Below are 56,534 nucleotides of genomic sequence, written 5' to 3' on the forward strand. Positions count from 1 at the left end.
CCCACCGCCGAAGACCTCCACGCCCATCGCGGCGAGTTTCAGTATGGCAGGCATGGCACCCCGACCACGAAGGCGCTACAGCAGGCCCTGATGGCGCTCGAAGGCCCGAACTGTGCCGGGGTGGGACTGGCGCCGTCCGGAGTCGGCGCGATTTCCACAGCCTTGCTGGCGATTCTCAAGGCCGGCGATCACGTCCTCGTCATCGACAGCGTGTATCGCCCGACGCGCAACTTCTGCGACTCGCTGCTCAAGCGCTATGGCGTCGAGACCACCTATTTCGATCCGATGATCGGCGCCGGAATCGAAAAGCTGTTCAGGCCGAACACCCGCGCGGTGCTTGTGGAAGCGCCGGGATCGCAATCGTTCGAGATGCCTGACATTCCGGCCATCGCAGCGGTGGCGCATGCCAAGGGCGCGATCGTGCTCGATGACAACACCTGGGCCACGCCGCTTTTCCATCGCTCGCTGGATCAGGGTGTCGACATCAGCATCCAGGCCGGAACGAAATATATCGGCGGACATTCCGACATCATGTTCGGGACCATCTCCGCCAATGCCGCGACATGGCCGCTGATGACAGAGGCGATCCGCCTGCTCGGCGTCTGCGCCGGACCGGACGACGTGTTTCTTGCCTTGCGCGGCCTGCGCACGCTGGCGGTGCGCCTCGCCCATCATCAAAAATCCGGCCTCGAGATGGCACGCTGGTTCGCGGAGCGTCCGGAAGTGCTGCGCGTGATTCATCCGGCGCTGGAGAACGATCCGGGACACGCGATCTGGAAGCGCGATTTTACCGGCGCGAGTGGCCTGTTCAGCATCGTGCTCAAGCCCGCATCGAAAAAGGCCGTCGATGCGTTTCTCGACACTGTGACCCTGTTCGGCCTGGGCTATTCGTGGGGCGGCTTTGAAAGCCTCGTCATTCCGTTCGACTGCTCATCGTACCGGACGGCGACGGCATGGAATCCGGGCGGGCCGACGCTGCGATTCCACATCGGGCTGGAAAATCTCGATGATCTGAAAGCCGATCTTGAGCGGGGCTTCGCGGCGCTGAAGGCGGTGGGGTAATCTCATCTTTCGTCATTGCGAGCGAAGCCAAGCAATCCACAGCTACATGCGAGAATGGATTGCTTCGTCGTTTACGCGCCTCGCAATGACGAGGTGATGCCTCAGTTCTTCTCGACCTTCGAGCCGGAACCGCGGTTTTTTACGATCAGCATGATGTTGCGGATGTAGATCAGCGTCGCCAGCCCCTGCCCGAGAATGATCACCGGCTCGCGCTTGGCGATGCCGTAGATCAGGGTCATAAAGCCGCCGCCCATCGAGAAGAACCAGAAGGCCATCGGCACCACGCTCTGTCCGGCGCGCTCGCTCGAAATCCACTGCACGAGGAAGCGCGCCGTGAACAGCAGTTGCGCGACAAGACCGAACGCCAGCCAGAAGTCGAACTTCGCGACGAAGACGTCGTAAAGATAGTCGCCGAGTTGCTGACCGAACTGAATCAGCATCAGTTCACCTCCGTTGCGACCGGCGTGGATTTCTTGCGGCGGATCAGCCACCACACGCCCGCAAGATCCATGATTCCGATCCAGAGCCGGTCGAAGAAGCCGTAATTCGACACGCCGGAATGGCGCGGACGGTCGATCACATCGACATAGGCGATGTCGTAACCCTCGCGCCGCACCAGCGCCGGCAGGAAGCGATGCAGACCATCGAAATATGGCAGGGCAAGGAAGACATCGCGGCGGAATGCTTTCAGCCCACAACCGGTATCGCGCGTGCCATCGTGCAGGATGGCATTGCGCACGCCGTTGGCGGCGCGTGACTGAAACCGCTTGAAGCCGGTATCCTTGCGTCCGACGCGCTGGCCGGCCGCGAGACCGACCTTCTCGCCGCCCTTTTCGATGGCTTCGATCAGGTTCACCAGAAACGCCGGGTTGTTCTGTCCGTCACCATCGAGGGTCGCGACGATTTTTCCACGGGCCGCGCGCACGCCGGTCCGCACCGCTGCCGACTGGCCGCTGGAGGCGGCGTGGCGAATCTGGCGCAGGTTGCCGCGTGTCTGCATCTCGGCGGCAAGCCGCTCTCCGGTCGCATCTGTCGAGCCATCGTTGACGTAGATGATCTCATACGGCCAGCGGCCATCCAGCGCCGCCGCGATCTCGGCGATCAGCGGCGCGACGTTGTCCTGTTCGTTGCGGACGGGAACCACAATCGAAACGTCGGGGGCCGGCAGGCCGGATGTTGCTGATGGATCGCTCATATTGGGGTCCGAATGCCCGTAAAATCGGTCGAATTGCCGCACCGGGCGACCGCTTCTTATGGTGCCAGAGCCTCGCGGGCAACCCTTTTCAGGGAGGCAAAAGACGGCCCTGCAAGTGGCTCAATGCCCCCGTCCCGGTCGATGGTGAAGCCCAAACGCCGGGCCGCGAACCAGTACCGGACGAACATCGCCCCGATCACCCCGGTCAGCGCGCCACCAACCACGTCGCTCGGATGATGCGCGAGCAGAATGACGCGGCTGACACAGATCAGCACGGCGTAAACCAGCATGACCAGCGTCACCTTGCGCCAGACAGCAGAGACCGCAAAGGCCAGCGCGAATGCGGTGGTCGCGTGGCCTGACGGCAGGCTCTCAAAAGCCGGATTGCCCGCGAAGTGCTGGAAGTTGAAGGCATTGGCTTCGCCGCCGACAAACGGCCTGCTCCGCCCGATGACGTATTTGAGGATTTCGCTGCCGATCACGGCGACGGCGACCGAGAGAAAGATGTACTGAACGCGGACGCCGAACGCGATCAGAACCTGCCGGGCGTGTGCGGTCAGCCGGGGTATCAGCAACAGGATGACAAGCAACGCCGCTGCCAGCGCCCACAGCACATAGGTCGATTTCCCAAAGTCGGTGAAAATCCGCAGCGGCCAGAGGCTCGCCGTTCCCCGCGCCGGCATCAGCTTGATCGCCGTGACGTCCACAGCAAACATCAGAAGTCCGATAGCGAGCGCGGTCAGAACCGCGAGGCCGAGCCAGCGCCGGGCCAGCGCGCGGCGCGCTTCGGCACGGCGGGAATGCGACGGTGTGCGCACAAGCTGCGCCAGCGACTGCCATGCAACGGACCCGAGTCGCACGACATAACCGGAGGACTGGCCGCCGCTGATTCCGGCCGCCATCCTATTCGGTTCCTTCGGAGCGGAAGATCGCGATGGAAATCGCCTTACCGGTCGAGATGTTGTAACCGTCGATGCGGGTGGCCACGTCGTAGCGCAGGCCGATGGTTTCGGCACGCTGCGCGAAGGCGCGCTCCTCGCGCCATTCCACCAGTGCGAAGCGACAGCTTCCCTGCAGCAGGAAGTCGGCTGCGCCCGATCCGTTGGTCAGGATGGTCTGGGTGCCGACCATGAACACAAGGCTCGGTTCATGGAAACCTGCCGCCGCCGCCGCGGGTCCGACGCACTGGACGCTGCGCAAGGCGCGCGCCACCTGCACGCTCGGAAACACCGGCGTGAGCGAGGGCACCACAACGCCGTAGATGCAGACCGCGAGAAACCACGACGCGCCGATCCCATTCAGCAGCGAGCGTTCGGCGCGATAGTCGTCATACATCCACCATGCGAACAGCCCGAAGATCAGCGCGCCCGCGCCGAACGGCCAGGCGAGGAATTCCGGCTGCCGGAGCAGCGAAATCGCGCCGATGATCGAAGCCACCGCGATGATCAGCGGCAACACGAACCACCACGCCGTGCCGCGGACGATCCACGCGCCCTGCGCCAGAACCTTGCGCTCGAGCGCGCCGATGATCAGGATCGCAATGGCCGGATAAAGCGGCAGCACGTAGTGCGGCAGCTTGGTGATGACGATTTCAAAGATGATCCACGCCGGCAGCAGCCATGCGAGCAGGAATTGTGCGCCGGGCTCGCGGCGCGCGCGCCAGACCGCAGGCACCGCGAGACCTGCCAGCGTCGCCCCCGGCCAGAATGTCACCCAGAACAGCAGCAGATAGAGTCCGGGCGGCGCGCCATGCGATTCCTGCGCGCTGGCGACCTTGTTCAGCATGTCGCTGCCCAGCGAATCCGCGAAGAAGGTGTCGCCTGCCTTGAGGAAGATCAGGATGAACCACGGCAGCACCAGCACCAGCGTCCACATCAGCCCCCAGACCGGACGCAGACGCCACAGCCAAGCCGCCGAGCGATCGAGGATCGCCAGCGTCACCACCGTGAGCGCGACGAACATCAGGATCAGCGGTCCCTTGAGCAGGATGCCGCCCGCCATCGCCGTCCAGAAGATGAAGGCCAGTTTCCACGACGGATGCGGATTGTCGTCGCCGCGCTGCCACGACAGATAGGCGCGCGCCATCGCACCCATGACGGCTGTTGTGGTCAGCAGCAGCATGGCGTCGGTCTTGGCAAGCCGCGCCTCGACCCCGAGCAGGATGGAACTGCACATCAATAGACCCGCGAGCAACGCGCCGCGCCGCGTGACGAACGCCAGTGCCGTCCAGTATGTCAGAAGGACCGCGCCGATCGCGCCGATCAGCGACGGCACGCGGTAGAGCCAGATGCGCACCTGCGCGCGCGGCAGGCCGAGCTTCGATGCCGTTTCCACGACAGCCGCCTGCGCCCAGTAGATGCCGACCGGCTTCTTGTAGCGGACTTCATCCTGGAAACGGATATCGACGAAATCGCCGTTCTCGACCATCTGCTTGGTGGCCTGCGCGAAGCGGGCCTCGTCGCGGTCGACCGGGGGAATGTTGAAAAAGCCGGGCAGGAAGAACAGCAGGCCGGCCACGATCAGCAGCAGAACCGCGCGGGTGTGGCTGCCGACCGCGAAATCAATGACGCGCACGAGGCCGCTCCCGGGATTTTTCTGTTCCACGGGCTCGCGCGGCGCGCCAAATCGGGGTCTCGGGTAGCTCTCAGCCATCGGTTCCGCATACGCGGAAACCACCCGCCGGACAACAGCTTGGACCGGCTCTACTGAATTCTCACGACAACTGTGTCCGCCGCGCCAGTCGCATCCATCACCGTCAGCCGGGCGAAGCCCGGACCCGGCGGATCGACCAGTTTCTGACGGCGGCTGTCGATATTGCCGATGGCGACGCCGTTAACCATCATGGTCAGGGGCAAGACCCCGCCCGCCACCTTCACCGGCATGGGCGAAATGTTCGCCTGACCGCCGCCATAGGCGTCGATCCGTGAGCCATCGAGCGGAAACTGGATGCGCAGCGCCTGCTCGCTGCCGGTCCGGACGAATTCACCCGAGGCCCGGAAGCGGCGCAGCGGCAGCGGCAACCTGGCATTGCTGGCGATCAGCGTTCCCTTGGGGGCCTTGGCGAGGCCCTGCGGCAGCTTGCCGGTGCGCGCGAAGGCGTCGAACAGGATCGGTGCGGCGGCCGAACGGCCAACCAGTCCGGGAACCGGGGCGCCGTCCGGGCGGCCGACCCAGACCCCGATGGTCATCCGGCCATCGAAGCCGATCGACCAGGCGTCGCGGTAGCCGTAGCTGGTCCCGGTCTTGAACGCGAGACGGTTGCGCGGCGCATTGTCCGGCGGCGGCGTTCCCATCAGGACATTGCCGACCAGCCATGCGGCCGATGGATCGAGCAGCCGCCGCGCTTCCGGCTCCTGTCCGTCATCCGGGCGGACGATTTCCCGCAAGGCGACCGTGTCGCCGGAGCGCGCCAAACCTGCATAGAGGCGGACAAGGTCATTCAGAGTGATACCGACACCGCCGAGGCCCATGGCGAGACCGGGCGTCTCATCTTTCGGCAGGATCAGGTTCGCGCCGGCCTGCTTGATCCGCGCGGTCAGCCGGTTCGAGCCGATGCGGTCGAGCAGCGCGATGGCCGGCACGTTCAGCGACATCTGGAGCGCCTTGCGTACCGTCACCGTGCCCTGGAACGTCATGTCGAAATTTTCCGGCGCGTAGACGCCGTAGCGGACCGGCCGATCCTCGATCAGGCTTTCGGGATGAACGAAGCCATCCTCGAACGCGAGGCCGTAGATGAATGGCTTGAGTGTCGAGCCGGGCGAGCGCACCGCGCGCGTCATGTCCACCTGCCCCGCGCGCTTCACGTCGAAGTAATCCGACGAGCCGACATGCGCGATTACATCGCCGGTCTCGTTATCGACCGCGAGGATTCCAATGGAGACATCGGGCCCCTGCGCCAGCGCGCGGTCGCGCGCGAGATGTTCCAGCGCCGCCTGGATGGTGGAGTCCAGCGTCAACCGGATGACAGGCGCGTCCTTCATGGTCACAAGCGACTGATCGGTTGAATGCGGGGCAAGCAACGGCATCGGCTTGCGCAGGCGCGGCACGGCTTCGCGCTTGGCCTGAGCCGCATCGTCGGCGGATACGCGCCCGGCTGCGACCATCAGCGACAGGACATGATCGCGGGCGGCACGCGCCGCCTCGGGATGGCGGTCGAGCCGCCGGGTTTCCGGCGATTGCGGCAACGCCACCAGCAGCGCGGATTCCGCGAGAGACAGCCGCTTCGGCTCCTTGCCAAAGTAAGCGAACGAGGCCGCGCGCACGCCTTCGAGGTTTCCGCCGAACGGCGCCAGCGTCAGATAAAGATCGAGGATTTCGTCCTTGCTGAGTTTGCGCTCAAGCTGAACCGCGCGCACCATTTGGCGCAGCTTGGCATAGACCGAGCGCTCCTGACGCGGCTCCATCAGCCGCGCCACCTGCATGGTGATGGTGGAGCCGCCCGAGACGATGTGCCCGCGCGTCACAAGCTGAAACGCGGCGCGGCCGATGGCCAGCGGATCGACACCGATATGCGAGCGGAAACGCCGGTCCTCGTAATTCAGCAGCAGGTTGAGGTAACCGGGGTCGACATCCTTTGCATGCGCGGGCAACCGCCAGCGCCCGTCCGCCATGGCGAAGGCACGCAGCAGCTTGCCGTTGCGGTCGAGAATGGTGGTGGAGACTTTCCGCGCGTCGGCGAAAGGCAACGGCGGGAGGGAGGCGATCCAGATGGCGGCGGCGATTGCGGATGAAGCGATCAAACTTCCAGCAGCGACTGCAAACCATCTCAGAAATCGGCGGTTGCTTTTGACACCGTCATCCCCGGGCTTGTCCCGGCCATCCACGTCTTTTGGTCCCTCATCAAAAGAAGTCGTGGATCCCCGGGACAAGCCCGGGGATGACGATGGAGAGTTTCGCGTTTTGAACTCTTCGCTCATTTCGCCTTCGTCACCTCGACGGTTCCGGTGCCGGTGCGGCCATAGCGCGAGGGATTGTACATGTCCTCGACATAGGCCTGCGGCAGCACGTACTTGCCGGGCGAGACCGCGCGCACGATGTATGCGACCGTGAACACCGCCTCGTCCTTCGCTTCGCGTTCGATGGCCGCGCTGAAGCGGTCGTCGCGGAACTCGGTATGTTCCGGCTCCTCGCCGTCCTCGATCCAGTCGAGCGTTCCGCTATCGCCGGACGACACCAGCTTCGGATTGTCGATCTCGAGGCCAGCCGGGAGATAATCGACCACCATGATGCGGCCGAATTCCGGCTTGGCCTCTGTGACCTTGAGCACAACAGCAAAGCGGTCGTTCTGTTTGGCCTTGCTGACATCGGCGGGCTTGCCGTCGAGCGTGAAGAAATTACGCTCGATCTTGAAGCCGTTCGAGGCGGCGGGTTCCGGCGTGATCGGTGCGCCAGTCACGGAGACCACCGCCTGCACCGGCGCATCGCCGGTGTTGGTGATGGTGATCGGCTTTGCCGCAACGTCGGTGCTGCGATAATTGCGGTACACCGCGCGCTTCGCCGCTTCGCCGTTGACGGTGATGGCGAGGCTGTTGGCTTCCTTCGCCAGCGCCCGCGAGGCCAGAACCAGCCACGCATTTTCCTGCGTCGAGGTGTACGGCGTCAGACCGCGCGCGGCCTCAACCCGCTCGACCGCGAGGCTGATGGTCGCCTTCGGCGCGTTGCCTTCGCTCGACAACGAGACCAAAGCCGCCGCATCGCGCAGCGACGAACCATAATCCATCCGGCCGAACTCAAGCGCGGGCTTTGGCGCGAGGCTGTTCACCGCCGCCGCATAGACACGCTCGGCGCGTGCCCGGTCACCGACCAGCGCCAGCGCCGCAGCGAGCTGTGCCTTGGCGATGGGGGTTGCGATGTTGTTCAGCTTGGTGTCAGCGAGATAACGCAGGTCGCCGATCGGCGCGGTGCCGTTCTTCGCCAGCACATAGAGGCCATAGGCGAGATCGCGGCCGCCGTCCTTCTCCGGTTCCTCGGCATTGACCACCGAGTTGCGGATACGATCCAGTGCCGTCTTGAACAAGACGTCCGGCACGGCGAAGCCCTTTTCGCGCGCCCGTGTCAGGAAGTCGGTGACATAGGCATCAAGCCAGGCATCGTCGCCGCCCGCCGACCACAGGCCGAATGAGCCGTTCGAGCCCTGCCGCGCCAGAAGGCGATCAATCGCGTCCTTGATGCGCTGATCGACACCCGCATCGAGCGCCAGATGGTTCTCCGCCGCAAGATCGTTGACATAAAGCAGCGGCATCGCGCGGCTGGTGATCTGCTCGGAGCAGCCGAACGGATACCGATCCAGCGCTTTGAGGATCGTGGCCGCATCGAGCGCAGTGGACAGGCCGACCGACAATTGAACCCCGCCGGTGCCCTGCACGAGATCGGAGAACATGTCCGATGTCAGTGTCAGGCTCTCGCCCTTCGCCAGCGTGCGAACAGAGCGACGCGCGAGGATCTGCGTCGCCGGTTTGACGTTGAGGTCATAGTGCCGCGCGAGCGTCAGCCCGTCCGGCCCCGCAATGTTCACGTCGAGCGCCGCAGCGCCCGCCCCGTTCGCCGCGTCAATGGCCAGCGCCACGGTGCTGCGCTGTTTCGCCGCCAGCCGCATCGTGGTCGCCGGATTACCGGTGATCTTCACCGGACCCGATGGCTTGACGCTGATAACGTAGTCACCCGCGGCGCCCTCGACATTGTCGAGATCGAGATTCATGGTGCCGCGGTCGCCACTCAGCAGGAAGCGCGGCAGCGTCGCGGTCAGCACCACGGGATCGCGCACGGTCACGTCGGTGTTGGCGCGGCCGACCTTGGTCGCCGTCCATGCCACCGCCATGACGCGCGCGGTGCCGGCGAATTCCGGAATGTCGAACGAGACGATCGCGGTGCCATCGGCGCCGACCGTGACGATGCCGGAATACAGCGCAAGCGGCTTCTGGGTCGGAGGGCTGCCTTGAAGTTCAGCGCCTGCGCCGTCACCACCGGTGCGGATCTGGCCGCGGGTGCCCTGCATGCCGTCGATCAGTTGCCCATAGAGGTCACGGATCTCGGACGTCATGCGGCGCTGGCCGAGATAGTAGTCGTCCGGCGCAGGCGGCTTGTAATTGGTGAGGTTGAGAATGCCGACATCGACAGCGGCGACCACGATCTTGGCGTCTTCACCGCGGCTGAGACCCTCGATCTTGACCGGGAGCTTGAGCGCCGTGCCCGGGCGCACCAGCGCGGGCGGCGTCAGCGAGACCTTGAGTGTGCGCTCGGCCTTGTCGATGCCGAACCATTTCAGGCCAATGGCGCGGCCCGGCATGCGCTGGGCAGCGGCATCGAGCGGACGGCGCAGCGTGGCGACAACATAAGCGCCGGTGCCCCAATCCTTGCCGACGGCGATGTTGATCTTGTTCTGGCCTGCCTTGACGTCGGCGGACTGCGTGGTCAGCAGACGGTCGCCCAGCACATTGACGGTGAGCTTGCCGGCCGTGCGCGCATTGATGGACACCACCATGGTGTCGCCGGACTTGTATTCCGGCTTGTCGATGGATGTTTCCAAAAGGTCTGGGGTGTCGGCGCTGCCGTCGGAATACCAGCCGACATCGAACTGCACCGAGGTGATCGGGCCATCCACATCGGTAGACTTCACATCCAGCCGGTAGCGGCCCGGCTGCGGCGAGAAAGTAATGCGCGCAGGCTTGTCGGCGGCAATGGTGACATCGCCATCCGCCACGCGCTTGGTGGACTTCACCGGCTCATAGTCCCATGACGAACCCTGCCGGTACCACTGATAGCGCGACTCCATCTTGAGCAGTTCGTAACGCAGGCCGCTGCGCGCCAGCGCCTTACCGTCCGGCGCGACATAGACCACATCGAAACTGGCGGGGTCGCCTTCGGCGACATTCTTGTCGGAGAACAGCGGCTTCACCCCGATCATCTCGTCGCTCGGCGCGACCGGAATCGTCAGCTTGCGCTCGACCGCGCGGCCGCCGGTTTCCACCATGCGGACGAAGACCTGCGCTTCCTGCGGACGCTGCGATGATGGCGGCTTGGGCAGGCTGACACTGAACTTCGCCTTGCCGTTGGCATCGGCCTCGGGGAGGCTTTCCAGCGGTGTGCGTTCGTTGTTGGTGCTTTCGTCGTCGGCGATGCCGAACCTGTAGCCGGCATAGCCCGGACGGTCGGCCGCCGTTGCAATCAGCAGGTCGCCCTCAAGCGCGAGACCCGAAGCAGGCGCGCCATAGAGAAAGCGGCCATCGACCTCAAGTTCTGCAGGAAGTTCAGCCGTAATCTGCTTGGCCTTGGAAGTTAACGTGAATTCGATCCGGTCGGCGACATAATCCTCGACCATGAAGGTGGTTTCGCCCACCGACGGCGCCTTCGGATCGGTGAAGGCGCGGACCCGCCAGGTGCCGGTCGGCACCGCTGAGTTGAGCGGCAAGGTCAGGCTGCGGCCGCCCGCGCCCTGATCGGGCACCACGGAGCGGCGGAATTCGACGCCGTCGGGACGTTCGACCACCAGCGTCATCGGCGTGCCGGTGACGCCATTGCCCTTGCCGTCGCGCAAGAGCGCCGTGACATAGACCGTCTCGCCGGAGCGATAGACACCGCGCTCGGTGTAGACGAACGCATCGGGTCCCGCCGGCACGGTCCGTCCGGAGACGCCGCGGTCGGTCAGGTCAAAGGCGTTGGACTTGAGGCTGAGGAAGGCATAGTCGCCCTTGTCGCCGGAGACCGACAACAGCGCAGGCGACAGGCCGCCCTCGCCCCGCGCCAGCCCCGCCTCGAACAGGACGTGACCTTCCGCGTCGGTCTTTTTGGTCGCCAGGATTTCGTTGTTGCGGGCAACGAGACGCACGTCAGCGCCCGCTGTCGGCGCCGTGGTCGCCAGCGAGTTGACAAAGACATGCACGCCGTCATTGCCGGAGTAAGCGGTCAGGCCGAGATCGGAGACGATGAACCACTGGGTCGCGAGAGAGGAATCATCGTCATCGCCGGAGCCGGGCCCCTTGGTGGCAGCGGTCATCACATAGACGCCCGGCTGCATCTCGCCGACCGCCTGATCGACCGGGAATGCGGTGACCACATCGGCGTTCAGGGTCGGCTGGGTGGCCACCTCGCCGCTCCAGACTTTGACACCTTTCTCATCGCCGAGGACGGAGAGTTCATAGGTCGAAAGGTTGCGCCGGAAATCGCTGCCGAGCACCGAATTGATCAGATTGCGGTCGCCGACCCGGAAGATCTTTACCGCCACCGACGGCGTGTTGACGCTGACCAGCGGAATGCCCTTCTGGCCGGTGCGCGGCAGCACATAGGCGCGGCCGGTGAACCGAACGAACGGCTTGCGGTCGCGGACATAGATGTTGAATTCCGCCGACTTCGGCAGCGTTTCCTTCACGGTCGAGGGCATGCCGGCGCGCAGGTTGATGGTGTAGCGCTCGCCATGCTTGAGGCCTTCGACGCAGAGCTGTTTTTCCTCGGTGGTGATTGCCGGGCTGTCGGTGCCTGCCAGCGCCACGAACGGATTGAAGTCGGCCCGCTTGGGCAGTTCCTCGGAAAACTGGAAACAGGCGCGCGGCGACGCCGAATCTGAATCCACGCTGTAATCGAGCAGCCGGAAGCCCTTCTCGTCGCGCAGCTTCTCGTAACTCCCGCGCACCTCCGCGACCTCCTTCTGGTCGAGCGACAGGCGCAGCGCATCGAGCGCCGGACGCCACAGCTTGCGCTCGGCGAGCGCGCTTCCCAGCACCGCGAGGGCGTCGGCTTCCTCGCCGGGGTTGGCGGCGCGCTGATAGGCGATGTAGGCCGCGGTGGAGGCGCGCTCGTAGAAGAATATCCGCTCGCGATTGTCGGAGGGGCGGATCTGGAAAATGGTTTTGGCCAGCCGCAGCCAGTTGGTGCTGTCTTCCGGCGCAACGGCGGCGGTCTGCCCGAGGAGTTGCAGCACGCCGCGCAGATCGCCCCGCTTGAAAGCGGCGTCGGTATCCGACTTCAGGGTGGCGGCGGTCTTGTTGATGACCCCTGCCTCGGTCTTGATCTGGGCCTCCAGCCGGATGGCGGAGTCCGCCAGATCATCCCGCCTGAACGCCTTGTCGGCTGCGTGCGCTGAAACCAGAGCGAACGCCAGCGTGGCGCAAACCGAAATGGCGCGAACCAGACCAATCATGGTGAAAACTCCCTGCCGGCGACACTGAAATAACGGTCGCCTTGAAACATAGACAATGCGCGAATCGTGACGGACTCATGGTCGTACCGATAGCGGTTCAAAATAATCCCTGCGACAATCGCGGCCATGCCAAAACGCGACTATGCACCGGACCATTGACCCGGCGAGATCAGGACTTTAGGTCGGGAAGCGCCAATGACACCAGACCTCTGACACCACCCCGCCGGTTTGTCGGAACATCCCTTGGGAAGGTTCACAACTTTCCGCCAAACCGGGGCGGTTTTTTCACGCCTGGGATGGTATGAGAGGCCCCAACGGTCCCGTAGCTCAACTGGATAGAGTAGCGGATTTCTACTCCGCGGGTTGCAGGTTCGAATCCTGCCGGGATCGCCACCTCCACAACGCACTGCGTGTTTTGTTCTCTCGCAATCCGCGTTGCATGCCGTCGTATTTGTCTTGAGTAGGCGTCTTGGTACGATTGCGGTCATCATTGCCTCAGGAGCGATCGCACACCAAAAACGCTCCTGATCTCTTCAATGGCGAAGTCCAATTGCGGCAAATCGGGTAGAAACAAGGATGGCAGACACTTCTGAGCCAATCACGCACCCGGAGGAAATGCGCGCTACCTTTGATGTTCAGATTGGGAAGCGCATCAACCTCAAGGGAATGGCCCGGGTAACACCCGCGGGATTGATCTGCGCTGGGATAGCCGGAGTAGCAGCTCTTCTCGCAGCTACGGCACTGGTGCGGGCTGCAAGATCATAAAGCCTGCTCGCGAGGCTTTCGATGCTCGGCGCAGGGCTAATGCATGCGCTGGATCAATTGCGACGACCGCGGCATTTCACCTTCGAATCGATCAGCCGTCGCTGTCTGTCGTCTTCAATCCGTACAGCCGGAGCCATCGGTCTTGCTGCGGGCGAAGATTTCTACGTCCGGCCCGCCACCACATGGCTATACGGCGGACAACGGCTTCTAATGCCGCCTGCTGTTTAGCTCGTCTAGCCGCACGTTCCAAATTAACGGAGTTCGCTGGAACCCCGTATGGAATGTCAAATGATAATGCCAAAGCGGAACGAACTCCGCTATTCAGCGTCGTCACATAATTAAGGTTTTACGGGAAAAGCCGCGCACCAGAACACGGCGCTGGAAGTTAAATGGAATACGATCTCGTTCGATCGCTCACTACTTTAATCACACAAATCAGTTCGCAGCTTCCGCAAAGAGTTCCGGCAGCACCACTCGAACTTCATGAGGCAAGCTACGCCCGCGTCGGCCGCCTATTTGCTGAGAGGGAGGCCGACATCTACCGCGTCCTGAACGCGATGATCGCCGCGTCGGTAACGTCCCCAAGACCGTACAAGGTGGCGCCGATTCCCCGGGAGCAGTTCGAACTATACGAGGCCATGATCCTCACCGGACAGATCCCGCACGAGGGTATTCAGGCAATCATCGACGCGAACCCCGAATTCGCGAAGTGGTACAAGGAAAGAGCAAAAGAGCGCTTTTGACAGCTTGATGAGCCCGTCGACGTGGTGCCGGATCAGTTGCCGGGGAAATAAGCCGGAACCTCCTGAGGCCGACCCGGGCCGTTTACGGTGTGGATTTGACGCAAGGCCCGCAGGCGGACGGGCAACGATCCCTTGGGATGCAGCTTCATTGTTGATGGGTTTCGACCCGAGGCGCGCCCGCAAAGGATTGAAAAATACTGCGTTTTCGCTAGCCGCACGGCAAATCTGTCTCGCCGGCGGGCGGTAGATCGCCGCGTTCATCCGACGGCCCGATGCGCTGCTTCGCGAAAATGCAAGTCTTCAACAGGTATCCGCTGACAGACGCGCCAAATCTGATACAAGCCGCACCACCACCTTCAACAGAGAGACGACGACCGTATGGGTTTCAAGGAACCAGGCTTCGCGGACCGGGCTGCTGCCGCGCGAAACGCGAGGAAAAGCATTGCTGAAAAATTCAAGGCGCAGCCGGGTCCGGACGATCCGGCGGTTTTGAAGCGCGCGGCTGAACGTCAGGCGCAAGCCGCCGCCCGCGCGGAAGCGCAGAAGCTGCGTGAGACCGCGAAGGCCGAAGAGCGCGCCCGCGAGGCTGAACTCGCAGCACAGGCCGCAGCCGAAGCCCTGCGCATTCAGGCTGAAAAGCAGGCTGCGGAAGCCGATCTCAAGGCCAAGCAGAAAGCCGCGCGCGATGCGCGCTATGCGGCCCGCAAAGCGAAGAAGTAAGCACGTAACAACGGGTACCGCAGGCCCGCTCCGATGGAGCGAGCCTGCAGGAAGACCGGATGAATGAGGCTTACTTCTTCATCCCGTCCTTCTTCATGCCGTCGTCCTTCTTCATTCCGTCCTTCTTCATGCCATCGTGGCCCATGGCATCTTTCTTCATGCCGTCCTTCGACATGGTGTCTTCTTTCTTCATGCCGTCCTTGGACATCTTGTCCTGCGCGAAGGCAGCCGGCGCGAAGGCCAGACCGAGCGAAACGATTGCGGCGGTGGCGCCGAGCGCGATGCGGGAAGTGCGAGCCATGAGAATCATCCTCTGAATTCGGTTATGACGCGGCGGATGCCGCTTTGAGGATGTTCGGGACGAACGCGCGTTCGTTACGCCGGAGGATCGATTTTTTTCCGCGCCGACAGGCTATTGCAGCGCAATACTTCTTCCCCGATCACGAAAAAGAGATTTTAACGCCTAGATTAGCGCGCCTTGGCGTTCAGCGCTGATGCGACGCGGCTGACGGGCTTCTTGCCCAGCACGTCCGCGATGCCGTTGGTGGCGGCAAGAAGCTGCATCATGTCAACGCCGGTTTTCACGCCCATGCCCTCCAGCATGTAGACCACGTCTTCGGTGGCGACATTGCCGGTCGCACCCGGCGCATAGGGACAGCCGCCAAGGCCGCCGGCGGCGGAATCGATCACCCGCGCGCCCTCTTCCAGTCCGGCATAGAGGTTGGCCAGCGCCTGACCATAGGTGTCGTGGAAATGCATGCCGAGATTCGTCATCGGGACTTCGCTTGCGGTCGCGCGCAACAGCGCCCGCGCCTTCGCGGGCGTCCCGACGCCGATGGTGTCGCCAAGCGAGACCTCGTAACAGCCGAGATCCCAGAGCTTCTTCGTGACATCCACCACGGCGGAAGGCTTCACCTCGCCATCGTACGGACAGCCGAGCACGCAGGACACATAGCCGCGCACCTTGATGCCGTCGGCTTTGGCACGCTCCAGCACCGGCACGAAGCGTTGAATGGATTCGGCAACCGTGCAGTTGATATTGGCTTTGGAGAAACCCTCGGAGGCCGATGCGAACACGGCGACGACTTTCGCACCCGCCGCCTTCGCGGCCTCATAACCTTTCTCGTTTGGCACGAGGACATGAAATTCATGGCCGGGATGATGATCGACGGCGCGCAGCACCTGATCGGAATTCGCCATCTGCGGAATGGCCTTCGGTGACACGAAGCTGCCGACCTCGATGATGCCGAGACCGGCCTTCACCAGATTCTCGACGAACGCGATCCGCGCCTCGGCACTCACCGGGGTCTTTTCGTTCTGCAGCCCGTCGCGCGGGCCGACTTCGACAATCCGGACCTGATCGCCCATGGCCTATGCTTTCGGCTCGATCTCGGCGAGTTCGACGCCTTCCGCGACGATATCGCCGACCTTGCACTTGAGCGCTTTCACGGTGCCCGCGAACGGCGCGCGCAGGGTCTGTTCCATCTTCATGACTTCCAGCGTCAGGATCGCAGCGCCCTTCTCGACGGAAGCGCCCTCCTCGACCAGCAGCGCGACGACGGTACCCGGCAGCGGCGCGACCACGCGATCGGCGCCCGACTGCTCTTCGTCCTCGGTGCCGAACGGGTCGATCCAGTGAACTTCAAACCGGCCATTGCGGGTGCGGACATAGACTTCATGGCCGTCAAGCAGGCCGATCACATGATGCTTCACGCCATCGAGCACAAGGTCGATGCCGCCGCGCGGCGAGTCCGAACTGGCAAACCCGAGAATGCGCCCGTCGACCGCAAGTGTCGAAGGTCCCCGCCCGTATCGCAGCGACGCCTTGCGCTCAGAGCCATCCGCCTGCCGGAACAGGAAGCGGCGATGGCGCGCACCGACAGCGGCCCAGCCTGCCGATGCCCGCCATGGAGAGGTCGCGTCGCTCGCGGCGGCAGCGGCTTCGTCTTGCAAAATGGATGCAACGGCGGCTGCAAGTTCCAGATCTGAGAGTTCGCCTTCCGCAGGCGTCAGCTTCGCCAGTTCCCGCTCGATGAAGCTGGTGTCGATGGCGTTGGCGCGCACATCGGGATGGGTGATCAGCGCCGACAGGAACGGAATGTTGGTGACAATGCCGCGGACGTCGGTTTCCTGCAGGCCGCGATTGAGACGCGAGATCGCCAGATCGCGGGTCGGCGCCCAGGCAATGACCTTGGCGAGCATCGCGTCATAGTTCGGAGATACCGTCTTGCCTTCGGCATAACCCGCATCGATGCGCAGGCCGTCCACTTCGTCCGGTGTCCGCCATGTGCGGATGCGGCCCACGGACGGCATGAAATTCTTGTTCGGGTTCTCCGCGTAGACGCGCGCCTCGATGGCATGGCCGTTGAGTGTCACCTGGTCCTGCGTCAGCGGCAGCTTTTCGCCGAACGCCACGCGCAACTGCAACTCGACCAGATCGACACCGGTGATGAGTTCGGTCACCGGATGCTCGACCTGAAGGCGCGTGTTCATTTCGATGAAGAACGTCTCCTTGCCGTCGGACACGAATTCGATGGTGCCGGCGCCGACATAGTTCACCGCGCCCGCCGCCTTGCGCGCCGCTTCGCACACCGCGTCACGTTGCGCAGCATTCAGCGTCGGCGACGGCGCTTCCTCGATCACCTTCTGGTGACGACGCTGAAGGGTGCATTCGCGCTCGAACAGCGAGATCAGGTTGCCGTGGCTGTCGCCGATAATCTGCACTTCGATATGGCGCGGATTGAGGACGAACTTCTCGATCAGCATCCGGTCGTCGCCGAAGGCGGCGAGCGCTTCGCGCTTGGCGCTGACAATCGCCGGCCCCAATTCCTCGGCGCTGCGAACGATGCGCATGCCGCGCCCGCCGCCGCCGGCGGAAGCCTTGGCCAGCACCGGATAGCCGATCTTCGCCGCCGCATCGGCCAGCGTCTTCTCGTCCTGCGCCTCGCCGTGATAGCCGGGCACCAGCGGCACGCCGGCCTTTTCCATCAGCGCCTTGGAGCCGGACTTGGAGCCCATGGCTTCCATCATTTCGCCGGTCGGGCCGACAAACACGATGCCTTCAGCGGCACAACGGCGCGCGAAGTCCGCGTTCTCGGACAGAAATCCGTAGCCCGGATGGACCGCCTCGGCGCCGGTCTTCTTCGCAGCCTCGATGATGCGGTCAACATTGAGGTAGCTGTCGCGCGCGCGCGCCGGGCCAAGCAAAACGGCGTCGTCGGCCATGGCGACATGCACGGCATCGGCGTCCGCTTCCGAATAGACGGCAACAGTGCGTAGGCCCATGGCCCGCGCGGTGCGGATCACGCGGCAGGCGATCTCGCCTCGATTGGCGATCAGCAATGTATTGAAGCGGCGGTAAAGCGCGGCGGCAGCTTTTGCGTTCATCCAATCAACTCCACGATGCCTTGCGCTTTTCAAGAAATGCCGAGAGACCCTCGCGCGCCTCGGGCTTCGCCCGCACGTCGGCGATCAATTGCGCGGTCTCATTCATCAACGCCTCGTCGATGGCGCGGCCTGCGATGTCGCCTGCGAGTTTCTTGGCGATGGCGCGCGCTCCGGGTGCGGCGGACTTCAACTGCTTGAGCAGCTTGCCGATCCGCTCATCCAGCGCGTCCGGTTCGACGACTTCATGCAACAGGCCGATGCGCATGGCCTCATTGGCGTCGAACACTTCCGCGGTCTGGAAATAACGCCGCGCGGTGCGCTCGCCGATGGCACGCAGAACGTAGGGGCTGATCATGCCCGGCACGATGCCGAGGCGGACCTCGGAGAGGCAGAATGTTGCGCCGGATGTACCGATGGCAATATCGCACGCGGACACAACACCGACTCCGCCGCCATAGATCGGCCCGTGGACACGGCCGATGGTGGTCTGCGGCATCCGGTCGAGCGCAGACAGCATCCGCACCAGCGGCATGGCGTCCGCGATATTCTCCTCGCGTGTATAAGTGCCCGCTTCACGCATCGCGTTGATGTCGGCACCGGCGCAGAGGCTCTTGCCTTCGCCCGCGAGCACCATGGTCGCCACGGCGCGATCCCCAGCAATGCTTTCAAACGCACCGCGCAGTTCTTCAATCAGCGCGCGATTGAGCGCATTGTTCAGTTCGGGACGATTCAGCGTGACACGCGCCACGTCCTGATCGCGTTCGATGCGGACAAGATCGGTCATCGTGCGCTCCGCATCACATCCGGAACACGCCGAACTTCGGCGGCTCGACCGGCGCATTGGCGGCGGCGGACAGACCGAGGCCGAGCACAAGCCGCGTGTCGGCCGGGTCGATCACGCCGTCGTCCCACAGCCGCGCCGTGGCGTAGTATGGATGGCCCTGCGTTTCATATTGCTCGCGGATCGGGCTCCGGAACGCATCCTCTTCCTGCGCCGACCATGTGCCGCCCTTGGCCTCGATATTGTCGCGGCGAAGCGTACTCAGCACCATGGAGGCCTGCTCGCCGCCCATCACCGAGATGCGCGCATTCGGCCACATCCACAGGAAGCGCGGGCTGTAGGCGCGGCCGCACATGCCGTAGTTACCTGCGCCATACGAGCCGCCGATCACGACGGTGAATTTCGGAACGGATGCGGTTGCAACGGCGGTCACGAGCTTCGCGCCGTCACGCGCGATGCCGCCTGCTTCGTACTTCTTGCCAACCATGAAACCGGTGATGTTCTGCAGGAACACCAGCGGAATGCCGCGCTGGCAGCACAGTTCGATGAAATGGGCACCCTTGAGCGAACTCTCGCTGAACAGGATGCCGTTGTTGGCGATGATGCCAACCGGGTAGCCCCAGATGTGGGCGAATCCGCACACCAGCGTCGTGCCGTAGAGCTTCTTGAATTCCTCGAATTCAGAGCCGTCGGCGATCCGCGCGATGATCTCGCGCACATCGAACGGCTTGCGGGCATCCGCAGGGACCACGCCGTAGATGTCCTCGCGCTCGAACAAGGGCTCGCGCGGTTCGCGCAGGCCGGTTGCGGAGGATTTCGCCGGGTTAAGATTGCCGACGATGCGGCGGGCGATCCCGATGGCGTGGCTGTCGTTCTGCGCATAGTGATCGGTCACGCCGGACTGGCGCGAATGCACGTCCGCGCCCCCGAGTTCTTCAGCGGTGACGACTTCGCCGGTCGCGGCCTTCACCAGCGGCGGCCCACCGAGAAAGATCGTGCCCTGATTGCGCACGATGATGCTCTCGTCCGACATCGCGGGCACATAGGCGCCGCCTGCCGTACACGATCCCATGACGATGGCGATCTGCGGAATCTGCTGCGCCGACATCTGCGCCTGATTGTAGAAGATGCGGCCGAAGTGCCTCTCGTCGGGGAAAATCTCGTCCTGCTGCGGCAGGAAGGCGCCGCCTGAATCCACCATGTAGATGCATGGCAGGTTGTTCTGCCGCGCGATATCCTGCGCGCGCAGATGCTTCTTCACCGTCATCGGATAATAGGTGCCGCCGCTGATGGTGGCGTCGTTGGCGACGATCACGCATTCGCGGCCCGACACGCGGCCGATGCCGGTCACGATGCTGGCCGAATGCACGTTACCGCCATAGAGGCCGTAGGCGGCCATCGGCGAGAACTCGAGGAAGGCCGTTCCCGGATCAATCAGCAGGTCGACACGGTCGCGGGCGAACATCTTGCCGCGCGAAGTGTGCTTGGCGCGGGAGGCTTCGCCGCCGCCACCGCCCACCTGTGCGAGCTTGTCACGAAGGTCCGCGACCAGGCCGCGCATGACGTCCGCATTGCGGGTGAAGTCGGCCGATTTGGGATCGAGTCCGGAACGAAGTGCCATTGTTTCCCGCCGCGTAACGTTTTGATCTTGCTTGTGTCCACCCCTTTTTGAGGCGGCTTCGACCCGCAAGGTGTCACTGCTTGGCGGCGGAATGCAACCACAACTTTCGCGGAGAAACGTCGAGCGGGTCAGGTGCTTTCAATAGGACAAGGCACCCTGCCGAAATGTCATGTCCCTGACATTTCCCGGCGCAATTTTGCGGCCTGACAGCACCGGCTTTAATGCGTCCAGGGCTCCGGGCGGCGGAATGCGAAGTTGTCGGCGTAGGCTTTCACGCGCGGCTTCAATTCCTTCGGCTCCAACACCTGATACGGAATCCCCTGCCGCTCGCAGTACGCTACGGCCTCTTCCTTGGTGTCGAAATGGAGGGTGAGCTGCTGCTTCATGTCAGTGGACGAGGTCCAGCCCATCAGCGGCTCGATCACGCGCGGCTGTTCGGGCTCATAGTCGAGCTGCCAGAGCTTGGTCTTCGCCGCGCCGGACTGCATCGCATTTTTCGCAGGTTTGAAGATTCGTGCTGTCATGGAGATGGGCGGTCCTGAGCCTGTTCGCTGCGGCATTTCTCGATAGGTAAAAAGCATGGGATTCGGGGATCGGCCAGCATCAAGATGTTGAGCATGCCTGCCCCGAACGAGACTTTTCACCACGGATGCTGGTATAGTCGCTCCAGAACGAGGTGACAATGTCGGACCGGTCCCGGTCCGGCGGGGGCATCGCCGGGGTTTCGGCCCGGTCGCATCACGAAACGATATTCATTACGAAGCGGTACTCATGGAAATTCACGCCACACTCCCAGAAAAGGGCCGTGACCTGCGGCTCGACTTCTTCCGCGGTATCGCCAACTGGTGGATCTTCCTCGACCACATCCCCAACAACGTCATCAACTGGGCCACGCCCCGCAACTACGGGTTCAGCGACGCCGCCGACCTGTTCGTCTTCATCTCGGGTTACACAGCCTCGTTCGTCTACGCGCGAATGATGCTCGACCGCGGCTTCGTTGTCGGCGCGACCCGCCTCTGGAAGCGAGTCTGGCAACTCTACGTCGCCCATGTGCTGCTGTTCGTCATCTATATCGCGGCCATCGGCTGGGTCGCGCTGCGCTATGCCGATCCCGACATTCTCAACGAGTTCAATGTCGCCGGCCTTGTCGAAAATCCGATCCAGACTCTGACCCAAGGGCTGCTTCTGCGCTTCAAGCCGGTCAATCTGGACGTGCTGCCGCTCTACATCATCCTGATGGGCTTCTTCCCGCCGATCCTGTGGCTGATGCTGCGCAAGCCGGACCTCGTGATGATCGCCTCGCTGGTGCTGTATTTCTCGGCCCGCCAGTTCGGCTGGAATTTCTCGGCCTATCCGGTCGGCTCCTGGTACTTCAATCCCTATACCTGGCAGTTGCTATTCGTGTTCGGCGCATGGTTCGCGCTCGGCGGCGCGCGGGAATCTCAGACGGTGATCCGCTCGAAATGGCTGCTGGTCCTCGGTACGCTTTACCTGCTGTTCGCGCTCGTCATGACCATGGCCGGACGTTTCGAGTCGTTCGGCGCCCTGTTCCCGAAGTGGCTCTATGACGCCTTCAATCCCAACGACAAGACGTTCCTCGCGCCCTATCGCGTGATCCATTTCGTGGTGATCGCGTTCTTCATGACGCGGTTCGTGCCGAAGGACTGGAGCTTGCTGCAAGCCAAGTGGATGGAGCCGCTGATCAAATGCGGGCAGCAGTCGCTCGAAGTGTTCTGCGTCGGTATCTTCCTGTCGTTCGTCGCGCACTTCGTGCTGATGCTGAGTTGGGGCACGGTGTGGGCGCAACTCGGCGTCAGTGTGATCGGCATCGCACTGCTGTGTTGCGTGGCCTACTACAAGGACTGGTCCAAGAAGCAGGACAAGCCGGCGGCGAAGGCTGCAAAACCGGCAGCCCAGCCGGCTCCCGGCGCCTGATCTTCGACCCAGGGCGGACCCGCCTGTCAGACGGCGGTTTTTCCTGCCGTCAGCAGGCCTTCCGCCTTGCTGCAGCCATGCGAAGCGTATATGGACTGGGCCTTCTCGGGGTATAGCGTAGCCTGGTAGCGCGGCGGTTTTGGGTACCGCAGGTCGGAGGTTCGAATCCTCCTGCCCCGACCAAATTCATAAATTAAATCAAATCATTATACGAGATTCTGGCTGCCGCTCTGCGGGTGGCCTTAGCGCGTTCCGAACAGCGGGTGGGCGACGCGGTCGCCGGGCTGAATGCCGTACTTCCGGGCCGTTCCCCCGATCACTTCCAACACGCCCTTGGCCAGCCCGCCGGAGGAGATGATCTTCTCCGAATGCGGCTCGGTGTTCTCGGCAATCCGCAGAATGCGCCCATCGCTGCGGATGAAGATCATGTCGAGCGGAATGAAGGTGTTCTTCATCCACATGGAGACCGGCTGTTCAGGCGAGAAGTCGAACAGCATGCCCCGCCCCTCGGGCAATTCCTTCCGGTACATCAGACCCGTCGCGCGTTCCTGTTCGGTCTTGGCCATCTCAACCGTGAAGACATGCACGCCGGATTTCGTGACAATCTCCAGCGGCTGCGTTTCGGCAGCGGATGCGCCATTGCCAAACCCGGCAATGAACAGCGCCATCAGGGCCGCAAGGAGAAGCCCGATACCGGATTTCAGATGTAGGAATTTTGGCAGATGACCAAACAGCATTCGCAAGCGACGTCCTGAACCAATGACCATGGCGCAGCACCCTAGCCCGCCAATCATGGCAAAGGCCAGACACTGGTCCGGCCTTCCTGCAGGATCACGAGGATGTGGTTGGGATCAGTGCGACGACAGGCCGGGTGCGCCGGTCTCCGGCTGGATTTCCGCCGCCATCATGCCCTTGGAGCCGGGTCCGAACCGGACCAGCACATACTGGCCGGGACGCAGCTCGGTCATGCCGTAGCGGCGCAGGGTCTCCATATGGACGAAAATGTCCGGTGTACCCTCGCCGCAGGTGAGGAAGCCGAAGCCGCGAAGGCGGTTGAACCATTTCACCTGCGCCCGCTCCAGCCCACTGGTGGGCGTGACGCTGACATGGGTCCGCGCCGGCAGCATCTGCGCCGGATGAATGGCCGTTGACTCGTCCATCGAGACGACGCGGAAAGCCTGATAGCCCTTCTGCCGCTGGACGCATTCCACAACCAGACGCGCGCCCTCATAGGCGGTCTGATAACCGTCACGGCGCAGGACGGTGACGTGCAGCAGTACGTCAGCAGCACCGTTGTCGGGCACGATGAAGCCGTAACCCTTCGATGCATCAAACCATTTGATGACGCCGGAAATTTCGACGAGGTTCACCGCCGCGCCGTCAGCGGCGGCGAAAGGGTCCGTGGCGGAATTCCGCTCGACTGCGGATGACAACTCGCTCGGGGCGAACCTGTCCGATCCCGCTCCACCTGGCGAACCGCCTGCCTTCTTGGACTCAAAAGCGTCCGAACCCATGACCCCCGGACCTCAAACAAATCTGCCGTCAGTGACCTGACCGCATACGTTAAGCAACGAACCCCGTTTCGCGCTCTGTCACCATGACGAATCAAAATGAACCAAGGCGAATCCTTGATTTAACGATAACACTCCGGAACAGGGCTGAAAGACAAAAAAGAAATCAGCGGCGACCTATAAACAGCCTTGAAGGATTACGAATCAATCAGGCGGGCCGTGATCCGTTCCACGTCGTCAATTTCCGACGAATGGTCCGAGCGTTTCGCCGATATCGTGGCGGATCACGAGGTCAGCGACATCATCTTGATCCGTCGGCTCATTATTGATGATCACGAGCTTGGCACCGCAATTGCGCGCCATCAGTGGAAAACCGGCGGCGGGCCACACCACGAGTGAGGATCCGATTGCGATGAACAGGTCGCAATGCTGCGCGAGTTCCGTGGCGCGGCGCATCTCGTCCTCGGGCATGGCCTGACCGAACGAAATGGTCGCTGACTTCACCGGCTCATCGCATGCAGTACAGGACGGCGCGATGCCTTCCGGCTCGAACCGCTCCCTGACCCACGCGATCTCGTAGCGCGTTCCGCATCCGATACAGCGGGCATAGGTGGTGTTACCGTGGAGTTCGACCACATGCTCGGCATCGAAGCCCGAGGCCTGATGCAGATTGTCGATATTCTGCGTAATGATCGCCGGGACTTTTCCGGCCTTGTACAGGGACGCCAGCGCGCGATGCCCCCGGCTCGGACGCGCGGCGGCAAAACTGGGCTCCATGGCAAAACGCCGCCGCCAGGCTTCGTCCCGCGCCTCCTGACTGGAGACAAACTCATCGAACGGGATCGGGCGGTTGTGGGTCCACAAGCCGCCGGGCGAACGGAAGTCGGGAATACCGCTTTCGGTCGAGATGCCCGCGCCCGTGAACGGCACGATGGCTCTCGCCTCGGCGATCATGTCGCCGAGCATGTCAATTCCGCTGCGAAGGTCGGGTGCAATCATGTGAAGGCCTGATGATCGAATTGGCGCGGGACTATACCCACACCAAACCGGGGCGCGAAGACCCGGCTTGCATCGACATTTCAGCCTTGACGATCAGCAGCCCGTGAACTTCGGTGAAGCGCCGTCCTGCCGGTTGCGCAGATAGGCCAGCCCGCAGACGGCGAGCCGCTGCGGATCGGTTTCGCCGGCAGATGATAGCGTATCGATATAGGTGCAAAGACTTTCCCGCGCCTCGTTCAGCGCATCCTCGCTCAGATTGCGCATCATGCCAAAAGTATGAATTACGCGGTCAATCACCTCGTTCAAAAGCGCCTCCATGATCTCGACGTTGTGAAAGATAACGGCGGCGCAGCAAAAAAGTTCCCGTCACGACAGCCTGCCATCGAGACTTTTTTGCTGCTATTGATCCCGCTGCCCGCCAACGAGACACCCGTCAGCAACGTCCGAAGAAGGAATAAGAAACATGCGTTACCTGCACACCATGCTGCGCGTCCGTAACCTCGATATCGCGCTGAAGTTTTACAGCGACGCACTTGGTCTCAAGGAAGTCCGCCGCACCGAGAGCGAGAAAGGCCGGTTCACGCTGGTTTTCCTCTGTGCCGACGAGGACGAGACATTGCTCAAGCAGGTCAAGGGACGCGGCGCGCCGCTGGTCGAACTGACCTACAACTGGGATGAAGAGACCTACGGCGAGGACCGCTACTTTGGGCATCTCGCCTATGAAGTGGACGACATCTACGCCACCTGCGAGCGGCTGATGAAGCTCGGTATCACCATCAATCGTCCGCCGCGCGATGGCCAGATGGCTTTTATCCGCTCGCCCGATCTGCATTCCATCGAACTTTTGCAAAAGGGCGACGCGCTCGCGCCGAAGGAGCCGTGGACGTCGATGCCCAACACCGGCCATTGGTGATCGGACGACCGCGCGCTGCCAGCGGAACATTGTCCTGGCTTTGACGTTTCCATGTCCCCGAGGCTGATATGGAGGCGAAAATGGGACGCGGAATTCTGTTGTGGCTGCTGGGCGTGCCGATCCCGGTCATCATTCTGCTATGGCTGTTCTTCGGCCGCTAATCGCAGCATCATGAAAGCTCCCGCGCATGCGGGGCTTTCATCCGGCCTTTGAAAGACCGGACCTAAGGCCTTCTGCAATCCGCAGCCGCCTCGACCAGCTTCAACAGCTTGTTGCCCGCCGCCTTGAGAATGCACATTTCGACCTGCTTGCCCGCTGGCACCGGCTTCGCACAGATGATCTGAGGATTGTCATCGTAGACGGCGGTGGAGAACTTACAGTTCGCCTGACACGAAGCATCTGCCTTGAGCGGATTAGTGATGACCACACTCGCTGATTCACCGTCCGGCATGATGGTACATATCACCGGTGCAGGCTCGGCACGCAAGGCGACCGGGGCGATCCCGATCAGTGCCGCTGCGATGATCGCAAGTTTGCCCTGCATGAGCAGTCCGTCTCCACTTTCCTGAAAACAGAATATCAAGGCCGGGCGTCCGGCACGAGCCCTTGGTGGCCCGCCACACGAAATCGCGTGCAAACACGGTTGCGCAGAGTTGCAAACCTTCGCGATCTCTGTTGGAAATCGGGGACCACACGAGGTGCTCGGGGCGGTTACCTTGCAAAACATCCTCAATGCGTTCCTGCTGGTCTATGCGGCGCTTTTCCCGATCGTCAATCCGATCGGTAGCGCACCGCTCTTCCTGCGCATGACCCGCGGGAGCAGCCCGGATGAGCGCCGGACGCTCGCCCTGAGTGTGGCGCGCAACAGCTTCTTTCTTCTGCTCGGCTCCCTGTTCATCGGCTCGCATGTCCTCGAATTTTTCGGCATCACGCTGCCGGTCGTTCGGGTCGCGGGCGGCCTGGTGGTGGCGGCGTTCGGCTGGCAATTGCTTCACGCACCGGAGGTCCCCGACGCGGGCCTTGCCAAGGTCGAGCCGAGCGGTCCGGCCGTCGATGCGTTCTATCCCCTCACAATGCCGCTGACGGTCGGCCCCGGCTCCATGTCAGTCGCCATGACGCTCGGCAGTCAGCGCCCCACCCCGTCAGCCGATCTGGCGCAACTGGCGATCCTCGGCGGCGCGGCTATCGCCGGGCTTGCCGCCATCGCCCTGACGATCTTCGTCAGCTACCGCTTTGCGGACCGGATCATCGCCTTCCTCGGCACGCGCGGCACTGACGTGGTCATGCGGCTTTCGGCCTTCATCCTGTTTTGCATCGGCATTCAGATCATCTGGAACGGATGCAGCGCTCTGTTCGGCAAGACCATTTGAGCCGCCAGAATTCAGCGGCCTCACGGCCTTGTGCAGCGCAATAGCTCGAGATGATTCTCCAAGCGACTGTTTTTGTAGATACTTTTGGTTAGGCATGAGTTCCCGCCCACAGAACAGCGCATTGAACATGACGGTATTTTTCGCTAGGTATTTTCGCATGCGGGCCTGAATGGCCGCGTCGCCAGGGTTCGCGTCTTGATGTTCAGTCCCTTGCCCAGCCGAGAAACGGCTTCGATGTTCGTTGTCACGCGCGCATTCGCGCTTGGCCTGTCCGTGCTGGCCGCCTGCGCAACAGCGGCACGCGCCGAACAAGCCAACAGCACGCCTGCGCTGACCGACGATCTCAACAGCGTTTTCAAAACCCAGCCCTGTGTTCAATCGAAATCGCTCGCGCAGCTCGATGCGCCTGTTTCGCGCGTCGCCAAGCGGCTGGATGCGCATGAACCCGTAATGATTGTAGCCGTCGGTTCGTCCTCCACCGGCGGATCGGGCGCCAGTTCACCTGCCTTTGCCTATCCCAGCCGCCTCGAGCGCGAGTTGCGGCAACGGTTTCCGGAATCGCCGATCACCGTCATCAATCAGGGCGTGAACGGCGAAGACACCGCCTCGATGATGGCGCGCATGGAGGCCGTTCTCGCACCTAGGCCGGATCTCGTGATCTGGCAGCTCGGCACCAATACCCTGCTCCGCGATGGCAACATTCCGGAGACCGGCACCCTGCTGCAGACCGGTATCGCCCGGATCAAGAAGACCGGCGCGGATGTGCTGCTGATCGACCCGCAGTTCGCGCCGCGCGTGAACGCCAAGCCCGCAGTCAGCGAAATGGTGGGGCTGATCGCTTATGTCGCCAAGCAGACCCATGTGCCGGTGTTCCGGCGCTACGTCGCGATGCGTCACTGGCACGAAGATCAGGCTATCGCCTTCGACCGCTTCATCACAGCGGACGGCCTGCACATGAACGACTGGGGCTATTCCTGCCTCGCGCGTTTGCTGGCGGATAACATCACAGCCACCGTCGCCCGCTCGCGTACCGTCGCCGGCGCAAGACCTTTCCAGTAAAGCCTTCCAGTAAAACGCATTCGCAAGAGCGCTGTTTTTTTGCGCTGTGTGATAGTATTCGCTTTGCGAATGCCGCATATCCCATGCAGCGACTGAGCCTTCGGGATTCAGACCATGGGACCTGCATGACGCATTCACACACCGCCCACGATCATGCCGATCATCGACACGACCACGCGCATGACCACTCTCTTGGTCATTCTCATGGCCATTCTCATGGGCCCGGCGGTCATTCGCATGCGCCCGCGAATTTCGGAATGGCGTTCGCCGTCGGCATCGCGCTCAATACGCTCTTCATTATCGTCGAAGCCATCTATGGCTACACCAGCAACTCCACGGCCCTGATCGCGGATGCCGGGCACAACCTGTCCGACGTGCTCGGCCTGATCGTGGCATGGATCGCGGTTATTTTGTCAAAGCGCCCGCCATCGGAGCGCTACACTTACGGCCTGCGCGGCTCGTCCATTCTGGCCGCACTCTTCAATGCGGTGTTCCTGCTGATCGCCGTGGGCGCCATCGGCTGGCAGGCGGTGTTGCGGCTGTTCAATCCGGAGCCTGTCGCAGAAGTGACCGTGATGGTGGTCGCCGCCATCGGTATCGTCATCAACGGCTTTACCGCCTGGCTGTTCGCGTCGGGCCGCAAGAGCGATCTCAACATTCAGGGCGCGTATCTTCACATGGCCGCCGACGCAGCGGTGTCCGCCGGCGTCGTCATCGCCGCGCTGGTCATCATGTATACCGGCTGGCTGTGGCTCGATGCCGTGACCAGCCTCTTCATCGTCGCGGTCATTGTATGGGGCACATGGGGATTACTGCGCGACTCCACGGCGATGTCGCTCGGCGCGGTCCCGTCCAATATTGATCCCGTTGAGGTTCGACGTTACCTCGAACAGCGCCCCGGGGTGACGCAGATCTGCGATCTTCACATCTGGCCCATGAGCACGACCGAAGTGGCGTTGACCTGCCATCTGGTGATGCCAGCCGGCCATCCCGGCGACATGTTCCTCGTTGAGGCGACACATCACCTGAACGACAAATACAGGATCAAGCATACGACCATCCAGATCGTCACCAGCGCCGTTACGGAATGTGCATTGGCGTCCGAAACGGCCGTCTGAGCGGCCTTGAAAAGGCCTGACAGGAACTTTACTGATAGATCATGACTCGCAGTGTTCAAATCGGTGCAAGGCTAGATAGCGGACGGCAGCGCCGCCTGTCGCTTGTCGCCGCGCTGATCTTTGGCTTGCTGGCGTCGCTGTTTCATTGCACGAGCGAGTTCAGCGCATCCGATCTCGGCATGGCGGCCAGTGATGCGACCGTTGTGGCCATGGATTTCGATGGCGCGACGCCTCCCGATGCACCGGATCACAAGCTGCCTGCGCATTGCGGTCATTGCCTGAACCATGTGACGGCGCAGCCCGCATTTGCGGTTCAGATTCCGGCCGACTTCGATCACCGGGCGCCTCTGGCCGCGCGCGAGCAAGTGCTCGCGTCGCTGACCCGGCTGCCGCTTTTCAAACCACCCCGCGCATAAATCCCGAGGGCCGCAAGGCCGTTTGCCTGTCCGCAGCCAGGTGGCTGCGCGACAGCACGTCTGCAATCGTTTTGCAGGCATCGCACCGCGTTGAATTGACGATGCACGAGCCTGACAGCTCGCGGGATTTGAGCAATGACCAGACTTCCTTTCCGTGTCGTACCCGGCGCGCTTTGCGCCATTGCGACCCTGTTTTTTACAGCCGCAGGCGCGCATGAAACCCCTTCGGCGCAAAAGCAGTCCGCGTCTCACAGCGACGGCGGCATCCGGCTGACCGAACGCCAGATCACCGCGGGAAACTTCGCGATCAACGAAGCAGCCCCCGGGACGCTCACCAAGCGCATCGCAGTGCCGGGAACCATCGTTCCCAGCGGCGAGCGCATCGCCAAGGTGTCTGTCCGTTTGCTCGGCACCGTTGCTGAACTGCGCAAGCGCCTTGGCGACGCCGTGCGCGAAGGCGAGGTTCTCGCCATTATCGAAAGCCGTGAGGTCGCCGATGCCAAGAGCCAATACCTTGCCGCGCGCGTCGCCTTCGATTTGCAGGAAACGCTGTTCAACCGCTCGAAAAGCCTGTTCGAGTCGAAGGTCAGCAGCGAGAACGACTACCTGCGCGCCAGAACCGCGTTCGAGGACATCCGGATCAAGTACGATGTTGCGCGACAGAAACTGTTCGCGCTCGGACTGACCAACGACCAGATCGTCGCGCTGCCGCAGCAGCCGGTGGAAAGCCTGCGGCTTCAGGAACTGCGCGCGCCGATGAGCGGGCGGATCGCCGACCGCCGCGTCGATCTCGGCTCGCTTGTCGGCCGTGAGGGTCAGGAAAGCGAACTTTTCACCATCGTCGATTCAAGCACGGTGTGGGCCGAAATGGCGCTTTCGGTGAACGATCTGGCCCCGGTCCGGGAAGGTTTGCAGATCAGCATTGATGCAGCGAGTGCGGGCCACCTGCCCGCAACAATCATGTTCGTCAGTCCATTGCTGGACAAAGACACGCGGCTCGCTCGCGTAGTCGCCTCCGTCGACAATCCCGCTGACATGCTTCGTCCCGGCATGTTCATTACCGCGCACATTCCCTCGCAGCAGGTGAAGGCCGATGTGATCGTCCCGAAAGCCGCCGTGCAGAGCATCGACGGCCGGAATGCCGTCTTTGTCAGGACGCCGGACGGCTTCTCGCCGCGGAAGATCGTCACCGGCCGCGAGGACGGCAGATCCTTCGAGGTGACATCCGGCCTGTCGCCCGGCGAGCAGATCGCAACCGCTAACACATTCGTGCTCAAGGCAGATCTCGGCCGTGACGAAACACAACACGCACATTAGGCGGCAGGACAAATGATCAGTCGTATTCTCGATCTTTCGATCCGGCATCGCTGGCTGGTGCTGCTGCTCAGTCTCGGCGTTGTTGCGGCTGGCGCGTGGTCGCTCGCCCGCCTGCCTGTGGACGCGGTGCCTGACATCACCAACAAGCAGGTGCAGATCAACACGTTTGCGCCTGCGCTGTCGCCGGTTGAAATCGAAAAGCAGGTCACATTCCGGATCGAAACGGCGCTTGCCGGCATCGCCGGGCTGCAAACAACCCGTTCTCTGTCACGCAATGGCTTTTCGCAGGTCACCGCGATCTTCAGTGAAAACATCGACATCTACTTCGCCCGCCAGCAGATCGGCGAGCGGCTGACCGACGTCCGCGCCAGCCTGCCTCCCGGCACCGAGCCGCGGCTTGGCCCGATCTCGACCGGGCTTGGCGAAATCTACATGTGGACGGTGTCGCTCGATCCGCACTTCAGCGGTGGCAGATCCGGCTGGCAGACGGATGGCTCATTCCGGACCGCTGAAGGTGAAGTTCTCAGGAACGATATCGAGCGCGGCGCATACTTGCGAACCGTGCAGGACTGGATCATCCGGCCGCAGATCAAAACTGTTCCCGATGTCGCCGGCGTTGATTCCATCGGCGGCTACATCAAGCAGTATCAGGTGAAGCCGGACCCGGCGAAGCTGATATCCCTCGGCCTGTCGTTCAGCGATGTGGTGCGCGCCATAGAGGCCAACAATATCAGCCGCGGCGCCAGCACCATCGACCGCAACGGCGAAGGCATCGCCGTTCGCACCGGCGGCCGTCTTGAGAAGCTCGCCGATATCGGCGATGTGACTGTTATTACGCGCGGCGCGGTTCCGATCCGGGTCCGCGATGTCGCCGACGTCTCCATCGGCGGTGAAATTCGCACCGGCAGCGCAAGCCGCGACGGGCGCGAGGTGGTTGTCGGCACCGCCTTGATGCTGATCGGGAGCAACAGCAGGACGGTCTCCGCGGCTGTCGATGCAAGAATTGCGGATATCCGCCGCACACTTCCAGCGGGCGTCACCATCGAAACCGCACTCAACCGGACGCAACTGGTCGATGCCACAGTCAATACGGTGGCGAAAAATCTCGCCGAGGGCGCCCTGCTCGTTATCGCGGTGCTATTTCTGTTGCTTGGCAATGTCCGCGCGGCCTTCATCGCCGCACTGGTCATTCCGCTGGCCATGCTGATGACGGCAGCAGGCATGCTACAGGGCCGGATCAGCGCCAATCTGATGAGTCTTGGCGCGCTCGACTTCGGCCTGATCGTCGATGGCGCGGTCATCATCACGGAAAATGCGCTGCGCCATCTGGCGGAAAAGCAGACAGAGGTCGGGCGACCGCTGTCGTTGCAGGAGCGCCTCGCAACGGTGAAACAATCCGCCGAGGAAATGATCGGCCCGAGCGTCTACGGTCAGGCGATTATCATTCTGGTGTATGTTCCGCTGCTGACGTTCAGCGGGGTCGAAGGCAAGATGTTCGAGCCGATGGCGCTGACCGTCATCCTCGCGCTGGTCTCGGCATTCGTGCTGTCGCTCACCTTCGTGCCCGCCATGATTGCAATAGCAATCACCGGCCGCGTGACGGAGACCGACAACCGAGCCGTGCGCAGCCTCAAGACTTGGTACGTGCCACTCCTCAAGCGCACCATCGCGCGCCCGGCGGTTGCCATCGCGACAGGGATTGTCCTTTTCGCCGGTGCATTGCTGCTGTTCTTCCGTCTGGGCCAGGAGTTCATCCCGACGCTGGACGAGAAGAACATCGCCATGCACGCGCTGCGAATTCCCAGCACCAGCCTGAACCAGTCGCAGACGATGCAGCTCAACATCGAAAAGGCAATCATCGCCTTTCCGCAGGTCGCCCATGTCTATTCCAAGACGGGCACGGCGGAAGTCGCGTCCGATCCGATGCCGCCCAGCGCCTCGGACACCTTCGTTATCCTTAAGCCGCAAGACCAGTGGCCCGATCCAAAGCTGACCAAAGCCGCGCTGCTCGACCAGATCGCGGACGCGGTGCGCGAACTTCCCGGCAACGCCTACGAATTCACCCAGCCGATCCAGATGCGGTTCAACGAACTGCTGGCCGGCGTGCGCGGCGATCTTGCGGTCAAGGTGTTCGGCGACGAATTCGAGCCGCTGCTGCGCAGCGCCGGGCAGATTTCCGCGATCCTGAGGAAGACCAAAGGTGCGACCGATGTCCGTATCGAACAGGCCAGCGGCCTCTCGGTGCTGGACATCACCATCAACAAAACAGAAATCGCGCGGCGTGGCCTCACGCTTTCCGCCGTCCAGGATGTGATCGGCACCGCCATCGGCGGACGATCAGCCGGTGTCGTATTCGAGGGCGATCGCAGTTTCGAGATTGTGGTCCGCTTGCCGGAGGATATCCGGAGCGATCTCGATGCGCTCAGGAACCTGCCGGTCTCGCTGCCGATGGCGGGACCTGTGCCGTCAACCGTGCCGCTCGGCGAACTGGCCACGTTCAAAATCAGCGAGGGGCCGAACCAGATCAGCCGCGAGAATGGCAAGCGCCGCGTCGTGATCACGGCGAATGTGCGAGACCGGGACATCGCATCGGTGGTCAATGAAGCACGCGCACAGATCGAGGCGAGCGTGACACTGCCGCCCGGCTATTGGATGACATGGGGCGGCCAGTTCGAGAATCTCGCAGCAGCCCGGCAGAAGCTGTCCGTCGTCGTTCCCGCCTGCTTCGTCCTGATCTTCCTGCTCCTCATGGGCGCGCTCGGCTCCGCGCGGGACGCGACAATCGTGTTTAGCGCGATTCCGCTGGCCCTGACCGGGGGCGTCGCCGCGCTGTGGCTGCGCGGCATGCCGTTTTCGGTCTCGGCTGCTGTCGGCTTCATCGCCCTGTCAGGAGTCGCCGTGCTGAACGGTCTGGTGATGCTGACCTACATCAAGCAGCTCATCGCGAAGGGGCACGACAAGATGGAGGCCATTTTCACCGGCGCCCTCACCCGGTTGCGGCCTGTCGCCATGACGGCGCTGGTCGCCTCGCTGGGCTTTGTGCCGATGGCGCTGGCGACAGGCACAGGCGCGGAGGTTCAGAGGCCGATTGCAACGGTGGTGATCGGCGGGCTGATCAGCGCGACGCTGCTGACGCTGTTTGTGTTGCCTGCGCTTTATGCTTGGTTCGGGCGCGTTCCAGCCGTTGAAACGACGATGACGGAACAGCGGGCGGAACCAGAACCCTCGCGTGGATGAAACTGTCAGGCTGCGCCGAGATACGCGGCCTTGACCTTCGGATCGGACAGCAGGGTCGTGCCCGCGCCTTCGAGCGCGACCTTGCCGGTCTCCAGCACATAGCCGCGATCCGCGATTTCGAGCGCGGCGCTGGCGTTCTGCTCCACCAGCAGGACGGTCACGCCGCTGGTTCGCAGCGAGACGATGGCCGCCAGAATCTGATCGACCAGCGTCGGCGACAACCCAAGCGATGGCTCATCCAGCAACAACAGCTTTGGCTTGCCCATCAGCGCGCGCCCGATGGCGAGCATCTGCTGCTGACCGCCCGACAGGCCGCCCGCGAGCTGATTCCGCTTTTCGGCCAGAATGGGAAACATCTCGAACACGCGGTCGCGGTCGTTGTCGATGTCTTTATCCCGGCGCATGTAAGCGCCGAGGCGAAGGTTGTCCTCAACAGTGAGCGGCCCGAACACCTGCCGCCCTTCCGGCGACTGGGTCATGCCCCGCTGCACGCGCCGGTGCGGCGGCAGCCTGTCGATGCGGGCGCCGAGAAAGGTGATCTCGCCCGCCGTGATCGGCTGCACGCCGGACAGCGCGCGGAGCAGCGTGGTCTTGCCCGCGCCGTTCGATCCGATCAGCGCGACGACCTCGCCGGCGCGGACGGCGAGATTCACGCCATGCAGCACCTCGATGCGCCCGTAGGCACTACGCAGATTGACGACCTCAAGCACGGGCCGCCTCCTTCGCACCATGTTTGCCGAGATAGGCTTCCAGCACAGCCGGATTGTCGCGCACCTCGCGCGGCCCCCCTTCGGCGATTGGCTTGCCGCGGTTCAGCACCAAGATGTGGTCGGAGATTTTCATCACCAGCTTCATGTCGTGCTCGACCAGAACGACAGCAATGCCCCTGGCGGCGACGCGGCGGATCAGTTCGTCGATCTCTTCGGTCTCGACCGGATTGCATCCGGCCGCAGGCTCATCGAGCAGCAAGACGCGCGGCTCTGCGGCCAGCGCGCGCGCGATCTCAAGCCGCTTGCAGGCACCGTAGGAGAGCGAGCCTGCGGACACATCCGCGCTGCTCTTGAGGCCGACATCATCGAGCAGCGCCAGCGCCGCCTCGCGCGTCTCGCTGTTCTGCCGGGTCACCGACGGCAGGCGGAACATGTCCGCGAACAGGTTGCAGCGTTCGCGTAAGTGACGCCCGACCATGACATTTTCCGCCGCCGTCATGCGCTGAAAAATCTGCAGGTTCTGGAAGGTGCGCGACAGGCCGCGCGCCGCGAGCTTGTCCGGCGTCAGTCCCGTCACATTCTCGCCGGAGAGTTCGATGCGGCCCTGATCCCGTTCGTAGACGCCGGACACGATGTTGAAGAGCGTGGTCTTGCCCGCGCCGTTCGGTCCGATGATGGACAGAATCTTTCCCGGACTGACCGCAAAGCTCACGCCGTCGATGGCCTTGATGCCTCCGAAGGAAATGCTGATATCCGTTGCGGCGAGGATCGTCATGCTTTCGTCCTCCTCGCCAGCACACGCGAGAGCGTCGGGACAATGCCGTCGCGCATGAAGATCATCGAGACGATGATAATGAAGCCCAGCAGCAGATGCTCGTATTCCTGAAACACAGTTAGAACCTGCGGCAGTGTAATCAGCACGGCCGCACCGACAATGCTGCCGACGACCGAGCCAAGGCCGCCGAGCACCACCATGGTCACCATTTCCACGGAATGAAGGAAGCCTGCCTGATCGGGATTGATAAAACCGTTCATCAGCGCAAGCACCGATCCGGCAACCGACGCATAGGCGGCTGCAATGACGAAAGCCTGCAGCTTGAACCGCGCCACATCGATACCAGCCACCCGCGCCGCCACTTCGCTGTCATGCAGCGCACGGAAGGCGCGCCCGGTCGGCGTGTTGTAGAGATTGAGCGCCAGCCAAGTGCCCAGCCACAGCAGCCCGCCGGAAATCCAGTACCAGGTGTCCGAGCCGCTGACGCGCCAGCCGAACAGAGTCAGCTTCGCCACCGGCATTCCGTCCGGGCCGCCGGTCCAGCGGCTTTCCGTGGTGATGACCAGCGCCACCAGCACGCCGAGGCCGAGCGTTGCGATGGCGAGATAATGTCCCTTCAGCTTCAGGATCGGTCGACCGACCAGATAGGCCAGCACCGAGGAGATCGCGCAGCCGATCAGAAGCGAGGCCCAAGGCGGAATGCCGAAATGCGCGGGACCGATAGCGACGGCATAAGCGCCGATGCCGAAGAACCCTGCATGGCCGAGGCTGACCTGCCCGGCATTTCCCATCAGCACATTGAGGCCGATGGCCGCGAGTGCGGACACCCACACCAGAGACGCCACACGGAAGTAGTAGCTGGATGGAAAGATCAGCGGCAGCACAGTGACAATCGCCGCGAGTGCGAGCAGGATCAGGTAGCGGTTATCGATCTTCCGCAGCACCGCTCAGACCCTTTCCACGGTGCGGCGGCCGAACAGGCCCTGCGGCATCGCGAACAGCACCAGCAGAATAACAATGAACGCAAAGGCATCCTTGTAAGTCGAGCTGATATAGCCAACCCCAAGCGCTTCGAGCAGTCCGAGGATCAGGCCGCCAGCGACGGCGCCGATCGGATTGCCCATGCCGCCCAGCATCGCGGCGGCAAATCCCTTCAGCGCCAGCAGCGTGCCGACGTCGTAGCTGGTCAACGTGATCGGCGTGATCAGAACGCCCGCGACTGCGCCGATGGCGGCCGATCCGCCGAAGGCCAGCGCCATCACGGTCGCGGTGTTGATGCCGACCAGCCGTGCCGCCAGCTTGTTCGCGGCGGTCGCCAACACGGCCTTGCCCATCACGGTACGCTCAAGGAACACGTAGAGCAGGATCACGATCACGGCTGTTCCGCCGAGCACCCAGAAGCTCTGCGGCTGGATCGCTGCCCCCAGCAGATTGACCGGCGTGTCGCCGGAAATGCTCGGCAGCTTGTGAAATTGCTTGTCGAAAAGGATCTGCGCTGCTCCACGCAACAGAATCGACGCGCCGATGGTGATGATGATCAATGTCACCGGCGACGCATCGCGCGCGGGTTCGATGGCGAGCCAATACAGCAGAAGCCCGACAGTAATGGAGACGGCAATCGCGAGCAGCGCCGCGAGCGGCAGCGGCACACCGGCCGCGGAGGCAAACACGGTCACCATGCCGCCGAGCATCACGAATTCGCCCTGCGCGAAATTGACAACGTCGGATGCGTTGTAGACCAGCGTGAACCCAAGCGCGACGAGTGCATAGACCGCGCCGACGGTCAGTCCGGAAACGAGAAACTGGACAAACTCGGGCATTCCGGCTCCACGAATGCGATGGCAGCCCAGGGCTGCGGTCCCGGCAATATCAATTGTTCAAGCTGAGAAGCGACGCTTCCGGACGAAACCTGTCCGTCCGGAAGCATCCGATTGCGAGCGGCTTACGTGCCCGGCGCGACCAGCGTCCAGTCGCCGCCCTTGATCTGCAGCATCCGGAAGGCTGAGAGATCGAGACCGAGGTGATCGGTCGGCGACATGTTGACAATGCCGCCGGTGCCGACGAAGCCCTTGGTCTTCTCGATTTCGTCGCGAACCTTCTTCGGATCGGTCGAATTGGCGCGCTTCATGGCATCGACCAGGATCATCAGGCCGTCATAGGCATGGCCGCCGAAGGTCGAGACCGGGCTTTTCGCGGTGTCCTCGTAGGTCTTCTTGTAATCGACCACGACCTTCTTCTGCGGATCGCTGTCCGGCAGCTTGTCGCCGACAAGCAACGCCGCGGCAGGCAGGCGCACGCCTTCCGCCGCCGGACCCGCCAGTTCGATGAAGCTCTTCGAGGCCACGCCGTGGCTCTGGTAGAGCGGCGTCGCGGTCATGCCGAGCTGCGCGTAGTTGCGGGTGACGATCGCAGGTCCCTGCCCGAAGCCCGGATTGACGATCGCCTGCACGCCGGGCGTGTTCTTGATCTTGGTGAGCTGGCCGGTCATGTCACTGTCGCGCGGACCGTAGCTCTCCTCGGTCACGATCTTGATGCCGTAGTTCGGCGCGACCTTCGTGCACTGCGCCTTCATCGAGGCACCGAAGCCGTCGGTGCCCGAGATCATCGCAATGTTGGTGAGCTTGCGCTGCTTCAGGTTCTCGAAAATCTTTTCGCACGCCATCTTGTCGGTGTGCGGCGTCTTGAAGGTGTACTTGCGCACCGGGTCGATGATTTCGACCGCGCCGCCGAACGAAATGAACGGGATCTGTGCTTCCTCGAACACCGGGATCATCGCCATGGTGGTGCCCGTGGTCGAGCCGCCCGCCATCGCCACGACCTTGTCGTCCTCGATCAGGCGGGTGGCGAAGGTGCGCGCCTTGTTGGCGTCGCCGCCGTCGTCATAAATAACGAGTTCGATTTTCTTTCCGTTGACGCCGCCTGCTGCGTTGATCTTGTCAACATACATGCGCAGCGTCTTGTCCTCAGGTTCGCCGAGGAACGACGCGGGTCCGGTCACGGACAGGACAGAACCGATCTTGATGGTCTGCTGCGCAAGCGCGGAGCCGCTGAATGTCAGCGCCGCAACGCCGGCGGCCAGCATGAATCCCAATGCGGATGTGGATTTCACAGTTTCGTCCCTCCCTGATGATGGGCGCCTGTTGTTTTTGAAGGCTTGCCCGGTTCGTTTCCAACCACAGAGCGGAGATAGTTTCAAGTGCAACTATCGCCAACACTGATCAACAATATAATTGACCGGACGGTTGGTCAATAGTAACCTGCTTCCAACGGTCGCGACAAACAGACCGACAGGGAGAACGCTGTGGACAAGGATCTGGTCCTGACCGACATCCGTGATGGATATCGCGTCATCACGCTCAACAGGCCTGACAGTCTGAACTCGTTCAATCGCAGCGTCCATGCTGCGATGAACGCGGCATTGGATGCAGCGGAAGCCGACAGGACGTGCCGCGCGCTGATCCTCACCGGCGCGGGCCGCGGATTCTGTGCCGGGCAGGACTTGTCCGAGGTCGAGTTCGTTCCCGGCCAGAAGCCGGATCTCACGGTGACGCTGGAGAAGAACTATAATCCATTGATCCGCAGGATGCGGAAGATGCCGCTTCCCATCGTCTGCGCCGTGAACGGTGTGGCTGCGGGCGGCGGCGCCAACATCGCTTTTGCCTGCGACATCGTGCTCGCCGCACGCTCGGCGAAATTCATTCAAGCCTTCTCGAAAATCGCCCTCGTCCCCGATTGCGGCGGCACATGGTTTCTTCCGCGCCTGGCCGGAAGCGCGCGGGCGCGCGCTCTCGCGATGCTGGCCGAACCTGTCTCCGCCGAACAGGCCGAAGCCTGGGGCATGATCTGGAAGGTCGTGGACGATGCAGGCCTGATGGCCGAAGCCCATAGGCTTGCCGCGCATCTCGCCACCCAGCCGACCGGTGCCCTCGCCCTCACCAAGCAGGCGCTGGATGCCTCCGAGACCAACACACTGGATCAGCAACTCGATCTTGAGCGCGATCTTCAGGGTACGGCGGGCCGCGGGCCTGATTTTGCAGAAGGCGTCGCTGCCTTTCTCGAAAAACGCGCGCCGCGTTTTACGGGGGGCATGTAATGGACACGTCCTCCACAACCCGGCACGACCCGCAAGCCATCGCGCAGGCTTGCGCCGACAAGATGTGGCAGGACGATCGGGCCAGCAAGGGTCTCGGCATGAAGCTGCTCAGGATCGCGCCGGGCGAAGCGACGATCTCGATGGTCGTCCGCAAGGATATGACCAACGGTCACGGCATCTGCCATGGCGGTTTCATGTTCACCCTCGCCGATTCCACATTTGCCTTTGCGTGCAACACCTACGACCAGCGCACGGTCGCGCAGCAATGCGCGGTGACGTTTCTCGCAGCGGTCCCCGAAGGCGAAACGCTGACGGCTCATGCGGTGGAGCGCAATCGCGCCGGACGCGGAGGGATCTACGACGTCACCGTGCGCGACAGCAGCAACAAGGTGGTCGCTGAATTTCGCGGACACTCACGGACGATATCGGGTCGGTTGCTCGACGATAACCAGCGCGACAACAGTTAGGATTGGGAGAGACCCTTGCTTCAAATTCCGCTTCGCAAGCTCGACCGGCTGAAACCCGAACCGGCAGAACTCGACCGTTACGAGATCGCCTCCCGCGAGGATATCCGCGCGCTCCAGCGCGAGCGTCTCGCCTGGTCGCTGCGTCATGCCTACGACAATGTCCCGCATTATCGCGCGAAGTTCGACGCGGCGGGCGTTCACCCCGACCAGTTCAGGGATTTGCCTGATCTCGCGAAGTTTCCGTTCACGCTGAAGACCGATCTGCGCGACAACTATCCCTTCGGCATGTTTGCCGTCCCGGAATCGAAAGTTGCGCGTATTCACGCCTCCTCTGGCACGACCGGCAAGCCGACAGTGGTGGGCTACACCAAACGCGATATCGAGACATGGAGCGATGTGGTCGCCCGCTCGATCCGCGCCGCCGGCGGCCGTCCCGGCATGAAGGTTCATATCGCCTATGGCTACGGCCTGTTCACCGGCGGCCTCGGCGCGCATTACGGCGCGGAGCGGCTCGGCTGCACCGTGATTCCGATTTCCGGTGGCATGACCGAGCGTCAGGTTCAGCTCATCAATGATTTCAAGCCTGAAATCATCATGGTGACGCCGAGCTACATGCTGGCGATCCTCGATGAATTCAGGAAACAGGGCCTCGATCCGCGCAAGTCGTCGCTGCGCGTCGGCATTTTCGGCGCCGAGCCATGGACCAACGCCATGCGCGAGGAAATTGAAGACGCATTCGACATTCACGCCGTAGATATCTACGGCCTGTCCGAAGTGATGGGTCCCGGCGTCGCCAACGAATGCGTGGAAACCAAAGACGGCCTTCACATCTGGGAGGATCATTTCTATCCCGAGATCATCAATCCCGCGACCGGCGAAGTGCTGCCCGACGGCGAGAAAGGCGAGCTTGTCTTTACCTCGCTGACCAAGGAGGCGATGCCCGTCATCCGCTACCGGACCCGCGACCTGACCCGGCTGCTGCCGGGCACGGCGCGCTCCATGCGGCGGATGGAAAAGGTCACGGGGCGCTCGGACGACATGATGATCATCCGCGGCGTTAACGTGTTCCCCACCCAGATCGAGGAAAAGCTTCTCACCATCCACGATCTCTCCCTGCACTATCAGCTTGTGCTCACCCGCGACGGCCGCATGGACAACATGGAAATTCAGGTCGAGGCGCGGCCCGACGCCAGCTTTCCGGCACGGGAAGCCGCCACAAAGCAACTGGTGCAATCGGTGAAGGACACCATCGGCATCACGGCAATGGTCACCGTGCTCGATCCGGGCAGTATCGAGCGCTCGGTTGGCAAGGCCAAGCGCATCATCGACCGCCGCCCGAAGGAACAAATCTAACATGGCACGCAAGCGCGCCAACGATTACGACGACAAACGGCAGGCGATTCTCGATCGCTCGGCGGAGCTTTTCTCGGTATACGGTTTCGATCGCGCGTCGATGAACAAGATCGCCGAGGCTTGCGGCGTATCGAAGGCGAACCTTTATCATTACTACAAGGACAAGGAAGGGCTGCTGTTCGACGTTATCCGCTTCCATCTCAAGGAACTGCTGGACGTCGTCGAGGCTGCGGACAATCCGGACGCGCCGCCTGAAACGCGGCTGCACGATTTGATCGCGGCGCTGCTGGAGGCCTATCGCGACGCGGATTCCCAGCACAATGTGCAGATCAGCAGCATGCGCTTCCTGCCGAAAGAGCGGCAGGCGGAGCTGAAGGGGATGGAGCGCGAGCTTGTTGTCACCTTCTCGTCGGCGGTGGCTGGCGTCGCGCCGCATCTGAAGGACACCAAGATGCTGACGCCAGTGACGATGTCGCTGTTCGGCATGGTGAACTGGCACTACCTCTGGTTCAAAAGCAACGGCTCGGTCTCGCGCGCTGAATATGCCGATCTCGTCACCCGGCTGATTTCCGACGGCGCGCGCAGCGTACTCAAGCCGTCTGCGAAAGCCTCGCCACCTGCCAGAACCTCGAAACGAACCGCCCCGGCTGAATAGGCTGATTGTCCACCCGGTGCTGCCGCACCCAACATCAAAGTGGTCCCATGAAACTCGACAGCTATGTCAACGGACAATGGACCGCACCGAGCGGTGATTTCACCGAGGTGCGCAGCGCGGTGACCGGCAATGTTGTCGCTGAGGCCATGACCGGCGGGCTGGATATGCGGGGCATTCTCGCCTTTGCGCGCGACACCGGCGGCAAGAATCTGCGGCGGCTGACCTTTCATCAGCGCGCGGACATGCTGAAAAAGCTGGCGCAGTATCTGACCGAGCGGAAGGACCAGCTTTACAAGCTGTCATTCCAGACCGGCGCGACGCGCACCGACAATCTGATCGACGTGGACGGCGGCATCGGCACGCTGTTCGTCTATGCTGGCAAGGGACGCCGCGAACTGCCGAACTCAACCTTTCTGCTGAACGGCGCGGTCGAGCCGATGGGCAAAGCGGGCACCTTTGCGGGACAACACATCATTACGTCGCTGCAAGGCGTCGCGGTTCACATTAACGCCTTCAATTTCCCGTGCTGGGGCCTGCTGGAAAAGCTGGCGCCCGCCCTGCTCGCCGGCGTGCCGGTGGTCTCCAAGCCAGCAACGGTGACCTCCTACGTGGCCCATGCGCTCGCACGCATGATCGCCGAGTCCGGGATTCTTCCGGAAGGCGCATTCCAGTTCATTGTCGGTTCGACCGGCGATTTGTTCGATCATCTCACCTGCCAGGATGTCGTATCCTTCACCGGCTCGGCCGATACGTCCGAGAAGCTGCAGCGGCACCCGGTGATCGCGCGTGACGCGGTGCGCTTCGTCGCCGAAAGAGATTCGCTCAATGCCGCAATCCTTGCACCGGATTCCGGTCCCGGCACGCCGGAGTTTGATCTCTTCATCAAGGAAGTCGCCAAGGAGATGACGGTCAAGGCCGGACAGAAATGCACCGCGATCCGGCGCGTGCTGGCGCCCTCCGCGTTCGTCGCGCCTGTGATCGAGGCGCTGCGCGAGCGGCTGGACAAGGTGGTGATCGGAAACCCCGAACAGGACAATGTGCGGATGGGTCCGGTTGTCGGCCTCGAGCAGCGGCGCGATGTCCTCAATCACGTCAAGGCATTGCGGACCGAGGCGCAGCTTGTCGCTGGCGATCCCGACAACTTCGATGTTCAGGGCGCGGATGTGGTTCGCGGCGCGTTCGTGCCGCCGATCCTCCTGCATTGTGCAAATCCTGCTCAGGCCACCAAGGTGCATTCCATCGAGGCGTTCGGCCCGGTCAGCACCGTGATGGGCTACAACGATCTCGACGAAGCGGTGACGCTGACCAATCGCGGCGGCGGCAGCCTTGTGGCTTCGGTCTATACGCATGACCCGAAGGTGGCCTCCGACCTCGTATTCGGCATCAGCAGTTTCCATGGGCGGCTCGTGATGATCGACCGCGACTGCGCCAAGGAACAGACCGGCCATGGCTCGCCAATGCCGCAGATGGTCCACGGCGGCCCCGGCCGCGCAGGCGGCGGCGAGGAACTCGGCGGCGTGCGCAGCGTGCACCACTACATGCAGCGCACCGCGGTTCAGGGTTCACCGCGTATGCTGACCGGCGTGACCGGAAGCTGGACCAAAAACGCGCCCATCGTCGAGAAGGACCGGCATCCGTTCCGGTTTCATTTCGAGGATCTCGATGTCGGGCAGACCTTCTACTCGAAAGAGCGCACGATCACGCTGGAAGACATCGAGCATTTTGCCCGTTTTACCGGCGATACGTTCTACGCACACATGGACGAGGAAGCGACCAAGGGCCATCCGTTCTTCCCCGGCCGCGTGGCGCACGGTTATCTGCTGCTGTCATTCGCGGCGGGGCTGTTTGTCGATCCCGATCCGGGTCCAGTGCTGGCGAATTACGGCCTCGACTCGCTGCGCTTCATCAAACCGATCCAGCCGGGCGAAACCATCAAGGTGCGCCTCACTGCGAAGGACAAGTCACCGCGCAACAAGCAATATGGTGAAGTGCGCTGGGATGTCGAGATCCTGACCGACAAGGACGAGTCGGCTGCGACCTACGAACTTCTCACCATGAATGCCGTCCGGCCGGTGGCCTGACCAACAACACCATTGAGGGAGAAACCCATGATCCTTGTCACCGTGATGTATCCAGCCGGCGAAGCCTTCGACACGGACTACTATCTGAAAACACACATGCCGCTGGTGAGGGACCGCTGGGGCCCGCACGGGCTGAAGAGCGCGCAGGCGATCAAGGGCGTGGTAAAGCCCGATGGCAGCGCTCCCGACTATCAAATGATTGCGCTGATCACATTCGGCTCGATGGATGATTTCAAGGCCGCCGGAAAGGCGCACGGCAAGGAAATCTTTTCCGATATTCCGAACTTCACCAAGGCGCAGGCCGTGGTGCAGATCAACGACGTCGTGTCCTGAACAGCAGGCCCCCGCGTGTCGGCAACGACGCATACGGATCCTCAAGGCGCGCCTCGTCCGGCTTCGGACGAGGACGCCGCAATTGCGCGTGCGTTCTCGCTGAAAGACCTGTCCGACGCGTTCTATGACGATCCCTACCCGACCTATCGCGCTCTGCAATCGGCCGACCCAATCCATCACATGCCGGACGGATCACTGTTCCTGACCCGGCACCGCGATCTCGAAGCCATTTACAAGGATACGGTGCGGTTCAGCTCCGACAAGAAGGTCGAGTTCGGGCCGAAGTACGGCACGGACTCCCTGCTGTTCCAGCATCACACCACAAGCCTGGTCTTCAACGATCCGCCGCTGCACACCCGCGTTCGGCGGCTGATTGCAGGCGCGCTCAATCCCCGCGCCATTTCAGAAATGGAGCCGGGGCTGATCGCGCTTGTGGACCGCCTGCTGGATGACATGGAGGCTCGCGGGAACGCCGACCTGATCGAGGATTTCGCGTCGGCGATTCCCGTCGAAGTCATCGGCAATCTGCTGGCTGTGCCGCACGAGGATCGCGGGCCGCTGCGCGGCTGGTCGCTCGCGATCCTCGGTGCACTCGAACCGTTTTTGACAGAAGAGGTACAGGCGCGTGGTGAACGCGCCGTCGGCGAATTCCTCGACTACCTTCGTCGCTTGGTTGCTGACCGGCGCGCGCGTCCCGGCAATGCGGACCACGACGTCCTGACCCGGCTTATTCAGGGTGAAGCCAACGGCGAGCGACTTAGCGAAGTCGAGCTTCTTCAGAACTGCATTTTCATCCTGAATGCAGGCCATGAGACCACCACCAACCTGATCGGCAACGGCCTCGAACTGCTGCTGAGGTTTTCGGACCAGCGACAGCTTCTGATCGACGATCCCGCCCTGATCAAAAGCGCGATCGAGGAATTCCTCCGTTTTGAAAGTTCAAACCAGCTCGGCAATCGCCGCGTGGTTCAGGAGACCGAACTCGGCGGCGTGGCAATCCCGGAAGGCGCGCTGATCACGCTCTGCATCGGCGCAGCCAACCGCGATCCGGACGTGTTTGTCGAACCGGACCATCTCGACATTGCCCGTGCGCCGAACCGCCATCTTGCCTTCGCGTCCGGCGCACATGCCTGTGTCGGGCTCACGCTCGCCCGCCTTGAAGGCCGCATCGCCATCGGGCGGTTTCTTGCCCGCTTCCCGAACTACGCCGGGAGCGGCCCCGCGCATCGCGCACGGCGCGTGCGTTTTCGCGGCTTTACGACGCTTCCCGTTAGACTCACCTGAATCCTCAAGCCCTGGAATGCATCATGTCTTTCGACAAGTCCGCCGCCGACACCCTGCTCACATCGGTATTCGCCAAGTGCGTGCAGGACCTCGGTCTCTCCGTTGAGAGCGTCAACAAGGATAGCGCTGTGCTGCGCATGCGGTTTTCGGAGAACCTTTGCCGCGACAACGGCGTTGTGTGCGGTCAGGCGCTGATGAGTCTCGCCGATACGGCGATGGTGTTCGCCATCAGCGCCGCTGCGGGCGAATACTTCCCGATGACCACGGTGGACCAGACCATCCACTTCCTGCGCCCGGCGATGCGCGCGGACGTTATCGCCGAAGCGCGTGTCGTGCGGCTCGGCAAGACCATGGCCTATGGCAGCATCACGCTGCGGACCGACGGCGACGAGCGGCCCGTCGCCATGGCGCAGACGGCTTATGCGCTGCTCCGCGATGGTAAGTAACTACATCTGATCGTAGTCGACCACGACGCGCGACGAGACCGGATGGGCCTGGCAGGTGAGCACGAAGCCGGCCTCGAGCTCCCATGGCTCCAGCGAATAGTTCACGTCCATGGTCACGTCACCCTCGACGATCCTGGCGCGGCATGTCGAACACATGCCGCCCTTGCAGGCGTAAGGCAGGTCCATGCCGGCGCGCAGCGCCGCATCGAGAATAACCTCGCCCTCCGCGATCGGGACATCCTTGCGCTTGCCGTCCACGATCAATGATGCGACGGCTTTCGGCGGCGCTTCCGGCGCGACCTGAACCTTCGGGCGCGGCTTGCCACCGAATTCCGAGACGAAGCGTTCGACATGAACGCGGTCGGCGGGAATGCCCATGTCGATGCAGGTTTTCTCGATCTCCTCGCTCATGGCGACGGGCCCGCAGACAAACACATGATCGACCGCGGCGGCAGGCACCATCGCGCGCAGCAGCACCTCGACCTTGTCGCGGTCGAGACGGCCATAAAGGATCGGCAAGTCCTGCTCTTCCTGCGACAGCACATGAAACACCGAGAGGCGGCCCATGAAGCGGTCTTTCAGTTCTTCCAGAGCTTCGCGGAACAGAATGCCGTTGGTGGCGCGGTTGCCATAGAACAGGAAGAAGCGGCTGTTCGGCTCGCGCGCCAGAATTCCGCGCACAATCGACATGATCGGCGTGATTCCGGAGCCAGCCGCGAAGCCGACGTGAATGCGCGCTTGATCAGGTGCATGTGCGACACCGAAACGGCCGGTCGGCGTCATGACATCGAGTTCGTCGCCGGCCTTCAGTTCTTCCAGCGCCCAACTTGAGAACGCGCCGCCATCGACCTTCTTCACTGCGATGCGCAGTTCGTGATCGTCGGGGCTGGAGCATATCGAATAGGAGCGCCGCACCTCTTCGCCGTCCATGGTGGTGCGCAGCGTCAGATACTGGCCCGGCGCAAAAGCGTAGTCCTTCGTCAGTTCGCCGGGAATGGCGAATGTCATCGACACCGCATCGGCGGTCTCGCGCTTGAGGTCGGCGACCGCCAGACGATGAAATTTCGGAACGTGCGACATGGCTTTAGCCCTAATGGCATTTAAAGTAATCGAACGGCTCGCGGCAGGTCTTGCAGCGCCAGAGCGCCTTGCACGATGTCGAGCCGAACTCGGACAACACTTCGGTATCCACCGAACCGCATTGCGGGCACGCGACCTGCTGTTCGCCGAACAGCGCACGGCGGCCGCCTCCGGCCTGCGGCGGGGCGATGCCATACGCTTTCAGCTTCTGGCGGCCCTGCTCGCTCATCCAGTCCGTGGTCCAGGCCGGTGAAAGAACGGTGCGGATTTTCGGATTGCGGATGCCCTCGCGCGCCAGTGCCAGTTCGATCTCCAGCGCGATCATATTCATGGCGGGGCAGCCGGAATAGGTCGGTGTGATCGCCACCTCGACTCCGTCATCCGTCACCGTCACATCACGCAGCACGCCGAGATCGGCGATGGTCAGAACCGGGATTTCCGGATCGACCACCTGCGCCGCCGCATTCCATGCGGTCTGGCGAAGATCGTGGCTGGTGCTGGCGGTTACCATGTCGCGTTCGGGAAGGTTCGCTGCATCGACTGCAGTTCGCTGAGGAGATGACCGAGATGTTCGGTATGATTCCCGATGCGGCCGCCCTTCTGCATCCAGTCGCTCGCCGGACGCTTCAGCGTCGCCACGCCGAGGACATTGGAGACGGTGTCCATCCAGACGCCGCGCAATGTTTCCGGATCGACCGCGATCCCGGACGAGATCAATTCCGCATCGCTCTGGTCGGCATGGAACAATTCGCCGGTGAAAGCCCATAGGTCGTCGATGGCGGTCTGCGCGCGGCGATGGCTCTCCGCCGTACCGTCGCCGAGGCGGATCATCCATTCCGAGGTGTGGCGCAGGTGATAGGCGCTTTCCTTCTCCGACTTGGCGGCAATCGCCGCCAGCGTCGCGTCCTTCGAGTTCATCATCACGCGCCAGTACGGATCGGCGAATGCCGAATAGAAAAACTGCCGCACGATGGTGCGGGCAAAATCGCCGTTCGGCTGCTCGACCAGCAGCAGATTGCGATATTGGCGCACATCACGGAGATAAGCGAGCTTGTCTTCGTCGTGGCCCGCCCCTTCGACCTGGCCCGCGTAGGTGTAGAGTTCTCGCGCCTGCCCGATCAGGTCGAGGCCCATATTGGCCAGCGCCATGTCCTCTTCCAGCATCGGCGCATGGCCGCACCATTCCGACACACGATGGCCGAGGATCAGCGCATCGTCCGCGCGGCGCAGCGCGTAGAGCACCAGCGGGCTTTCGGTGACGGTGATGGAAGACGTTGCCATGTTCATTACCCGTTGATGTCATTCCGGGATGCGCCTCTTGGCGCAGACCCGGAATCCATCTGTCAAAATGGTTATGGATTCCGGGTTCGCTCGTTTCACTCGCGCCCCGGAATGACGAGTAAGTGCAAATCACATATGACCGACTTCGTCCGGCACGTCGTAAAACGTCGGATGCCGGTAGATCTTCGACATCGCCGGCTCGAACATCATGCCCTTTTCCGACGGGTCGGACGCGACGATCGCGTTCGACGGCACGACCCAGATCGACAGCCCCTCGCCGCGCCGCGTGTAAATATCGCGTGCCGCCTGAAGCGCCAGCGTCGCATCGGCGGCGTGCAGCGAGCCGACATGCTTGTGCGCAAGGCCGTTGCGGCTACGGATGAAAACCTCCCAAAGCTGGGTATTCTGCGTCGTCATCATCGCCTCCTCAGGCCGCTGCCGCAGCGGTGCTGCGCGCGTGCTGTTTCGCGGCATAGGCTGCCGCCGCTTCACGGACCCACGCGCCTTCGTCGTGCGCCTTGCGCCGCGTGGCCATGCGATCGCGGTTGCACGGGCCATTGCCCGCGAGCACCTGCTTGAATTCGTCCCAATCGATTGGACCGTATTCCCAGTGCTTTGTCTCCTCATTGAACTTGAGGTCGGCATCGGGAATGGTGAGTCCGAGGTAGTGGGCCTGCGGCACAGTGGCGTCGATGAACTTCTGGCGCAGGTCGTCGTTCGAGAAGCGCTTGATCTTCCATGCCGTCGATTGGTCGCTGTGCTGGCTCTGGCTGTCCGGCGGACCGAACATCATCAGGCACGGCCACCACCAGCGGTTCAGCGCGTCCTGCGCCATTGCTTTCTGCTCATCGGTGCCGCGCGACAGTGTGAGCATGATTTCGTAGCCCTGACGCTGATGGAACGACTCCTCCTTGCAGACGCGGATCATCGCGCGCGCATAGGGACCATAGGAGCAGCGGCACAGCGGGATTTGGTTCATGATCGCCGCACCGTCCACCAGCCAGCCGATGGCGCCGATGTCGGCCCAGGTGGGCGTCGGATAATTGAAGATCGACGAATACTTCGCCTTGCCCGAGAGCATCGCGTCGTAGAGTTCTTCACGCGAGGAGCCGAGGGTTTCGGCCGCAGCGTACAGATACAGGCCGTGGCCGCATTCGTCCTGCACCTTGGCGAGCAGCGCGGCTTTGCGGCGCAGGGTCGGCGCGCGGGTGATCCAGTTGCCTTCCGGCAGCATACCGACGATTTCGGAGTGAGCGTGCTGGGAAATCTGCCGTGTCAGCGTCTTGCGATAGGCCGCCGGCATCCAGTCATTGGCTTCAATGCGGTCGTCGGCATCAATCCGCGCCTGAAAGTGAGCGGCGCGTTGCGCATCCTCGACGTGGATGACTTCGGCTTCGGATATGTTGAGCGCTTGGGTGTACATCGCCGCTTCCTCCCGGGAGACGGCAATCAATATATAACAAGAATACTTCCAAGCAAGTTATTTTTGTAACATATTGCGCTGCACGTCGGAGAACCGCCGGCCGAGTTCCGGCCCCGGCGGACGCAGGGAACCCGACGCGCTTTCGCCATGTGCGTCCAGCCAGGATTCAGATGCCGGCAGAAGTGCTTGGTAGAGATTAGCGCAAAATTTCCGCGCCTCCAATGCGGGCCAGGCGGGCGGCAAAAGCGCCGATGGCAGCAGCGGATCGCGCAGGATGACCCGCCGGTAATGATGGATCAGAAGTATCCGCGCGAGGATGGCGTCCGCAGGCGTGATATCTTTGGCCGCGCTGGCCCACGCCTCCAGCGGCGCGAAGGTTTTCATGAACTCGCGATAGGACTCGGCGGTCCGTTCCAGCGACCAGCTTGCCTCGACCAATCGCCGCCCCGTGGCATCGTCCGCCGAAACTTCCAGCCGGATCGCGCCTTTGGCGACGGATGGCGTCGGGACACTGGACGGTGCCACCCATACGCCGGGCATCGGGCTGCCAAAACCCGCCTCCGATAATGCCGCCCGCGAGGCGTCGCGATCCGCGCCGTTTCCGATCAGCAGAAGTTCAAACCGCCCTGCCCAGTCCGATGGATGCGGATTGTAGACATGCTCGACAGCGGCCTCGAAGCGCTCGCGGCCCTGTTTGGCGAGTTTGTAGAAACTCTTGCGGCCCGCTTTGTCGCGATCAAGCCAACCATCGGCGGCAAGGCGAGACACGGCGGTGCGGACCACACCACCATCGGTCCCCAGCATGTCGAGGAACTGCAGCAGCGTTCCGAGCCAGACCGATCCGCCGCGCGGCAGGATCGCGTCGCCATAGAAGGTGATGATGAGAGAGCCGGTACGCGAGGGCTCGCGCTTGAAACGGCTGACAATACGAGAGAGCGGATGGGGACTCATGGCCCGCAGCATAGTGCATTCAGACCCGGCGGCGAGCCCCGGATGCGAACGTCACCTAGCCCGGCTCAAAAGAACCTATCCAAAGCGCCTTATGGAGCGATTCGGACTTTACCCATCAACAACTTCAACCAGAACATGAAGCCGCAAACAGCATCCTGCGGCCCGCGCGGGCGGGCCGATTCTTCCGGGATCCAACCAACCGCCGGTCAGATGTTGAGCTGCCAGACCAGCAGAACGACGCCCAGCGCCGCCGAGCAGCTCAACGCCCAGCCAGCAACGTAGGCAGCCTCCTCAAGGCCGGGCGTGCCGATATGGTCGTCGGGACTTACGTGAATGTGTTGCAGGCGATCAGCCATCGCAGCCTCCAATGACGCCTCCCTGAGGCGATAACGGCGGGATGTGGCCGCAAGTTCCGGCCCTTTGGAAAAATCCGTCGGTCGCCGACGTCCCACCCCTGCAAGACAGACGAAATCGGCGGTAACTCTTCACTCCCAAAGGCTTTTCCACATCCATGGCGAGACCGAACTCAGGTGCGTTTCTGACCGCGCCTGCCTTAAACGCCTGCTCTATCCATGCTGGTTCACGATCCGGCGATTCCGAGCCGGGCCGTACCGGGCGAAGGGGTTCAGGAATGGCGGGGCACACGGCCGAAAGACCGTGGCCACAGTGCGAGGCGGCTAAACGACACAAGCAGGAGCGCCGCGAAAGGACCGTCCTGCCGCGCACGCTGGCGGTTGCATTGTTGACCCTGAGCCTCACCGGCGGGGTTTCATCGCTCAGGGCAGCCGACATTTCGGTCACCAGCGGCACCACGGTCGTCAACTCCGCCGCCGATCTCGGCGGCAATGACGTCATCGTGGATAACAGCGGCAATCTCGGCGCGACTCTTCAAGTCAACAGCGCTGCGACCTTGAGCAACGGGATCACACTCAATAACGGCGGCACCCTCGACAATTCCGGCATCATCAGCCGTGGCGTCACCGGCGACGTCGGCAATGTCATCAACCAGACCGGCGGCGCGATCACGTCGACCGGCGATAACGGCATCTATTTTTCGCTCGGCGGTATCGTCACCAACAAGGCAGGCGCAACGATTTCCGGCATCAACGGGATTTACAGCGACTGGCCCTCGTCACAGACAGGTACTGTAACGAATTCCGGGATCATCACCGGCACCACCGACAACGGAATTGATCTCGAAAACGGCGGCACGGTTACTAACCAGGCCGGCGGCAAAATATCGGGCGCAGCAAACGGCGTGCTCCTGTGGGGTGGCACCATCACGAACACGGGCATCGGGAGCCAGATCAGCGGCACCGCCAATGGCGGCGTCAACCTCGCCGACGTGAGTACACTGATCAACACCAACGGCGCTAGGATCACTGGCGTTGACGGCGTCGATGCCTTTTCCGGCAGCAGCGTGACCAACAGCAATGGCGCGACGATCTTCGGCACCCAATCGGGCGTCTACACCGCCGCCGGCGAGAGTACCGTCATCAATACTGGGAATGGCAGCAGCATCACCGGCGGCTGGGTTGGTGCTTATCTGAATGACGGCGGCACGCTGCGCAACGAAAACGGTGCCGTGACCGCTTCCACGGGCACCATTGGCGGCGGCGCAGCCGTCTATCTTTACAGTGGCGGCACGGTGATCAACGGAGCCGGATCGAACATCACCGGCAACAGTTCGGCTGGCATTTACGGCATCTACGGTTCAGGCAACTCCAGCACCATCAGCAATGCCGGCACGATTACCGGCGACGTGCGCCTGAGCGACTATTTTTCCAACACGGTCACGCTTTTCACGGGCGGCAGGATCAACGGCGATCTCTACATCAATGGGGATTCCGGCTCGAAGCTCACGCTCGACGGCAGCGGCCGGCAAATCTATTCGGAGGCCGTCGCCGGTCTGACCATATTTGTTGGCGGTGTCCTGACCAAGCAGGGCAGCGGAACATGGGTTATCGACAAGGACGTGAACATCTTCACGCCCTCGATCTCGCCCGGAAGCACAATCATCAAAGCCGGCACGCTTGAGGTGGACGCAACGCTGCCCGGGACCGTCACCGTCCAGGGCGGCGGCACGCTGGCCGGAACCGGCAAGGTGCGTGCGACCACGGTGCAGTCAGGTGGAACGGTTGCCCCGGGCCGCGATGGCATCGGCACGCTCAACGTCAACGGCAATTTCATTCAACAGGCCGGATCGGTTTACAGCGTGGAGGCGAATCCGGCCTCCGTCGCATCCGACCGGATTGCGGTCACGGGCGCCGTCACCCTGTCCGGTGGCGCAACACTCAGCATCGCAAAGACAAGCGCCGTCCCCTATCTGGTCGGCACCCGGTACACGGTTCTCACAGCCACCGGCAACATCACCGGCACTTACACGTTGACCGGCAATCCGTCGGCGTTTCTCGGTCTGACCGCCAGCTACAACACCCACAACGTCTACCTTGATGTGGTGCAGTCGCGCACGCTTGCACAGGCAGGCGCGACGCGGACGCAATTCGCCATTGCGAATTCCCTCCAGGCTTTGCCCGCCAGCAATCCACTGTTCACAGCAATCGTGAATCTTCCAACCGATGCCGCAGCCCGCAGCGCGTTCGATCAGCTCTCCGGCGAACTGCATGGGTCAATAGCGGGAGCGATGCTCGAGGACAGCCGTTTCGTCCGCAATGCCGCACTGGGGCGGCTGGCGGACACGAACTGCGGTACCCCCGCAACTGTCCTCGGGCGCAACAAGGAAAACGAAAGCCCGACCGCAACAATGTCCTGCACGAGGGCCGGTGAGCGGATCACCATCTGGGGCAGCGCGTTCGGATCGTGGGGACGCAACAGCAATGCGCCGCTCGATCGCACCGTCGGCGGCTTCTTTGCCGGCGCGGATATGCCCGTGCGCGACACGTGGCATCTCGGCGTGCTGACCGGCTACAGCCAGACACGCATCAATACAGCTTCAGGCACAGGGACGAGTGACAACACCAATCTCGGCGTCTATGGCGGCACCGAGTTCGGCAGGCTCGCCGTGCGGCTCGGCGGCGTGCACACATGGCACGACATCAGCACCAGCCGCGCTATCGCCTTTACCGGCTACTCCGACCGGTTGATCGCGGACTACGGCGCGGCGACCGCCCAGGTCTTCGGCGAACTCGGATACCGGATAGCTGTCGGCGGCGCGACCATCGAGCCGTTCGCCAACCTTGCTTATGTGAATGTCAGAAACGGCGGATTCGCGGAGGCCGGTGGCCCCGGCGCGCTCGTGGGACATGCCGGCGACAACAGCGTAACCTTCAGCACGCTCGGTGTTCACACCTCGGCGGATTTCACGCTCGGCGGCGTTCGCATGTTCGCCCGGGAGACGTTTGGCTGGCGGCATGCGTTCGGTGATGTGACACCGGTGTCCGCCGTGTCCATCGCCGGTGGAAGCGCGTTCGGCGTGAATGGAGTTCCGGTTCAGCAGGACGCCGCTGTGCTCGACGTCAGTCTGGGGATGAGACTGGCGGGACATGTCACGCTCGCCGCTTCCTATGTGGGGCAATTCGCCTCCCAAGCTGTCGATCAGGGCGCGAAAGCCCATCTGAATATCAAATTCTGAGAAAGCTCCCGAACATCCGGCTGGCGGCTTGCCGCAGTGGCGAAACGTCATTATACGTTCCCCCGCGTCGGCCAAATCACCCCTGCGGGGCTGTGGGCCGGAGCCGCCAAAACCGATACTAAGCTATTGATTTTGCGCGATTAATGCTCCCTTCGTCTATCGGTTAGGACGCCACCCTTTCACGGTGGAGAGAGCGGTTCGATTCCGCTAGGGAGCGCCACCCATTCCCGCTGGCCCATCTCCGCTCAACGTATTGAGCGATCCCGACATTCTCATGCACACTCCCTGGACCTGCCGCCCGCAGTGGGCAGCCAGGACGCCGGAGCGCCATGCATGACCCGCAAGCTGATCGACATATCCGTCCCCCTTCAGAACGACGTGCCGGCGGACCCTCCGGGCGGACATCCGACAATCCAGTACATCGACCATCAGCAGGGCTTGCCGCGCATGCTGCAGTTCTTCGACGGGCTGAAGAAGGAGGATCTGCCGGACGGCCAGGGCTGGGCCGTCGAACAGGTCAACCTCTCCACCCATAACGGCACGCATCTCGACGCGCCCTACCATTTTCACCCGACCATGAATCGCGGCGAGCGCTCATGGACCATCGACGAGGTCCCGCTGGAATGGTGTCTGCAGCCCGGCGTGAAACTCGACTTCCGTCATTTCCCCGACGGCTATGTCGCAACCGCCGCCGATGTCGAAGCCGAACTCAAGCGTATCGGACATACGCTCAAGCCGCTCGAGATCGTGGTCGTGAACACCAGCGCCGGTATGAAGTACGGCCAGCCGGATTACGTCATCTCCGGCTGCGGTATGGGATATGAAGCGACAATGTACCTGCTGGAGCGCGGTGTTCGCCTCACCGGCATCGACGGCTGGAGCTGGGACGCGCCGTTTGTCTACACAGCGAAGAAATACGCCGAGACCAAGGATGCCAGCCTGATCTGGGAAGGCCACAAGGCGGGCCGCCACATCGGCTATTGTCACATCGAGAAGCTGCACAATTTAGAACAATTGCCGTCAACCGGTTTTATGGTGTCCTGCTTCCCGGTGAAGATCGAACGCGCCTCAGCCGGCTGGACGCGGGCTGTCGCAATTCTGGATAACTAGCCGCGATATTGAACTTAACAAAAGCGGCGGCAGAGGACTAAGCTGCCCTGCCGGCCCGCCGGATCAGAAACAGGAGAGCACGATGACGATGCCTCAGGATGTCGCCCAGCTTCAGACCCGGATGAAAGAAGCCGTCAAGGCGAACTGGAAGGCCTTTCTGATCGAAGGCATCGTGCTGGTGATCCTCGGCATGGCGGCCATTGCGATTCCGCTGCTGGCCAGCATCGCGGTGACGATCTTCCTCGGCTGGCTGTTCCTGATCAGCGGCGCTGTGGGACTTTATCTGACTTTCACCACACGCGACCTGCCCGGCTTCTGGTGGTCGCTGCTCTCGGCGGTGCTTGCACTCGGTGCAGGTCTCATTCTGCTGCTTCAACCAGTCGCCGGAACGCTCACGCTCACGCTTGTGGTCAGCGCCTATTTCATCGCCGAAGGCATTACCACCATCATGTTCGCCCTCGCCCACCGCAAGGAACTGTCCGGGCGCTGGGGTTGGCTGCTGGTGTCGGGTCTGGTCGATCTGATTGTCGCGGCGCTGATCATTGCCGGATTGCCGGGCTCCGCTGCATGGGCGATCGGATTGCTGGTCGGCATCAATCTCGTGTTCGGCGGCACCTCC

At 62.5% G+C, this 56,534-nt stretch carries 51 protein-coding genes and 3 tRNA genes (2 of these 54 only partly in view); 25 read left to right on the forward strand and 29 right to left on the reverse strand.

Features of this window, described 5'->3' with window-relative positions; genetic code table 11:
* A protein-coding gene (gene metC / locus HMPREF9696_RS05020; protein WP_002711874.1) for a cystathionine beta-lyase crosses the window boundary here: on the forward strand, nucleotides 1-1,062 show its 3' portion. Its footprint begins 132 nt before the window's first position; the window shows 1,062 of its 1,194 coding nt (coding positions 133-1,194); its start codon lies off the left edge, out of view; its stop codon occupies nucleotides 1,060-1,062.
* Between the two features lie 101 nt (nucleotides 1,063-1,163).
* On the opposite strand, the gene HMPREF9696_RS05025 is transcribed toward metC, so the two are convergent.
* The 6 genes from HMPREF9696_RS05025 to HMPREF9696_RS05050 all read right to left on the reverse strand — a co-directional run bounded on the left by HMPREF9696_RS05025 (nucleotide 1,164) and on the right by HMPREF9696_RS05050 (nucleotide 12,389).
* Nucleotides 1,164-1,502, reverse strand: coding sequence for a lipid-A-disaccharide synthase N-terminal domain-containing protein (locus HMPREF9696_RS05025; protein WP_002711875.1), 339 nt, complete (start codon nucleotides 1,500-1,502; stop codon nucleotides 1,164-1,166).
* Complete coding sequence (locus HMPREF9696_RS05030; RefSeq protein ID WP_002711876.1) at nucleotides 1,502-2,257, reverse strand: glycosyltransferase family 2 protein; 756 nt, start codon at nucleotides 2,255-2,257, stop codon at nucleotides 1,502-1,504. The genes HMPREF9696_RS05025 and HMPREF9696_RS05030 overlap by 1 nt, the downstream gene beginning before the upstream one ends.
* A gap of 56 nt (nucleotides 2,258-2,313) precedes the next feature.
* On the reverse strand, nucleotides 2,314-3,159 hold the full coding sequence (locus HMPREF9696_RS05035) for a phosphatase PAP2 family protein (protein WP_002711877.1): 846 nt from the start codon (nucleotides 3,157-3,159) through the stop codon (nucleotides 2,314-2,316).
* Between the two features lies 1 nt (nucleotide 3,160).
* Nucleotides 3,161-4,909, reverse strand: a complete 1,749-nt coding sequence (locus tag HMPREF9696_RS05040) for an ArnT family glycosyltransferase (protein ID WP_040301828.1) — start codon at nucleotides 4,907-4,909, stop codon at nucleotides 3,161-3,163.
* Nucleotides 4,910-4,959: 50 nt separating this feature from the next.
* A complete protein-coding gene (pbpC, locus tag HMPREF9696_RS05045) occupies nucleotides 4,960-7,080 on the reverse strand; it encodes a penicillin-binding protein 1C (protein ID WP_002711879.1) in 2,121 nt (706 codons plus the stop codon).
* An 89-nt stretch (nucleotides 7,081-7,169) separates the two neighbouring features.
* Nucleotides 7,170-12,389 (reverse strand): alpha-2-macroglobulin family protein, encoded by a 5,220-nt coding sequence (locus HMPREF9696_RS05050; RefSeq protein ID WP_002711880.1) that lies wholly within the window; start codon nucleotides 12,387-12,389, stop codon nucleotides 7,170-7,172.
* A 316-nt stretch (nucleotides 12,390-12,705) separates the two neighbouring features.
* Here HMPREF9696_RS05050 and HMPREF9696_RS05055 point away from each other — a divergent pair.
* From HMPREF9696_RS05055 to HMPREF9696_RS05065, 3 genes are all read left to right on the forward strand, one after another.
* Nucleotides 12,706-12,782, forward strand: a tRNA-Arg gene (locus HMPREF9696_RS05055).
* Between the two features lie 761 nt (nucleotides 12,783-13,543).
* The gene (locus HMPREF9696_RS05060; RefSeq protein ID WP_002711881.1) at nucleotides 13,544-13,897 is read left to right on the forward strand and encodes a hypothetical protein; all 354 of its coding nucleotides are present in this window, start codon (nucleotides 13,544-13,546) and stop codon (nucleotides 13,895-13,897) included.
* A gap of 378 nt (nucleotides 13,898-14,275) precedes the next feature.
* On the forward strand, nucleotides 14,276-14,617 hold the full coding sequence (locus tag HMPREF9696_RS05065) for a DUF6481 family protein (RefSeq protein WP_002711882.1): 342 nt from the start codon (nucleotides 14,276-14,278) through the stop codon (nucleotides 14,615-14,617).
* Nucleotides 14,618-14,687: 70 nt separating this feature from the next.
* On the opposite strand, the gene HMPREF9696_RS05070 is transcribed toward HMPREF9696_RS05065, so the two are convergent.
* The 6 genes from HMPREF9696_RS05070 to HMPREF9696_RS05095 form a co-directional block, all read right to left on the reverse strand.
* Nucleotides 14,688-14,918: a pentapeptide MXKDX repeat protein gene (locus HMPREF9696_RS05070; protein ID WP_002711883.1), complete on the reverse strand. Its 231-nt coding sequence runs from the start codon at nucleotides 14,916-14,918 to the stop codon at nucleotides 14,688-14,690.
* Between the two features lie 167 nt (nucleotides 14,919-15,085).
* Nucleotides 15,086-15,985 (reverse strand): hydroxymethylglutaryl-CoA lyase, encoded by a 900-nt coding sequence (locus tag HMPREF9696_RS05075; protein ID WP_002711884.1) that lies wholly within the window; start codon nucleotides 15,983-15,985, stop codon nucleotides 15,086-15,088.
* Nucleotides 15,986-15,988: 3 nt separating this feature from the next.
* Complete coding sequence (locus tag HMPREF9696_RS05080; protein ID WP_002711885.1) at nucleotides 15,989-18,004, reverse strand: acetyl/propionyl/methylcrotonyl-CoA carboxylase subunit alpha; 2,016 nt, start codon at nucleotides 18,002-18,004, stop codon at nucleotides 15,989-15,991.
* 4 nt (nucleotides 18,005-18,008) lie between these two features.
* A complete protein-coding gene (locus HMPREF9696_RS05085) occupies nucleotides 18,009-18,788 on the reverse strand; it encodes an enoyl-CoA hydratase/isomerase family protein (protein ID WP_002711886.1) in 780 nt (259 codons plus the stop codon).
* Nucleotides 18,789-18,801: 13 nt separating this feature from the next.
* On the reverse strand, nucleotides 18,802-20,406 hold the full coding sequence (locus HMPREF9696_RS05090) for a carboxyl transferase domain-containing protein (RefSeq protein ID WP_002711887.1): 1,605 nt from the start codon (nucleotides 20,404-20,406) through the stop codon (nucleotides 18,802-18,804).
* 218 nt (nucleotides 20,407-20,624) lie between these two features.
* Nucleotides 20,625-20,930: an ETC complex I subunit gene (locus HMPREF9696_RS05095; protein ID WP_002711888.1), complete on the reverse strand. Its 306-nt coding sequence runs from the start codon at nucleotides 20,928-20,930 to the stop codon at nucleotides 20,625-20,627.
* 247 nt (nucleotides 20,931-21,177) lie between these two features.
* Here HMPREF9696_RS05095 and HMPREF9696_RS05100 point away from each other — a divergent pair, with 247 nt between their 5' ends.
* Complete coding sequence (locus HMPREF9696_RS05100) at nucleotides 21,178-22,341, forward strand: OpgC domain-containing protein (protein WP_002711889.1); 1,164 nt, start codon at nucleotides 21,178-21,180, stop codon at nucleotides 22,339-22,341.
* A 106-nt stretch (nucleotides 22,342-22,447) separates the two neighbouring features.
* Nucleotides 22,448-22,524 (forward strand) — tRNA-Pro (locus HMPREF9696_RS05105).
* Between the two features lie 59 nt (nucleotides 22,525-22,583).
* Here the strand turns inward: HMPREF9696_RS05105 and HMPREF9696_RS05110 are convergent.
* From HMPREF9696_RS05110 to HMPREF9696_RS05125, 4 genes are all read right to left on the reverse strand, one after another.
* Complete coding sequence (locus HMPREF9696_RS05110; protein WP_002711890.1) at nucleotides 22,584-23,078, reverse strand: DUF192 domain-containing protein; 495 nt, start codon at nucleotides 23,076-23,078, stop codon at nucleotides 22,584-22,586.
* Between the two features lie 114 nt (nucleotides 23,079-23,192).
* Nucleotides 23,193-23,855, reverse strand: coding sequence for a cold-shock protein (locus HMPREF9696_RS05115; RefSeq protein ID WP_002711891.1), 663 nt, complete (start codon nucleotides 23,853-23,855; stop codon nucleotides 23,193-23,195).
* Between the two features lie 234 nt (nucleotides 23,856-24,089).
* Nucleotides 24,090-24,851 (reverse strand): SIR2 family NAD-dependent protein deacylase, encoded by a 762-nt coding sequence (locus tag HMPREF9696_RS05120; RefSeq protein WP_002711892.1) that lies wholly within the window; start codon nucleotides 24,849-24,851, stop codon nucleotides 24,090-24,092.
* A gap of 93 nt (nucleotides 24,852-24,944) precedes the next feature.
* The gene (locus HMPREF9696_RS05125; RefSeq protein ID WP_245259206.1) at nucleotides 24,945-25,118 is read right to left on the reverse strand and encodes a hypothetical protein; all 174 of its coding nucleotides are present in this window, start codon (nucleotides 25,116-25,118) and stop codon (nucleotides 24,945-24,947) included.
* 196 nt (nucleotides 25,119-25,314) lie between these two features.
* Between HMPREF9696_RS05125 and HMPREF9696_RS05130 the strand changes: the two genes are divergently transcribed.
* A complete protein-coding gene (locus HMPREF9696_RS05130; protein ID WP_002711894.1) occupies nucleotides 25,315-25,764 on the forward strand; it encodes a VOC family protein in 450 nt (149 codons plus the stop codon).
* 223 nt (nucleotides 25,765-25,987) lie between these two features.
* Here HMPREF9696_RS05130 and HMPREF9696_RS05135 read toward each other — a convergent pair whose 3' ends face one another.
* Nucleotides 25,988-26,308: a hypothetical protein gene (locus HMPREF9696_RS05135; RefSeq protein ID WP_002711896.1), complete on the reverse strand. Its 321-nt coding sequence runs from the start codon at nucleotides 26,306-26,308 to the stop codon at nucleotides 25,988-25,990.
* Between the two features lie 154 nt (nucleotides 26,309-26,462).
* Here HMPREF9696_RS05135 and HMPREF9696_RS05140 point away from each other — a divergent pair, with 154 nt between their 5' ends.
* From HMPREF9696_RS05140 to HMPREF9696_RS05165, 6 genes are all read left to right on the forward strand, one after another.
* Nucleotides 26,463-27,134 carry a MarC family protein gene (locus HMPREF9696_RS05140; RefSeq protein WP_002711897.1) on the forward strand — a complete coding sequence of 224 codons (672 nt, stop codon included), beginning with the start codon at nucleotides 26,463-26,465 and terminating at the stop codon, nucleotides 27,132-27,134.
* A 234-nt stretch (nucleotides 27,135-27,368) separates the two neighbouring features.
* Nucleotides 27,369-28,193 carry an SGNH/GDSL hydrolase family protein gene (locus tag HMPREF9696_RS05145; protein ID WP_002711898.1) on the forward strand — a complete coding sequence of 275 codons (825 nt, stop codon included), beginning with the start codon at nucleotides 27,369-27,371 and terminating at the stop codon, nucleotides 28,191-28,193.
* A 257-nt stretch (nucleotides 28,194-28,450) separates the two neighbouring features.
* On the forward strand, nucleotides 28,451-29,311 hold the full coding sequence (locus HMPREF9696_RS05150; RefSeq protein WP_002711899.1) for a cation diffusion facilitator family transporter: 861 nt from the start codon (nucleotides 28,451-28,453) through the stop codon (nucleotides 29,309-29,311).
* Between the two features lie 41 nt (nucleotides 29,312-29,352).
* A complete protein-coding gene (locus HMPREF9696_RS05155; RefSeq protein WP_002711900.1) occupies nucleotides 29,353-29,727 on the forward strand; it encodes a hypothetical protein in 375 nt (124 codons plus the stop codon).
* Nucleotides 29,728-29,862: 135 nt separating this feature from the next.
* Entirely contained in the window at nucleotides 29,863-31,044 is a 1,182-nt protein-coding gene (locus tag HMPREF9696_RS05160) for an efflux RND transporter periplasmic adaptor subunit (protein WP_002711901.1), read from the forward strand.
* Between the two features lie 12 nt (nucleotides 31,045-31,056).
* On the forward strand, nucleotides 31,057-34,281 hold the full coding sequence (locus tag HMPREF9696_RS05165) for an efflux RND transporter permease subunit (RefSeq protein ID WP_002711902.1): 3,225 nt from the start codon (nucleotides 31,057-31,059) through the stop codon (nucleotides 34,279-34,281).
* 5 nt (nucleotides 34,282-34,286) lie between these two features.
* Here HMPREF9696_RS05165 and HMPREF9696_RS05170 read toward each other — a convergent pair whose 3' ends face one another.
* From HMPREF9696_RS05170 to HMPREF9696_RS05190, 5 genes are all read right to left on the reverse strand, one after another.
* A complete protein-coding gene (locus tag HMPREF9696_RS05170; protein WP_002711903.1) occupies nucleotides 34,287-34,991 on the reverse strand; it encodes an ABC transporter ATP-binding protein in 705 nt (234 codons plus the stop codon).
* Nucleotides 34,984-35,766: an ABC transporter ATP-binding protein gene (locus tag HMPREF9696_RS05175; RefSeq protein ID WP_002711904.1), complete on the reverse strand. Its 783-nt coding sequence runs from the start codon at nucleotides 35,764-35,766 to the stop codon at nucleotides 34,984-34,986. The genes HMPREF9696_RS05170 and HMPREF9696_RS05175 overlap by 8 nt, the downstream gene beginning before the upstream one ends.
* A complete protein-coding gene (locus tag HMPREF9696_RS05180; RefSeq protein ID WP_002711905.1) occupies nucleotides 35,763-36,710 on the reverse strand; it encodes a branched-chain amino acid ABC transporter permease in 948 nt (315 codons plus the stop codon). Before HMPREF9696_RS05180 ends, HMPREF9696_RS05175 begins: the two co-directional genes overlap by 4 nt.
* A gap of 3 nt (nucleotides 36,711-36,713) precedes the next feature.
* Nucleotides 36,714-37,586 carry a branched-chain amino acid ABC transporter permease gene (locus HMPREF9696_RS05185; protein WP_002711906.1) on the reverse strand — a complete coding sequence of 291 codons (873 nt, stop codon included), beginning with the start codon at nucleotides 37,584-37,586 and terminating at the stop codon, nucleotides 36,714-36,716.
* 122 nt (nucleotides 37,587-37,708) lie between these two features.
* The gene (locus tag HMPREF9696_RS05190; protein WP_002711907.1) at nucleotides 37,709-38,875 is read right to left on the reverse strand and encodes an ABC transporter substrate-binding protein; all 1,167 of its coding nucleotides are present in this window, start codon (nucleotides 38,873-38,875) and stop codon (nucleotides 37,709-37,711) included.
* 192 nt (nucleotides 38,876-39,067) lie between these two features.
* Here HMPREF9696_RS05190 and paaG point away from each other — a divergent pair, with 192 nt between their 5' ends.
* From paaG to HMPREF9696_RS05230, 8 genes are read left to right on the forward strand one after another with little or no spacing between them, the layout of a single operon-like run.
* The gene (gene paaG / locus HMPREF9696_RS05195) at nucleotides 39,068-39,859 is read left to right on the forward strand and encodes a 2-(1,2-epoxy-1,2-dihydrophenyl)acetyl-CoA isomerase PaaG (RefSeq protein WP_002711908.1); all 792 of its coding nucleotides are present in this window, start codon (nucleotides 39,068-39,070) and stop codon (nucleotides 39,857-39,859) included.
* A complete protein-coding gene (gene paaI / locus HMPREF9696_RS05200; RefSeq protein WP_002711909.1) occupies nucleotides 39,859-40,326 on the forward strand; it encodes a hydroxyphenylacetyl-CoA thioesterase PaaI in 468 nt (155 codons plus the stop codon). Before paaG ends, paaI begins: the two co-directional genes overlap by 1 nt.
* 15 nt (nucleotides 40,327-40,341) lie before the next feature.
* On the forward strand, nucleotides 40,342-41,679 hold the full coding sequence (gene paaK, locus HMPREF9696_RS05205; RefSeq protein ID WP_002711910.1) for a phenylacetate--CoA ligase PaaK: 1,338 nt from the start codon (nucleotides 40,342-40,344) through the stop codon (nucleotides 41,677-41,679).
* A gap of 1 nt (nucleotide 41,680) precedes the next feature.
* Nucleotides 41,681-42,334 (forward strand): TetR/AcrR family transcriptional regulator, encoded by a 654-nt coding sequence (locus HMPREF9696_RS05210; RefSeq protein WP_002711911.1) that lies wholly within the window; start codon nucleotides 41,681-41,683, stop codon nucleotides 42,332-42,334.
* Between the two features lie 47 nt (nucleotides 42,335-42,381).
* Nucleotides 42,382-44,415 (forward strand): phenylacetic acid degradation bifunctional protein PaaZ, encoded by a 2,034-nt coding sequence (gene paaZ / locus HMPREF9696_RS05215; RefSeq protein ID WP_002711912.1) that lies wholly within the window; start codon nucleotides 42,382-42,384, stop codon nucleotides 44,413-44,415.
* A 27-nt stretch (nucleotides 44,416-44,442) separates the two neighbouring features.
* Nucleotides 44,443-44,748 carry an EthD family reductase gene (locus tag HMPREF9696_RS05220; protein ID WP_002711913.1) on the forward strand — a complete coding sequence of 102 codons (306 nt, stop codon included), beginning with the start codon at nucleotides 44,443-44,445 and terminating at the stop codon, nucleotides 44,746-44,748.
* Nucleotides 44,749-44,763: 15 nt separating this feature from the next.
* The gene (locus HMPREF9696_RS05225) at nucleotides 44,764-46,032 is read left to right on the forward strand and encodes a cytochrome P450 (RefSeq protein ID WP_002711914.1); all 1,269 of its coding nucleotides are present in this window, start codon (nucleotides 44,764-44,766) and stop codon (nucleotides 46,030-46,032) included.
* A gap of 23 nt (nucleotides 46,033-46,055) precedes the next feature.
* Nucleotides 46,056-46,478 carry a PaaI family thioesterase gene (locus HMPREF9696_RS05230; protein ID WP_002711915.1) on the forward strand — a complete coding sequence of 141 codons (423 nt, stop codon included), beginning with the start codon at nucleotides 46,056-46,058 and terminating at the stop codon, nucleotides 46,476-46,478.
* Here HMPREF9696_RS05230 and paaE read toward each other — a convergent pair whose 3' ends face one another.
* The 7 genes from paaE to HMPREF9696_RS21785 form a co-directional block, all read right to left on the reverse strand.
* The gene (paaE, locus tag HMPREF9696_RS05235) at nucleotides 46,479-47,558 is read right to left on the reverse strand and encodes a 1,2-phenylacetyl-CoA epoxidase subunit PaaE (protein WP_002711916.1); all 1,080 of its coding nucleotides are present in this window, start codon (nucleotides 47,556-47,558) and stop codon (nucleotides 46,479-46,481) included.
* 10 nt (nucleotides 47,559-47,568) lie between these two features.
* Complete coding sequence (paaD, locus tag HMPREF9696_RS05240; protein ID WP_002711917.1) at nucleotides 47,569-48,069, reverse strand: 1,2-phenylacetyl-CoA epoxidase subunit PaaD; 501 nt, start codon at nucleotides 48,067-48,069, stop codon at nucleotides 47,569-47,571.
* Complete coding sequence (gene paaC, locus HMPREF9696_RS05245; RefSeq protein WP_174309449.1) at nucleotides 48,063-48,839, reverse strand: 1,2-phenylacetyl-CoA epoxidase subunit PaaC; 777 nt, start codon at nucleotides 48,837-48,839, stop codon at nucleotides 48,063-48,065. Before paaC ends, paaD begins: the two co-directional genes overlap by 7 nt.
* A gap of 129 nt (nucleotides 48,840-48,968) precedes the next feature.
* Nucleotides 48,969-49,256 (reverse strand): 1,2-phenylacetyl-CoA epoxidase subunit PaaB, encoded by a 288-nt coding sequence (paaB, locus tag HMPREF9696_RS05250; protein ID WP_002711919.1) that lies wholly within the window; start codon nucleotides 49,254-49,256, stop codon nucleotides 48,969-48,971.
* Between the two features lie 10 nt (nucleotides 49,257-49,266).
* Nucleotides 49,267-50,262, reverse strand: coding sequence for a 1,2-phenylacetyl-CoA epoxidase subunit PaaA (paaA, locus tag HMPREF9696_RS05255; protein ID WP_002711920.1), 996 nt, complete (start codon nucleotides 50,260-50,262; stop codon nucleotides 49,267-49,269).
* 57 nt (nucleotides 50,263-50,319) lie between these two features.
* The gene (paaX, locus tag HMPREF9696_RS05260) at nucleotides 50,320-51,213 is read right to left on the reverse strand and encodes a phenylacetic acid degradation operon negative regulatory protein PaaX (protein WP_040301830.1); all 894 of its coding nucleotides are present in this window, start codon (nucleotides 51,211-51,213) and stop codon (nucleotides 50,320-50,322) included.
* Nucleotides 51,214-51,419: 206 nt separating this feature from the next.
* Entirely contained in the window at nucleotides 51,420-51,569 is a 150-nt protein-coding gene (locus HMPREF9696_RS21785; protein WP_002711922.1) for a hypothetical protein, read from the reverse strand.
* A 386-nt stretch (nucleotides 51,570-51,955) separates the two neighbouring features.
* On the opposite strand from HMPREF9696_RS21785, the gene HMPREF9696_RS05265 reads away from it, so the two are divergent.
* From HMPREF9696_RS05265 to HMPREF9696_RS05280, 4 genes are all read left to right on the forward strand, one after another.
* A complete protein-coding gene (locus HMPREF9696_RS05265; RefSeq protein ID WP_040301831.1) occupies nucleotides 51,956-54,805 on the forward strand; it encodes an autotransporter outer membrane beta-barrel domain-containing protein in 2,850 nt (949 codons plus the stop codon).
* Between the two features lie 145 nt (nucleotides 54,806-54,950).
* Nucleotides 54,951-55,025: transfer RNA gene (locus tag HMPREF9696_RS05270), tRNA-Glu, on the forward strand.
* Between the two features lie 113 nt (nucleotides 55,026-55,138).
* Nucleotides 55,139-55,915, forward strand: coding sequence for a cyclase family protein (locus tag HMPREF9696_RS05275; RefSeq protein ID WP_002711924.1), 777 nt, complete (start codon nucleotides 55,139-55,141; stop codon nucleotides 55,913-55,915).
* Nucleotides 55,916-55,997: 82 nt separating this feature from the next.
* Nucleotides 55,998-56,534, forward strand: partial view of an HdeD family acid-resistance protein gene (locus tag HMPREF9696_RS05280; protein ID WP_002711925.1) — the 5' portion only. It continues 36 nt past the right edge of the window; the window shows 537 of its 573 coding nt (coding positions 1-537); the start codon lies at nucleotides 55,998-56,000; its stop codon lies off the right edge, out of view.

The organism is Afipia clevelandensis ATCC 49720 (assembly GCF_000336555.1).
Taxonomy (GTDB): domain Bacteria; phylum Pseudomonadota; class Alphaproteobacteria; order Rhizobiales; family Xanthobacteraceae; genus Afipia; species Afipia clevelandensis.

Excerpts from the sequence above, each read along its gene's own strand:
- HMPREF9696_RS05165 (WP_002711902.1), top strand. The coding sequence starts at position 31,057 with ATGATCAGTCGTATTCTCGATCTTTCGATCCGGCATCGCTGGCTGGTG.
- paaC (WP_174309449.1), bottom strand. The coding sequence starts at position 48,839 with ATGGCAACGTCTTCCATCACCGTCACCGAAAGCCCGCTGGTGCTCTAC.
- HMPREF9696_RS05035 (WP_002711877.1), bottom strand. The coding sequence starts at position 3,159 with ATGGCGGCCGGAATCAGCGGCGGCCAGTCCTCCGGTTATGTCGTGCGA.
- HMPREF9696_RS05090 (WP_002711887.1), bottom strand. The coding sequence starts at position 20,406 with ATGGCACTTCGTTCCGGACTCGATCCCAAATCGGCCGACTTCACCCGC.
- HMPREF9696_RS05185 (WP_002711906.1), bottom strand. The coding sequence starts at position 37,586 with ATGCCCGAGTTTGTCCAGTTTCTCGTTTCCGGACTGACCGTCGGCGCG.
- HMPREF9696_RS05275 (WP_002711924.1), top strand. The coding sequence starts at position 55,139 with ATGACCCGCAAGCTGATCGACATATCCGTCCCCCTTCAGAACGACGTG.
- HMPREF9696_RS05230 (WP_002711915.1), top strand. The coding sequence starts at position 46,056 with ATGTCTTTCGACAAGTCCGCCGCCGACACCCTGCTCACATCGGTATTC.
- HMPREF9696_RS05100 (WP_002711889.1), top strand. The coding sequence starts at position 21,178 with ATGGAAATTCACGCCACACTCCCAGAAAAGGGCCGTGACCTGCGGCTC.
- HMPREF9696_RS05095 (WP_002711888.1), bottom strand. The coding sequence starts at position 20,930 with ATGACAGCACGAATCTTCAAACCTGCGAAAAATGCGATGCAGTCCGGC.
- HMPREF9696_RS05135 (WP_002711896.1), bottom strand. The coding sequence starts at position 26,308 with ATGCAGGGCAAACTTGCGATCATCGCAGCGGCACTGATCGGGATCGCC.
- HMPREF9696_RS05145 (WP_002711898.1), top strand. The coding sequence starts at position 27,369 with ATGTTCGTTGTCACGCGCGCATTCGCGCTTGGCCTGTCCGTGCTGGCC.
- HMPREF9696_RS21785 (WP_002711922.1), bottom strand. The coding sequence starts at position 51,569 with ATGGCTGATCGCCTGCAACACATTCACGTAAGTCCCGACGACCATATC.
- HMPREF9696_RS05060 (WP_002711881.1), top strand. The coding sequence starts at position 13,544 with ATGGAATACGATCTCGTTCGATCGCTCACTACTTTAATCACACAAATC.
- HMPREF9696_RS05025 (WP_002711875.1), bottom strand. The coding sequence starts at position 1,502 with ATGCTGATTCAGTTCGGTCAGCAACTCGGCGACTATCTTTACGACGTC.
- HMPREF9696_RS05110 (WP_002711890.1), bottom strand. The coding sequence starts at position 23,078 with ATGCTGTTTGGTCATCTGCCAAAATTCCTACATCTGAAATCCGGTATC.
- HMPREF9696_RS05210 (WP_002711911.1), top strand. The coding sequence starts at position 41,681 with ATGGCACGCAAGCGCGCCAACGATTACGACGACAAACGGCAGGCGATT.
- HMPREF9696_RS05150 (WP_002711899.1), top strand. The coding sequence starts at position 28,451 with ATGGCGTTCGCCGTCGGCATCGCGCTCAATACGCTCTTCATTATCGTC.
- paaD (WP_002711917.1), bottom strand. The coding sequence starts at position 48,069 with ATGGTAACCGCCAGCACCAGCCACGATCTTCGCCAGACCGCATGGAAT.
- paaZ (WP_002711912.1), top strand. The coding sequence starts at position 42,382 with ATGAAACTCGACAGCTATGTCAACGGACAATGGACCGCACCGAGCGGT.
- HMPREF9696_RS05130 (WP_002711894.1), top strand. The coding sequence starts at position 25,315 with ATGCGTTACCTGCACACCATGCTGCGCGTCCGTAACCTCGATATCGCG.
- paaX (WP_040301830.1), bottom strand. The coding sequence starts at position 51,213 with ATGAGTCCCCATCCGCTCTCTCGTATTGTCAGCCGTTTCAAGCGCGAG.
- HMPREF9696_RS05155 (WP_002711900.1), top strand. The coding sequence starts at position 29,353 with ATGACTCGCAGTGTTCAAATCGGTGCAAGGCTAGATAGCGGACGGCAG.
- paaA (WP_002711920.1), bottom strand. The coding sequence starts at position 50,262 with ATGTACACCCAAGCGCTCAACATATCCGAAGCCGAAGTCATCCACGTC.
- paaB (WP_002711919.1), bottom strand. The coding sequence starts at position 49,256 with ATGACGACGCAGAATACCCAGCTTTGGGAGGTTTTCATCCGTAGCCGC.
- HMPREF9696_RS05175 (WP_002711904.1), bottom strand. The coding sequence starts at position 35,766 with ATGACGATCCTCGCCGCAACGGATATCAGCATTTCCTTCGGAGGCATC.
- HMPREF9696_RS05220 (WP_002711913.1), top strand. The coding sequence starts at position 44,443 with ATGATCCTTGTCACCGTGATGTATCCAGCCGGCGAAGCCTTCGACACG.
- HMPREF9696_RS05065 (WP_002711882.1), top strand. The coding sequence starts at position 14,276 with ATGGGTTTCAAGGAACCAGGCTTCGCGGACCGGGCTGCTGCCGCGCGA.
- HMPREF9696_RS05125 (WP_245259206.1), bottom strand. The coding sequence starts at position 25,118 with ATGATGCGCAATCTGAGCGAGGATGCGCTGAACGAGGCGCGGGAAAGT.
- HMPREF9696_RS05070 (WP_002711883.1), bottom strand. The coding sequence starts at position 14,918 with ATGGCTCGCACTTCCCGCATCGCGCTCGGCGCCACCGCCGCAATCGTT.
- HMPREF9696_RS05040 (WP_040301828.1), bottom strand. The coding sequence starts at position 4,909 with ATGGCTGAGAGCTACCCGAGACCCCGATTTGGCGCGCCGCGCGAGCCC.
- paaE (WP_002711916.1), bottom strand. The coding sequence starts at position 47,558 with ATGTCGCACGTTCCGAAATTTCATCGTCTGGCGGTCGCCGACCTCAAG.
- HMPREF9696_RS05075 (WP_002711884.1), bottom strand. The coding sequence starts at position 15,985 with ATGGGCGATCAGGTCCGGATTGTCGAAGTCGGCCCGCGCGACGGGCTG.
- HMPREF9696_RS05115 (WP_002711891.1), bottom strand. The coding sequence starts at position 23,855 with ATGGGTTCGGACGCTTTTGAGTCCAAGAAGGCAGGCGGTTCGCCAGGT.
- paaI (WP_002711909.1), top strand. The coding sequence starts at position 39,859 with ATGGACACGTCCTCCACAACCCGGCACGACCCGCAAGCCATCGCGCAG.
- HMPREF9696_RS05120 (WP_002711892.1), bottom strand. The coding sequence starts at position 24,851 with ATGATTGCACCCGACCTTCGCAGCGGAATTGACATGCTCGGCGACATG.
- HMPREF9696_RS05160 (WP_002711901.1), top strand. The coding sequence starts at position 29,863 with ATGACCAGACTTCCTTTCCGTGTCGTACCCGGCGCGCTTTGCGCCATT.
- HMPREF9696_RS05050 (WP_002711880.1), bottom strand. The coding sequence starts at position 12,389 with ATGATTGGTCTGGTTCGCGCCATTTCGGTTTGCGCCACGCTGGCGTTC.
- HMPREF9696_RS05030 (WP_002711876.1), bottom strand. The coding sequence starts at position 2,257 with ATGAGCGATCCATCAGCAACATCCGGCCTGCCGGCCCCCGACGTTTCG.
- HMPREF9696_RS05080 (WP_002711885.1), bottom strand. The coding sequence starts at position 18,004 with ATGAACGCAAAAGCTGCCGCCGCGCTTTACCGCCGCTTCAATACATTG.
- HMPREF9696_RS05085 (WP_002711886.1), bottom strand. The coding sequence starts at position 18,788 with ATGACCGATCTTGTCCGCATCGAACGCGATCAGGACGTGGCGCGTGTC.